This is a genomic window from Rikenella sp. (assembly GCF_056799795.1).
In genome coordinates, this window is record NZ_JBQIQO010000012.1 from 1 (window position 1) to 55,308 (window position 55,308).

A 55,308-nucleotide genomic window follows, 5' to 3' on the forward strand; every position below is an offset into this window, starting at 1 on the left:
CGTCGCCCGCTGGGATTTCATCTCGATTTTGCTCACCGCAAAACGAGTGAAATCCCCTTTTAGGCGGTCGGGCGACGGAGTTTTCGCACACGGTCGAGTTTTTCGCGCGCCTGCGCGATTCACCTATTATTCGGCTATCGCCGAAATCGCTGAATCGCTCCTTTAGGCGGGGCGCGCGACCGAGCTTTGCCCCGCCTGAAACTGCCCTGCGCGGGCGGCGTCCGGGTGACCCCGGCGGGACGGAGCGATACTGCGTATCGCTTAAGCAGCTTGGCCCAGTTCTTGGTGCGCGCTGGGGAAATCTTGTCAAAACACGCAAGCGAGCTTTGATGATTTCCCTCCTAAGGCGGGACGCGCGGGTCAAGCTTTGACCCGCCTCGAACTGTTCTCTTTGTGAACAAAGAGAACCAGAAAAACTTTAGAGCGCATCCCTACGGGATGCTCTGGCTGGATATACCCGCATACGCAAAGCCTCGGCCCAACCTATTGCCCGCGCGCTCGACTTCCGACAAAGTCCACTCCAATCGGCGGGCAAAGGTACGAAAATTCCCACAAACTGCTACGCCTATGATTTACAGCCTTTTATACATTTTTTTCAAAACGATCGCCCGAATGGTGGAAATCACGATATAACCGGCTATTATTACGGCCGGAGCGGCCAATCGCAAAATCACAATCAATAAAACGGAAATAATCAGAAAAACGTATCTGAGTTGATTCCCTCGCCAAGCCAATGACTTGAATTTCAACGAAAACATTGGCATATCGCAGACCAAAAGGGCTGAAAAAACCACGCTCAGCCCGACGAGCACGGCGGGACAGGAAATCCACCCGATCTGCCCGATCATCAGGGACAAGGAGACGAAAAACAGCGCGCAGGCCGGGGTCGGAAGGCCTCGAAACTCTTCGTGCTGCCGCTCGTCGATATTGAACTTGGCCAGCCGCAGTGCGGAACAGGCTGCGATCAGAAATCCGACATACGGCAACCATCCGCCCGCACTCGCCGTCAGCCTCAGCAACATATAGACGACAGAGGCCGGAACGAGTCCGAAACTGACCATATCGGCCAGCGAATCGAGCTCTTTACCGATCGGCGAGCTGACATGCAACAACCGGGCAACGGCACCGTCGCAAAAATCGAACACGGCTGCTGCGATCACGAGCCAAAATGCTGCTCGAAAATCGTGTTCGAGAAACAACACGGAAACTGCCGCGCAGCCTGAGAGCAGATTGCACAGTGTGAGCAGGTTGGGTATGAATGCGATTATTTTTTTCATCTGTTTTCAGGGGTCGGGAACGGTGGCCCGAATCGGAGGCAAATGTACACAATATTCTTTTCATCCTCCCCGCCCCGGGCTTCCGCACCATCGACGATGGCGCACTGTGGTACGTCAATAACAGCGGGTATAGCTGGGCTGCTACAGCCAGTGACATCCATGGTATGTACTTGAGCTTCCACGCGAAAGCACTCCACCCCAGCAACTCGACGCACCGTGCCAGCGGTCTTCAGTTGCGCTGCCTCTCGGAATAAACGGAAGCTACACCCGCCCCGGGCTACCGCGATCGTGACCAAGGTGTAACATACGGAGTCGGGAACGACGGGTACAGCCAATCGGCTGCGTCCCGAGACACATTTGGAGTATTCTTATGGTTCGGCACGCAAGATCTATTTCCTACCACGGCAACATTCCGTGTCCTCGGTCTTCAGTTGCGTTGCCTCTCGGAATAAACGGAACCCACTGGGTGTCTTAATGGCTGTATCTACACCTAATACCCCATTTACGCAAAAACCTACAAAACACGGCAAACCCACTAAAGTCATGCGCTTCACCCGTTCAACATCATCCCGCCATCGCTCAGCTGGCGCACCCGGCCGGAAGCCAACAACCGGCGCAACATCGTCAGAACCATCGTCGGACAACCCTCCACCGCAGACAACAAAGCACGCAAGGTCACCGACCGGCCGGCCGGAGCCGTCTCCAACACCCGCACGATATCCCCCTCGATCCGACCGAAAGCATCGCTCGCCCGGAACATCTCGTCGGCCCGCCGCGACAAACAAACGTCGCAAACTCCGCACGGTTCCGGATGCGGCTCGTCGAAATACTCCCTCAACAGCACGCTCCGACACTGCGAGCCGTTCTCCGCATATTCCGCCATCGCCGCGCCCCGCAACTCCTCCAGCTCCCGCCGCCGGTGATAGGTCGCCGGAGCGATCGCCACATCCCCGACCGGCAGCCGCTCCTCGTGCAAAATCAACAGAGGCGAACTCCGACGAGGGATATATCGGATCACCCGCATCACCGAGAGTTGGTAAAGCAGCTCCTTCACCCGCGCCTCCGTATACCCCGACATCCGGGCCAGATAGGCCTCGTCCACCGCCACGAACTCCGTAAACAACCCCGTATAAAGCCGCAACAGAATCCGAAGAAAGCTGTCCAGCTCCGTTCGATCGACCCGCAATTTGTAGAGCTCCTCGCGCGACATGCGGAACATGATCCGGGTCGGATTATCCAGCACGTCCGTCAGCGTCATGTAGCCGTTCAGCTCCAGCAATTTAATCGCATAAAACGCAGTAAGCGAATAGAATTTGAACCGTTTCGCGAACTCTTCCAAATCGAAATCGAAAACCGCCTCTTTCCCGCCCCCCACCGTCACCTGTAAGTGGTTGAAAATCGCTTCGTAGACCTGTCGCACCGTCTCCAACGGCGGATAGGTCGTCTCGATGCGCCGCCGCGCCGCCGTCGTGTCCATCCCGTTGTAGAGCAACACCGCATAAGCGGGCAAACCGTCCCGACCGGCTCGTCCCGCCTCCTGGTAGTAGGCCTCCAGCGAATCGGGCATCCGTTCGTGGATCACGAACCGCACATCCGGTTTGTCGATCCCCATCCCGAAGGCGTTGGTGGCCACGATCACCCGCACGTCGCCCCGCAGCCACGCCTCCTGTTTCGCCGCCCGCAGCCGGAACCCCAGACCGGCATGGTAAAAATCCGCCGCAATCCCCTCTCCGGTCAGCATCGAGGCGATCTCTTCGGTCGCCTTCCGCGTGCGCGCATAGACGATGCCCGAGCCCTCGACCCGACGGATCACTCGTAACATCTGGTCGGTCTTGTTCTCGCCGTTCCGCACCACGAACCGGATGTTCGGCCGTGCGAACGCCCCCCGGAAAACCGCCGGATCGTCCAACTCCAGATGCCGCCGGATATCCTCCAGCACCAGCGCCGTGGCCGTGGCGGTCACAGCCAGAAACGGCACGCCCGGCAGCCACTCCCGCAGGCGGGCGATCCGCAGATAGGAGGGGCGGAAATCATACCCCCACTCCGAGATACAGTGCGCTTCGTCCACCGCCACCAACGCGACCTCCATCTTCCGCACACGGGTGTGGAAAATCCGCGTCTCGATCCGTTCCGGGGCGATGTAAAGCAGCTTCACATCGCCATACACGCAATTGTCCAGCGCGATATCGATCTCGCGGGCCGACATGGCGGAATGAATCGCCACGGCCCGCACGCCGCGCCGCCGAAGGGCGTCGACCTGGTCTTTCATCAGGGCGATGAGCGGCGTGATCACGATGGTCACCCCGGGCAAGGCCAGCGCGGGCACCTGATAGGTGAGCGACTTGCCGCCGCCGGTGGGCAACAGGGCGACCGTATCGCGTCCGGCCACCACCGAGTCGATAATCTCGCGCTGCAAGGGACGAAAGGTCTGATAGCCCCAGTATTTTTCGAGTATCTGCCTGGGGTCCGGCATGCTCTGATTAGTCGTCATCTTTCGGAACCGTAAAATAAACCGCATCGTAAGTCCGGTCGCTGCTATACCACGTCACGCCCTCCTCCGTCACCACATAGGCCCGCACCCGATATTTCATTCCTTTGCGGACATCATACGTGCTGCTGACCCGAACCTCGTACGACGAGCCGAGCACCGATCGGGCATCTTTCTTATGGTCTGAAACGGTGGGCGTCCCATACGAAGCGTAGTCCCAACAAAAACCCCTCTCTCGAAACTTCTGTCCCCGATCGTTCGCAATCCGAACCCGAAACGTAACCGATCCGTCGCTCGCCACCCGGGCTTCGAGGTCGCGGAACTCCACCCGGAAGTCGCTCGACCGGATATAGAGCGTCTGCACCTCGCCGTAGACCCGCCCGGCGGCGTTTTCGGCATAGGCCCGATAACAATAGGTCTTGTCCAACGGAATCCCCTCGATCCGCGCCGTCATCCGGCCGACGGTGCCCCTGACCTCGACCTCCTTGCCGGAAAGATCGGGGCGGGAGGTGGGGCCGTGGCAAATCCCCCGCTCGGTGATTCCCACGCCGCCGTCCGAAAGCACCTCGCCTGCCACGACTGCCGTCGCCGCCGTATGGCTCACGACCCGCGAGTCGGTTCGCACCGTCGGCAGATACTGCTCGTAAGGCGGCACCTCTACCGACCGTACCGCACCATAGCCCCACCCGTACTCCGTCGTCACGAAAGCCCGATAGAGCCACCGTCCGGGTCGATCCACTGTCCGGGCCATGGAAAATCCGCCGTCCGCCGACGGGGTCACCGTCCGCCAATGTGTCATATTCCGACCGAAATCCTCCTCAGCGATCCGCCATTCGATCCCGGCGCGCACCTCCCGAGCGCCATGCGTCTCGACAACCCGTCCGGAGGCGGTCACCCGCCGGATCGATACCGTAGCCCCGCCGGCGGTCTCGACCTCGGGCAAGAGCTCCGGAGCCGGAATCCGCACGTGGGTCGAATCGCCATACCGCAGTTCCCAATCGTCCTCCAAATAAGCCCACACGGCATACTCGATCCCCCGCCGCAAGGTATCGATCCGGGCCCCGAACGTCTCTCCGACCGATATCCGCGAGGCCGCCTGCTCGGGCGCCGTTCCGGGCTTCGCCAGGCAGAAGCCGCGCCGCTTTACGCTCCCGTCCGTCTCGCCCACGACCGAGGAGGACAACTCCACTGTCCGCCCGTCTTCGGCAACCGCCCACTGCGGCTTCGCCGGCACGGCCCATATTCCGCCGTCGACCTTCGGAAAGACCTGCACGTAATCGCCGTATGCCATCCTCCCGGTCGCCGTCCGGACATAAGCCCGAATCACCACCTGTGTTTCGGCTCGGGAACAAAAAACGGTATACCGATTCTTCCGGCTCGGATCCTCCAGCCCGCTGCCATCGCCGTACTCCGGCAAACGGCGCGACGGATCGACGTCGCACAGATAGCAGACTCCCAACGAGTAGCGTTCCGCAGGCATGTTCCGTCCGGGCACCAGCAGCACTTCAACGGTCGCCTCGGACTTCCGGGTCGCCACGATCCGAATGTCTGCCGAGAGCCGCCCGTCGCTCCCGCCCGTACCGCCTCCCGAGGGGCCGCTCCACGGCTCGTCGACCGTCTCGCACCCGAAGAGAAGCGCGGCAAACGACAAAAACAACGCCCTCCAACGGGCTATACCTGACCTATTGTACTTCATATCGTCCGAGCCTCTGTCACCAAACAAATTTACGCAAATTAATCGTACCTTTGCTTCTCGCATTCATTCGACTGTATTTTTTAAGCAAATGCCACGCATTATATCTCCTTCTTTTTTGTCTGCCGACTTCCTTCGGCTGGGCGAGGCGGCCGAAACGGTCAACCGCAGCCGCGCCGAATGGTTCCATCTGGATGTGATGGACGGGATGTTCGTGCCGAACATCAGTTTCGGGCTGCCTGTCGTCAAGGCGTTGAGGAAAGCGACGGACAAGACGCTCGACGTCCACCTGATGATCGTACAGCCGGAACGCTATGTGGCCGATTTCCGAGAGGCGGGGGCGGACTATCTGACGGTGCATGTCGAGGCTTCGACGCATCTGCATCGGACGTTGCAGGCGATCCGCGACGCGGGAATGCGGGCGGGGGTGGCGCTGAATCCGCATACGCCGGTGTGTGCGGTGGAGGAGGTGGCGGAGATGGCGGACATGATCCTGATCATGAGCGTCAATCCGGGTTTCGGCGGGCAGCGGTTCATCGCTTCGGCGCTGGACAAGATCGGCCGAATGAAAGACTTGCTCCTGAGAAAAAACAGCACGGCGCTGATCCAGGTGGACGGGGGGGTGAATGCGGAAAATGCGGCTCAGCTGTTCGCGGCGGGGGCGGATGTCCTGGTGGCGGGAAATGCGGTCTTCGGGGCGGAGGATCCGGTGGCGGCTATCCAACAACTGATTGAAGCATAATTCAAAGTACAATTTATTTGTATTTCCGCTCTTAGCGACCGTATTCAACTGTTCTCTTTGTGAACAAAGAGAACCAGAAAAACTTTAGAGGATGCTCACGCATCCTAAAGCTGCCGGCAGCCCAAATCTCGGTTTGTTCGCTGGGCTGTGGTTTTCCGGCGTGGGCGCATTGGGGTAATACTCGCATTATAGCGCCCCGCCGAAAACCCAGCCCGACAGACTCACGAAGACTGAGGACTGCGGAGCCTGAGGCGTAGCGTAGCTAGCTAAAAGTCTTTTGGGTACCTTTTGCCCGAAGGCTTCCTCGCGCTAACTCGGCATAGCCCGCAAGCGGTCTCTGCTCGCGTAACGCCGCTCGGCTCTTCAGAAAAGGTACGGTTCCATCCGGCTCGAAGAATCAAGCATACTAAATATAAATTGCGTTAAATCATATGTTATCCGCAGATAATTTGACCGTTTCGTTCGGCGGCAGCGACCTGTTCCGCGACGTCTCGTTCCTCATCAACCCCAAAGAGCGGATCGGGCTGGTTGGCAAGAACGGAGCCGGCAAATCGACCATACTCAAGATTATAGCAGGCCTTCAGACCCCGACTTCGGGGACGATTTCAAAGACCGACGACTGCACCGTCGGCTACCTGCCCCAACAGATGCGCGTGGCCGACGACACCGACCTCATCACCGAGTGCGGAAAGGCCTTTGCCGAGATCATCGACCTCGAACGCGAGATCGCCCGCTGTACGGACGAGATATCGACACGCACCGACTACGAATCGGACGAGTATGCACAGCTGCTCCACCGGCTGCACGAAGCCACCGAACGGTACCACCTGCTGGACGGCGACAACCGCGATGCCGAGGTGGAAAAGACCCTGCTCGGGCTCGGGTTCAAGCGCGAAGAGTTCAACCGGCCCACCTCCACATTCTCTGGCGGGTGGCGCATGCGGATCGAGCTGGCCAAACTGCTGCTGAAGAAGCCCACGCTCTTCCTGCTCGACGAACCCACGAACCACCTCGACATCGAGAGCATTCAGTGGCTGGAGACCTATTTGCAGAATTACGGCGGGGCGGTGATCCTCATCTCGCACGACCGGGCCTTTCTGGACAACGTCACCAACCGGACGATCGAACTCTCGTGCGGGCGGGCGACAGATTATAAAGTGTCGTACAGCCGCTACGTCGAACTGCGCGCAGAACGGCGGCAACAGCAGATCGCCGCCTACGAGAACCAGCAGCGGATGATCGAAAAAACGGAAGAGTTCATCGAAAAATTCCGCTACAAACCGACCAAGTCGAACCAGGTGCAGTCGCGGATCAAGCAGCTCGAAAAGCTCGACCGGATCGAGATCGAGGAGGAAGACAATGCCACGCTGAACATCCGTTTTCCGTCGGCTCCGCGCTCGGGACAAGTGGTCGTGGAGGCCAAGGAGGCCGGCATGACCTTTCCCGCGAAGGGAGACAAGGCGGAGAAACATGTCTTCTCGGGGGCCAATATCATAGTGGAGCGAGGCGAAAAGGTGGCCCTCGTGGGGCGGAACGGCGAGGGAAAGACCACTTTCGTGCGGATGGTGCTGAACGAAATCGCCGCGACCGAGGGTTTCACCAAAACGGGGCATAATGTGCACATCGGCTACTTCGCCCAGAACCAGGACGACCTGATGGACGGGGAGTTCACGGTATTCGACACGCTGGATCGGGTGGCCGTGGGAGATATCCGGACACGGCTCAGAGATATCCTGGGGGCTTTCCTCTTCCGGGGCGAGGAGATCGACAAGAAAGTCAAGGTGCTGAGCGGCGGCGAGCGGTCGCGGCTGGCGATGGCCCGGCTGATGCTGGAGCCGTACAACCTGCTGATTCTCGACGAACCGACCAACCACATGGACATGCGGTCGAAAGATATCCTCAAGCGGGCGCTGATGGCTTACGACGGGACGGTGCTGGTGATCTCGCACGACCGCGAGTTTCTGGACGGGCTGGTGAGCAAAGTCTACGAATTCCGCGACGGGCGGGTCAAGGAGCATCTGGGGGGGATTTACGACTTCCTGAGGGCCCGGCAGATCGAAAACATGCGCGAGATCGAACGCTCCGCCTCCCCTACTCCGGCGATTTCCGCCAAGCCCACCGCGCCGAAACAGCCGGAGCCGAAGAAACAACCGGAGCTCTCGTACGCCGAAAAGAAAGAGCGGGATCGGCAGGTGACACGGCTGCGGAACGCGGTGGCCAAATTAGAGGGCGAAATTGCGGAACTGGAGCGACAGACCTCGGCTCTGGAAACGCGCCTGATGGATCCGGAACAATATACGATGGCCCTATTCGAAGAGTACAACCAACTGAAAACCAAACTGGACACCACGATGCAGGAGTGGGCCGAAACGACCGAAAAATTAGAAAATCATGGCATTCGATAACGACAACCCTTCGACGAAAAAGAGTTTTTACCGCCGGCCGGCAGATGCGGATCCTAAACGCGAAGGGGAGGATTTTCGACCGCGGCCTGTCACGGAGCGCAAGCGGAGCGACAAATCCAAACCCGCATTCGACAAAAAGGCGGAACGGAAGGCGCCGGAAAACGTGATTTTCGGCATCCATCCGGTGCGCGAGGCGATCGAAGCGGGGACGGAGATCGAAAAAATCTACTTCCGAAAGACGGCAGGCGAGACGCTCGCGGCGGGGGAGCGGGCGCATGTCGGCGCGGCGAACGCCCTGCGGGAACAGGCGCTGGAGGCGGGCATCCATATTCAGGAGGTACCGGTCGAAAAGCTCAACCGGCTGACCCGCAACGGGAACCACCAGGGGGTGGCGGCGGTCGTGGCGGCTATCTCCTATAAGGACATCAACGAGCTGGCCGAAGAGCTCGAAACGAAAATCGCGGCGGGCGAAACGCCGTTAGTCATGCTGATGGACTCGGTGACCGATGTCCGGAACTTCGGTGCGATCGCCCGGAGCGCGGAGTGTGCGGGGGCGGCGGCTTTGATCATGCCGGCCAAGAACTCCGCCCCAGTCAATGCCGAAGCGATCAAGAGTTCGGCGGGAGCGCTGACCCTGATTCCAGTCTGTCGGGCGGGATCGCTCAAGGGAGCCATCGCGCTGCTCAAGGGGATCGGCATGCAGTGCGTGGCGGCTACGGAAAAGAGCAATACGCTGGTCTACGAAGTCGACTTCACGAAACCGACCGTCATCGTCATGGGGGCGGAAGACAAAGGCATCTCGCGCGAGGTGCTGCGGTTGTGCGACGTCGAGGCGGGCATTCCGCTCGTGGGGCGGATCGAATCGCTGAACGTAAGCGCGGCGGCGGCCGTTATCCTCTTCGAAGCGCAGCGGCAACGGTTCGAACGGCAATAACGCCGTCCGGAGTCCGGAAGGCCGCTTCCGGGAAAAAGGGGCTCGCAGCATCGCGAAGCCGAAATAAAATTCTATATTTGCACATTGCATTGACCGACGCCGGTCGTCGTCGCCGAAAGTTTTTCCACCCGGTCTCCTCTTGGTGACCGCGATGCGGAAAATATGCTTTCACCCGCTTTATGACACAGAAAGAGAACCATATACCCATCTCCGCAACGCCGACGCCGAGACACGTCGCCATCATCATGGACGGCAACGGTCGTTGGGCGAAGGGACAGGGCGAAGAGCGGCTCTACGGGCATCGGCACGGGGTGGACACGGTGCGCGAAGTGGTGCGGACGGCGGCGGAAGCAGGGGTCGAATACCTCACGATCTATGCCTTCTCGACCGAAAACTGGGGACGGCCGGAGGAGGAGGTGGACGGCATCATGTCACTCATTGCCGGAGCGATTCTCTCCGAGCTCGACACGCTGACCGGAGCGGGGATTCGGATGAACTTCATCGGCGACCTCGCGTCGCTGCCGCAGACCTTGCAGGAAAGCATCCACAAGGCCCGGACGGCGGAGATTCCGGAGGGCAAATTACGGATGACACTCAACGTAGCACTCAACTACAGCGCCCGGTGGGAGCTGACCGAGGCGACCCGGCAAATCGGGGAATGCGTCCGGCGAGGAGACTTGAATCCGGAGGAGATTACGCCGGAACTGATCTCGGCGCACCTGACCACCCGGGGGATGCCGGATCCGGAACTTCTGATCCGCACCAGCGGCGAACAACGCCTCAGCAACTTCCTGCTGTGGCAACTTTCTTACACCGAACTCTATTTCACCGACACCCTTTGGCCGGAATTCGACGGAGCGCAATTCACCCGGGCTTTGGAGGCGTACCGGCAACGAGAACGACGATTCGGACGGCTCTGAAACCAACGGCGACAGACCGACCGCTATAGATATACCACGTCAAAAGAGACAAGACCGAACACTGAGACGCATGAGGATGGTAAGACGACTGATTTTCGCAACGATACTGATCGTGACAACGGGAGCCGTATCTATTGCCCACGGGCAGCAGATCGCCGCTCCCGACTCCATATTCCGGGTCATGAGTTCCATGATGCCGATCTACGACTCCCTGCTCGGCCAGTCGGTCGACCGGGAGCTCGACGCCTTGCCGCGGGTCGATTTCAAAGCCCAGCCGAAACCGTATGTCGTTGGTAAAATCCGCGTGCACGGGGCTCTGGCGGTCGATCCCCAGATGATCGTCGACAACCTCGGGATTGCGGTCGGCGATACCATCACGATTCCGGGAGAGGCCATTACGATCGCCACGCGGGGATTGCTCGACCGGCGGTTCTTCGCCAATATGAAGGTCGGAACCACGATTCGCGACCGGGATACGGTCGATCTCGACCTCTACGTGCGTGAAAAGTTGCAGGTGCGCGGCTGGGACTTCGTCGGCGTCAAGGGGAGCGAACGGAAAGACCTCGAAGAGAAGCTCCGGCTGAGGCAGAATGCCGAACTGTCGGACTACCTGCTGACCACCTGCATGAACCTCATCCGGAAATACTACGACGAAAAGGCCTTCCGGAACGCCAAAATCGACTACACGGTGACGCCGGATTCGCTGGTCAAGACGGCGGTGATCGTCCACTTCAACATCGACCGCGGCGACAAGGTGCGGATCGGCGAGATTCAGTTCGACGGAAACGACCACCTCTCGGCCAAAAAGCTGGCCCGCTCGATGAAGAAGACACACAAGGTGAGTATCAACATCTTCCGCAGCTCCAAATTCAACGAAAAAGATTTCGAAGAGGATTTGGAAAAGGTGCGGAACTACGCCAAGTCGCAGGGGTATCGCGATGCCGAGATCGTTGCCGACTCGCTCTACCCCATTCCCGGCAAACCGAAGCGGATGGGGATCTACATCAAACTTAAGGAGGGGAACAAATACCACTACCGGAACATCAGCTGGTTAGGCAACACCCTCTATCCGACGGAGACCTTGGCGCGGACGATCGGCCTGAAATCGGGAGACGTGTACGACAGCGAGACGATGAACACCCGGCTCAACGGACAGATGCCGACCGACATGTCGATCGCGAATACCTATAAGGATCAGGGATATCTGGCCTTTATGGCGGATCCGGTGGAGACGGTCGTGCCGGGAGACTCGGTGGACGTCGAGATCCGGATTATCGAGGGGAGCCAGTTCCGGATCAAGAACGTTACCTTCGACGGGAATACACGGACGAACGATCATGTGATCCGGCGCGAACTCTCGACCATGCCGGGCGAACTCTACAGCCAGGCTTTGCTGATGCAGACCTACCAGCGGCTGGCGACCATGGGACAGTTCGACGCCGCCACGCTGATGCCGAACGTCAATCCGAACGTACAGCAGGAGCTGGTGGACATCAACTACTCGCTGACCGAGGTGCCCAACGACAAACTCGAACTCTCCGGGGGTTGGGGCGCCGGGATGTTTATTGCCTCCGTAGCGGTCAATTTCACAAATATCTCGTTGCGCAGCTTCTTCAACAAAAAGGCCTGGCGACCGTATCCGGCGGGAGACAACCAGACCATCGGACTCCAGGTGCAGACCAACGGGAGCTACTATCGGGCACTGTCGGTGAACTTCATCGAACCGTGGCTCGGAGGGCGGAAACCGACCTCGCTCTCGGTATCGTTCTACACCTCGCGCGAGACCAACGCCTATCATCTGGGACAGAAAGCGACGGCCCACTTCGGAACCATCGGCGGAACGGTCGGAATCGGGAAACGACTCAACTGGCCGGACCAATACTTCGTCTTGTCGGCGGGGCTGACGATGCAGACCTACAACCTCTACAACTGGGACTACTTCATCGTCAAGGACGGGAGCTGCAACACGCTGGCGCTCAATTTGGGATTGTCGCGCAACTCGGTGGACGACATTCAGCAATACCCGACCCGGGGATCGAAATTCGATATTTCGGCGGCGCTGACTCCGCCGTGGTCGGCATTCGACGGAAAGGACTACAGCAAGCCCATGACCGACCGCGAACGCTACAAATGGATCGAATACCACAAGTGGCAGCTGAATGCCCAATGGTTCGTGCCGCTTTCGAGCAACAACAAACTGGTGCTGATGGCACGGGCGCAGTTCGGATACCTGGGACATTACGACAAGAACAAACCCTCGCCGTTCGAAGGATTCCAGATGGGGGGCGACGGGTTGTCGGGCTACAGTATGTACGGGGTGGAGACCATCGGGTTGCGCGGGTACAAGAACAATGCCCTGACTCCGATGGCGGATTACGGGATTTACGCCCGGATATTCAGCAAATACACCGTCGAAGTGCGTTATCCGCTGGTGCGGACGGCGGGAACTTTGGTCTATGCACTGGCTTTCGGCGAAGCGGGGAACGCTTTCACCGAACTCAAAGAGTTCAAACCGTTCAGCCTGAAACGGTCGGCGGGGATCGGGCTGCGAGTCTTCCTGCCTTACCTCGGGATGCTCGGGATCGACTGGGGGTACGGCTTCGACCAGACCTCCGACTCGAACGGAAAGGCTGCAGGGAGCAAATTCAGCTTCTCGCTCGGCCAGACTTTCTAATCTCGAAAAAAAGCACGATGTTTGCATAGAGAAACCAATCGGAAAACAAAATAACACATATCACACCATGAAAATTGCAAAGAAATCCCTCTTCGTCGCGGCTACGGCGGCACTCTTGTTTATCGGCACCGGGATGGCGAATGCACAGCAGAAGTTCGGCTACATCAACTCGCAGGAACTGATCGCAGCGATGCCGGAAAGCGACTCGGTGCGGGTGCAGCTGGCACAGCTCAGCAACGACCTCGAAAGCCAGTTCACCTCGATGCGGGAAGAGATGAACCGGAAAAGCACGGAGTTTACCAACGGACTCAGCACCATGTCCGAAACCATCCGGAAACAGAAAGAAAAAGAACTGATCGATTTGCAGACCCGTTTGGAAGAGTTCCAGCAGTCGGCTCAGCAGGAACTCAATGAGAAACAGATGGAACTGTTCCGTCCGGTGATGGAAAAAGCACAGGCTGCGGTGGTGAAAGTGGGTAAAGAACAGGGACTCACGGCGGTATTCGACTTGGTTGCGGGGGCGTTGGCCTACTACAACGAGTCGGAGATGATCAACGTGCTGCCGTTGGTGAAAAAATCGCTCGGGATTACGAAATAATCGGATTTCCGATTCGACACCTGACGGACGCCGCCGAAAATTTTCGGCGGCGTCCTCCTTTTTCTTATCTTTGTTACCCGTAAAACCCGACGCACGCATGCACTCCGACCCTCGCTCCCCCATCGGCATCATCGACTCCGGCATGGGCGGCATCAGCATCCGGACAGCGATTGTCCGGGCGATGCCTCATGAAGGGACACTCTATTGGGCCGACACCGCCCACTGTCCGTACGGCGGCAAAGCGCGGGAAGAGATCGTGGGGCTGGTACGGGCCGGCGTCGAGAGGCTGCTGGCGGAAGGAGTCAAACTGATCGTCGTGGCCTGCAACACCGCGACGACCGCCGCGATCGCCACCCTCAGACAAGCGTGGCCGGAGATGCCTTTCGTCGGCTTGGAACCCGCCGTGAAACCGGCAGCGGAGACAACGCAAAGCGGGGTGATCGGTGTGCTCGGGACGGAGTTCACCGTCCACAGCGAGATGTTCCGGACTACGGCCCGGCGATATGCCTCGGGCGTGCGGGTAATCCCGGTAGCGGGGAACGGACTGGTCGAAGCGGTCGAACGGGGACTCGAAGAGGCGCCGGAGACGGAGCGATTGCTGCGCGGCTACATCGAACCGCTGTTAGCGGCGGGAGCGGATCGGCTGGTGCTCGCTTGCACCCACTTCCCGCTGCTCGCACCCCAGATCGAACGCATCATCGACGGACGCGACATGCGCCTGATCGATCCGGCAGAGGCCATTGCGCGGCACACGAAAGAGATTTTAGCCACATCCGGCCTGCTTTATGAACCGGACGGAGCCACGACAGAGGCTCCGACACACCATTTTATCAGCACCGGCGGAGCCGAAGCGGCCGAACGACTGCGGCTCCGCGCCGAACAATACGCCGCCCGACTGCGGAAGCGATAACACCCTATGGCCACCGGCAAACGACAAACCGACGAACTCGTCCGACGTGCACAGCGCGATCGGGAACTCCGCCGCAAACCGGCGGAGCGCTCCGGTGCGTCCTCCCCGGATCGGCTCCGGACGGAGCGGGTGCAACGGGTGACCAGCCGGCGGACGGCTTCAACGGAGGCTTCCGATAACAGCCGGGCCCGGCGGGACTACTCACCTGCCGCCACCCGCAAGGCCTCTTCGTCACGATCGGGCGCGGCGACCCCGACAAATCGAGCCAAAACGAAGCCGACCACCCGACCCTCCTCCTCCAACAACAAAAGGGCGAAACCGACCAAACGTCCGGCGTCTCGGATCGATCCGGAGAGTCAGGATAACCACACCGACCGGTATATCTGGCTCAGTCTGATCCTGCTCTTTCTGTCGGGCTATCTGGCCGTTTCGACCTTCTCTTACCTCATCTACTGGGACGTAGACCAGAACATCGCGACGTGGAGCAACCTCTTCGTCGATGTGCGGCAGGACGCCCTGAACTGGGGAGGACGCATCGGAGCTATTCTCGCACAAAGCATCATCGGCCGCTGGTTCGGCATCTTCGGTGAACTCGTGCCGGTCATCCTCTTCTGCATTGCGCTCAAGTTACTGCGAGTAAGGGCTTTGCGAATCCGGCGCGTTATCCGATCGCTCATCCTGCTGATGATCGTCGGGTCGATCGGCGCAGGACACTTCTTCGGCCCCGATCCGCAAATTATCGGCTCCGGATGGGGCGGAGCTCACGGCATCTTTATCGCCCAGTGGCTCAACGCCATGATCGGATACGAAGGGACGTCGCTGCTGATCATCGCAGCGTTCGTGGGGATTCTCTACTACGCCAATCATTTAGCCATCCGGCACGCCGTTTCGAAATACCGGGCATACGCCCGGCGCAAGCGCGAAGAGCGACACGTGCGGCAAGAGCTGGAACGTTTGCAGGCCCGGAAAAAGATGATGCGCCTCAAGGCAGAGGCCGAAGTCCGGCGGCAGGCATTGGCCGAACAACAACCGGCCCCGGGAATGGATGCGGAACCGGCGACACCGCCGACCGATGGAGAGACGAAACCGGCTCCTGCTGTCGCTGAGATCGCAGCCGACGAGGCTGCGCCGCAGAACGAACCGGAAACGGTGCCTCTTCCTCCGCCCGTCTACGAACAGCCGCCTTTGGCGATGGAGATGATGGGAACGGAGATTGAGCCGGATGCGCCGATGTATCCGGAGTACCCGATACAGAACGGGGGGTATTCGCCTTTCGTCGATCCGAACTGGACGGCACAGGAGAGTGCCTTCACCTACGAGACCGCTTATCGGCCCGAGGCGGCTGAACGGGCACGTCTGGTACAGAACTACGACGGTTCGTGGGGCTACCTGATGGGCTACGACGAGTGGAGCCAGCCCATCATCTACTCGTTCGACTGGCAGAGCTACTATTACGATCCGTATCGTTACTCGGCCTCGATCGCACCGCCTGTTCCGACAGGGATCGTGCCGGAAAGAACGGAAGCGGTGGAAGAAGAGGTACCGTTCACCGTCGCGACGAGACCGATAGAGGAACCGGCTATGCCGCCTTCCATGTCGGTACCTGCACCGACACCGGCTGCGGAGACGGAAAAACCGGCGACTACGGCACGAAAAGTTCCGTTGCAGCCGACGGTCGAGGAGCCGATTGTGGCTCCGCAGCGACCGGTCTTCACACCCGAACCGACGACCGAAAGACGGCCGGAACTGCGTGCGACGGAGGGGGAAGAGGAGACGGGGAGTTTCATCGTCGAACAACCGGAAGAGGAGCAGGTGGAGGACGAAGTGATCAACAACAGCGACCTGTACGATCCGACTTTGGAACTGTCGCACTACCGGAAACCGCCGATCGAGCTGCTGGACGACCATACGAAACGGGTGGTCGTCACCGACCAGGAGTTGGTCGAGAACAAGAACCGGATCGTCACGACGCTCGAAAACTTCGGCATCCGGATCGACACGATCGAAGCGACGATCGGGCCGACGGTGACGCTGTACGAGATCGTCCCGGCGCCCGGGGTGCGGATCAGCAAGATCAAAAACCTCGAAGACGACATCGCGTTGAGCCTTTCGGCATTAGGGATACGAATCATCGCGCCGATTCCGGGCAAGGGGACGGTGGGGATCGAGGTACCGAACAAGAACAAAGAGGTCGTTTCGATGTACTCGGTCATCAAATCGCCGCGATTCCACGACTCGCGGGCCGACCTGCCGGTGGCGCTCGGAAAGACGATCCAGAACGAAACTTTCGTCTTCGACCTCGCCAAGATGCCCCACCTGTTGGTGGCCGGGGCGACGGGACAGGGGAAATCGGTCGGGCTGAACGCCATCATCACCTCGCTCCTGTATAAGAAACATCCGGCCGAACTGAAATTCGTGCTGGTGGACCCGAAAAAGGTCGAACTAACGCTGTACTCCAAGCTCGAAAAGCACTTCCTCGCCAAGATGCCGACCGAGGACGAGGCGATTATCACCGACACGCAGAAGGTGATCTACACCCTCAACTCGCTGTGTATCGAAATGGACGCCCGGTACGACCTGCTGAAGGCGGCCAAGGTGCGGAACATCAAGGAGTACAACGAAAAGTTCATCAACCGGCGGCTCAATCCGGAAAAGGGGCATCGGTTCCTGCCCTACTTTGTGGTGATCGTGGACGAGTTCGCCGACCTGATTATGACCGCCGGGCGAGAGATCGAGACTCCGATTGCCCGAATCGCCCAGCTGGCACGGGCGGTGGGGATTCACCTGATTATCGCGACCCAGCGACCGACGACGAATATCATTACGGGGGTGATTAAGGCCAACTTCCCGGCACGGATCGCGTTCCGGGTGACCAGTATGATCGACTCGCGGACGATTCTCGACCAGCCGGGAGCCAACCAGCTGGTGGGACGCGGGGATATGCTCATCTCCACGGGGAGCGAAGTTACACGCGTGCAGTGCGCCTTTATCGATACGCCTGAAGTCGAGCGGATTACGGATCACATCGAGCACCAACAGGGCTATCCGTCGGCTTACGAACTGCCGGAATACACGCCGGAGGGCGACGACTCGTCGTCTTCTGCGGCGAGTGGCGATGTGCAGGCCAAACGGGACTCGCTGTTCGAAGAGGTGGCACACTACGTGGTGGCCAATCAGCAGGGTTCGGCTTCGACCATTCAGCGCAAATTCTCGATCGGTTTCAACCGGGCAGGACGGCTGATCGACCAGTTGGAGGCTGCCGGCATCGTGGGGCACAGCGAGGGAGGCGGGAAACCGCGACAGGTATTGGTCACCGATCCGATGTCGCTGGAGATGATCCTCGACAACCTATAACCCATTGCGATTCAAGCTGTTTATGAAACGTTTCCTCCTCCTTTCGATCCTTTTCCTGAGTTTCGCCGCCGTCCGGGCCGACCAGCATTCGGAAACGCTGCTGAACGCCGTGCGCACGAAAATTCAGTCGTACAAGAACTATCGGGTGGGCTTCACCGCCACGATTGAAGGCGAGGGGACGACGGCAGGAACCTTGACGGTGAGCGGTAGGCGATTCGCCGCCTCGGTTTTCGGACAGGAGCTCTATTACGATGGGACGACGCTGTGGAACTACCTGCCGAAGGCACAGGAGGTGACTGTCGAGCAGCTCGATCCGGCCGATCCGAACATCCTTTCCAATCCGGCGAAGTTAATGAACGTCGATCCGAAAGATTTCGAACACAGCTCTTTACCGGCCGTCACGACGACGCAGGGAAAGAAATTGCAGGTGGTGAATTTGAAACCGAAACAGACGACGGCGGATTACACGGCCCTGACGCTTTACATCGATCCGGCGACCTCGCTGCCGGTACGCATCTCGATCGCGGCGACGGGAAACGATCGCCCAATCGAGCTGCAAATCAAAGAGTGGAAAGTCAACATTCCGGTGACGGACAAGACGTTCCGTTTCGATCGGGCTTCGCACCCGGACACCGAAATCATCGATTTTCGGTAAGTTTATCGGATCATGGGTATCCGATTCAATCGCCGGGCAACACCGCCCCGGGCTACCGCAACTCCGGATTGGGCATAACGGGCGGTAACGGCGAATACGGTTACGGTTGGTCTGCGTCTACCCAAGAGAACAATGGAATGTTTCTGAATTTCGGCCCGACAAATTTCGATTCTTCCCACACCAACCATCGTGCTTACGGTCTTCAGTTGCGTTGCCTCTCGGAATAAACGGCGCCGGCACAAAAAAAGGCCGCCTTTCGCCCCTGTCCGGTCGAAACCGACAGCCGGGACGAAAGACAGCCCGTACGTACAAAGGCCCGCCCTACAACGTATCCTCGTACCGTTTTTCGATCACCTTCCAATCCACCAGATTCCAGAAAGCCGCCAAATAGTCCGGCCGACGATTCTGATAGTCCAGATAATAGGCGTGTTCCCAGACATCCGCCGTGAGCAGCGGAATCGCCCCGTCGCGCAACGGATTCTTCGCATTCGGCCCCTGAGTGATCGCCAGCCGTCCGTCCGCATCGACCGACAACCAGGCCCAACCCGATCCGAACAACGTCGCTCCCGCCTTGGCGAACCCTTCGCGGAAAGCCTCGAAAGAGCCGAAATCGCGGTCGATCGCCGCCCGCAGCAGACCGCTCGGTTCATGCTGCCCGTTCGGCGCCAGCTGGAAGAAAAAGAAGATATGATTCCACGCCTGTGCCGCATTGTTGTAGATCGCCCCGTCCGCCTTGCGGACAATCTCCTCCAACGTGTCGTTTTCGAGCGGCGTCCCCTCGATCAACCCATTGAGGTTGTTGATATACGCCGCCTCGTGTTTCCCCCAGTGGAATTCGAGCGTGCGCGCGCTCATGGTCGGTTCGAGCGCATTGAGCGCATACGGTAAAGCAGGAAGTTCGAATTTCATAACGAATAAAATGTTTATAGTGTGAAACGATGATTGATGTTTATTTCCCTTTTAAAGCAAACTTCGTTCCAAACCCATTCACTATATTTGTCGTATGAAGTTCGACAACCCCATCCTCAGAGCCATTCGGGCCTCCATCCTCTCTTGTGCGGTGCTTTCGGGAGTCGTTTCGTGCGGCAGGCCTTCGGGCGAAAGAGGCGGAGCGGACGACACCACCGCCTGGGCGCCGATTTATCGAAGCCGGTATGCCGAGCGGTTCGAACTGCTGGGCGACACGCTGAACAACGGCCGTTCCACACTGCTGCGAGTACGCAATCCGTGGCAGGGGGCGGAAAATACGGTGTACGATTACAGGCTGGTTCCTGACACGGCAGCCACGGTGCAGGAAGGAGAGATCCGATATCCGATCCGGTCGGCCGTCTGCATGTCCTCGACCCACGTCGCGTTTCTGGACGCGCTCGGCGAGGTCTCGGTAGTCAGGGGCGCGTCGGGGATCGACTTCATCGCCAACCCGGCGGTACATACCGGAGCCGTGAAAGAGGTGGGCTACGACACGAACCTCGACTTCGAAACCATCGTCGCGCTACGGCCCGACGTCGTCTTCATCTACGGCGTGGGGGGCGAGCACACGGCGGTGACGAAGTTGCGGCAGCTGGGGCTGCCGGTGGTCTATATCGCCGACTATCTGGAGAACGATCCGCTGGGCCGGGCGGAGTGGATCGTGCCGTTCGGTTTGCTGACCGGGAAACTGAACGAAGCGATCTTGTATTTCAACCGAATCGAGGCGCGTTACCGGGAACTGGCCACCCGGATTCCGGCGTCGGACAGTTCGGCCGTGGGGCGCCCCAAAGTGATGCTGAATGCGCCGTATCGCGACGTCTGGTACCTGCCGGGAGATCGGAGCTATATGGCCCGATTGGTGCGCGAGGCGGGAGGCGACTACCTCGGCCGGGGGACGGACAACGACGCCAGCCGGCCGGTGAGCGCCGAACACGCCTGGGTGCTGATGCAGGAGGCGGACTACTGGCTGGCGCCGGGAATGGCGCAAAACCTGGCGCAGCTGAAAGCGGACAATCATCGTTTCGCCGGGCTGCCGGTGGTGCGCGAGGGGCGAGTCTTCAACAACAATGCGCGGATCACTCCGAAGGGAGGGAGCGACTTCTGGGAATCCGGCGTCGTGCGACCGGATCGCGTGCTGGCCGACATGATCCGCATTCTCCACCCGGAACTCCTGCCGGAACACGAACTCTACTACTTCCACCGCTTGAAATAACCCCGCTCGTTCACAGGGAAAAGAATCGACCATGACCGCTACCGACGACACCCGACTGCTCGACCGCCTCCGCTCCGCCGACCCGACGGAACGCGAAGCCGCGTTCGTCGAACTGGTCGATCGGTACAGCCAGCGGATCTACTGGACGGTGCGGAAACTGGTCGTGAGCCACCACGACACCGACGACGTCGTCCAGAACGTCTTCCTGAAGGTTTGGAACGCCGTGGGCGACTTTCGGGGCGAGTCGGGACTCTTCACGTGGCTCTATCGCATTGCGGTCAACGAGTCGCTGAGCCTGCTGCGCAGCCGGCGGTCAGGGCTTTTCGCCTCCTTAGACGACGGAGGCGCGGGGTTCGACCGCATCGCGGGGAGCGAAGGGATGATCGACGGTGAGGGCATCGAACGGGCCTTGGCGCGGGCAGTCAGTCGGCTGCCGGCCAAACAACGGGCCGTCTTCACGCTGCGGTACTGGGACGAAATGCCTTACGAAGAGATGTCTGCGGTACTGGAGACATCGGTGGGCGCTTTGAAGGCTTCGTACCACCACGCGGCGGCAAAGGTCGAACGGTGGGTGCGGGAAGAGTGGTCAGGGGCGGACTTCACCCCGACTCTCGATGAGACCTCCGACTCGGGGGAATAATCGGCTCCGGGCCATAAAATAATTTCCGCCCGGGATTAAACTCCGCTCCGGGCCGAGCGTCAAAGGGACAAAGCAACGCAGAAATCGCACACATGAACACGCCTCGGAACATATCGTCGCCCACGCCTCGGCAAGGGCATCCGTATCGGGTGCCGGAGGGCTATTTTGCGGAGTTGCGGAACACGCTGCGCGAACAGGTCGCGGAAGACTCGGCTGCGGAGAGGGTTTCGGCTGTGGGGGGAAGTCGGTGGGGGCGGCTGGGACGGATGGCGGGTTTGGCGGGGGCGTTCGGCTGTCTGGTGCTTTTCGCGACCGTCGGATTCTATTTCACGGGATATCGGGCACAGCAGCGTGAGTTGTTGACACAGGAGGGACAGACGAGCGAGACGCTGTTGGGATACCGGCTCTACTCCGAAGACATCGAAGAGTTGCAGGATTACTTGTCGGATGAGGACGATGGGACGCAGCAGACGTTGCTGGCGGAGGCGGTGACCGACTATCTGGACATCTACGGATACGGCGGGGTCGATCTCGCGGATCTGCTGGAAAACGACAACGAATAATTTCAAGCTATTTTTCTGAAAATGAACCGCATACTTACACCTAACGATTCCTTTTGGAGCGTACTCTTTCGTTACGCGGGGGGATTTCTGGGGGGGCTGATTATCTTATGTGTTTCGGGAACCGGGGCGCAGGCACGGGAAACGATGCCGCAGCAGGAGCGGGCGCCTCAGGCCGATGAAATCAGAGAGCTGAAAATCGGCTTTTTCAGCGATGCGCTGCAACTCACTCCGGAGCAATCGCAACGTTTCTGGCCGGTTTACAACGAATATTGGAGCGCCCGGCGGGAGTTGGGCCGGAAACGGCATGCGGCACATCGGGCGATCCGGGAGGGGCGCGATGCGGAGCGGCAGTTCGAAATCGTACTGGGGGTTATGGATGCCGAGCGGAAATTGATGGCGGATTACATGGCGAAATTCCGTCAGATTTTGCCGGCGGACAAGGCGGTACGGGTTTTCGTGACCGATGAGGATTTCAAAAACTTCCTGATCCGGAAGGTGACGCGGAAAGCGCCGCCGGAGACGCGGAAATAGGAGTCGATCCCGCCCCGGGCTACCGCTATCCTAACGAAGGAACGTTAGGAGCCATCGGCAAAAACGGGTACAGTTGGATCTCTATGGCCAGCGGCATCTACGGCATGTTCTTGAACTTCGGTGTACCGGGAGTCGATCCCAGCGACGTGACCAGCCGCAGCTACGGTTTTCAGTTACGTTGCCTCTCAGAATAAACAGGGCCGAACCGGCAGCCTCTACTCTATTTCAAGCGGCCGACCCGACAAACACTCCTCGCCGCCCGCATATCCGGACGACGTCGTCCGACCCTCTCCCAGTTCGACCGCCACGATCCGGTTCACCGCCTCCGATCGATACGGCATCGCGACCCGGATATAATTGTCCGTAAATCCGACCATCTGTCCCTCTCGCACCGTCGACTCGAAAAGCACCGGACGAACCGAACCGACGAAACGGTCGTAAAACGCTCCGTGCAACCGAGCCGACAACTCGCCCAACCGTTCCACCCGCCGCGCGGCCTCTTGCGGCGAAACGCGATCCGGCAGCTCCGCCGCCGGCGTCCCCGGCCGCACCGAATACGGGAAAATATGGAGAAACGCCGGTCGTATCCGCTCAGCGAGAAAACGATACGCCGCCTCGAAATCCGCCTCCGTCTCGCCCGGAAAACCCACAATCACATCCACCCCGACAAACGCATCCGGCATCGCCTCGCGCACCCGGTCGATCCGTTCCGCAAACCGCGCCGTATCGTACCGCCGACGCATCATCCGCAATACCCGATCCGTCCCCGCCTGCAACGGGATATGGAAATGGGGCATAAACTTCGCGGACTGAGCGCAAAATGCGATCACTTCATCCGTCAGGAGGTTCGGCTCGATGGAGGATATCCGGTAGCGTTCGATCCCTTCGACCTCCTCCAGCGCACGGATCAAATCCAGGAAACGTTCGCCGGTCGTCCGGCCGAAATCCCCGATATTTACTCCTGTCAGCACCACCTCTTTCACTCCGCGTGCTGCGATTTCGCGAGCTTCAGTCACCAGCTCCGATACCGGGATATTGCGACTGGCGCCCCGGGCGTCCGGAATCGTGCAATACGCACACCGGTAATCGCATCCGTCCTGCACTTTCAGAAACGCCCGGGTACGGTCCCCGACGGAAAAAGCCGCAAAAAACGATCGAATCTCCTCAGCGGCGCAGGCGTGTACTTCGACCGTCCGCTCGCCTCGCCCCAAGAGTCCGGCCACCTGGTCGTAAAGCATTCCTTTCTCGTGATTTCCCGTCACGATATCCACCCCTTGAATCCGGGCCAGCTCCTGAGGCCGCAGCTGGGCATAACATCCGGTCACGGCAACGATGGCTCCGGGGTGTTCCCGTACTGCTTTCCGAACGATATTCCGGCATTTCTTCTCGGCATGTTCCGTGACCGCACAGGTATTGATCACACAGATATCGGCTCGTTCCCCCTTTCCGGCCCGCACGAAACCGCCCTCTTTGAACTGTCGGGCAATGGTTGCCGTTTCGGAAAAGTTGAGTTTGCAACCGAGGGTATAGAAAACCACTTTTCGAAGTGTATTCATATCTTTTTCAAGGGATTGACCGAAAAAATCGGTTATAGAGAGGTTTCCCGCCCCGGGCTTCCGCAGCGCCGGTTCGGGCGAACCGGCAAACGTCGGTTACGAGGGTGCTGTCTGGTCGGTTTCGACCAATGGGACGAACGGCATTTATTTGCGTTTCGTCATGGAGGCTGTCCAGCCCAGTCACTGGTACTACCGCACTTACGGTCGTCAGTTGCGTTGCCTCTCGGAATAAACGGGGGAGCACAAACTCAGCCCCAAGCACACCCCAATTCTATGGGATTCGTCCTCGGCGCGCCCCCCCGCGCCGCTATTGCGTCGCTGCGCCCGAGGACGGCGATTCTGCGAATCGCGCTACTCGCTCTCGCCCCAGTTCTCCGCCTCGTGTCAGCCTCACTGCGGCTCCGCTTTCGCTCCGCCGCTTTTTCGCGCGCCTTGGGAAATCTTGTCAAAACACGCAAGCGAGTTTTGACTATTTCCCTCTTAAGGCGTGGCGCGCGGTCGAGCTTTGATCCACTTCTATCAAACTCGCGCCTACGCGATTCAACTATATTTGGTTATCACCGAAATAGCTGAATCGCTTCTTTTGGCGGGGCGCGCGGCTTTGGCTACAGGAGGGGACTGCGCTCAGGCCGCGCGGGCCCCACGTCCCGTGGACGGGAAATGCTTACGCATTTCAACTACCAGCCTCTACCCCCGTTCTTTGTCCGCACGCAGACACCCTCTCCAAACACACGAGCCTCCGTCCACCACGCTAATAAGTGTAATAGTTGTCGATAAAGCTATTGCTCTTCTTATACTTGATGAAGTCGGACAACAGTGCGGATTTCGCCCGCAGCGAGAAAGTCCAGCTCTGGCGGAAACCGATCGGAACCCACGACAACGTAGCCTGGAAACAGTGCATGTCACGCCGGATCAGCACCGTCCCCGGCGTCAATTTCTTCATCTCGAAGTCATACCCGGCCCCGAACTCCACCGCCCACTTCTCCGTCAGGTTCACCGACCCGTTGAAACTCACCGTCTGAGACCGCGTAATCCGATTGCCCGGCCGGCTGAAACTGAAACTGTAATTGAACGAAAAACTCCACGGAATATTGAAATCATAGTACTGTGTGGCCAGCAACTGCGCCCGCCGCATCGCCGCCGCATACTGATTCTCCGTCTGGTTGAAAAATCCGCCGTTCCGATTCGGATCGTTCATCGCCGCATTGACATCGCTCAACGTACTGTTGTCCGGATTGTTGCTCGCCGCCGGCCCCGAAGAGCCGCCCGTCGTGCGCCGCGCTTTCGAACTGAACCCATAGCTGAACCCCGTATTGAACGAGGTCAGCCGCGCCAGCCCCTTGCCGTGCGCCGCCACGTAGCGATTGATCCGCCGCCCCGTTTCGTCCACCATATACGGGTCGAACGAAGCATTGATATTCAGACTCACCCCCTTGAAGAGCGTCGTCCGGGCGGTGACCGAGAAGACGCTGAGTTTCAGAGAATCGGCCAGAAAATTGTACCCCGAACTGATATTGAATGCCTCCAGAATCTTGATTTTCCGGAAGCCGCTCGTATCCCGCGCGCTGGGCACTTTCATCTCCAACGTATTCCCGATACTGAACCCCAGCGACATGCTCTCGCCGTTCCCCGGCACCCCGTACATTTCGTTGGCGAACGGCGAATAGGTCGTCGTCCCACCATGCTTGTCGCTCTGGATCGTACGATAATAGCCGTACCGCTCCTTCCCGAAGTTCGGCGCATACGAGAAGCTGACGCTCGGCGTCATCACATGCCGCAATTTAATTTTCCCTTTCCGCCCGAGCTCATACATCCCGTAAAGCCGCGTATTGGCCGACAGCGACGCCGCATAGTTGTAGACCCGATAGAACCCGTGCGTGGTATCGGTATTTTCGACCCGTTCGGTCTCCGGATTCCAGTCCTGATAAATCTTGCGGAAATACCACCGTTCGGTGTAGTTGAACCCCGGCGTCACGTTCAGGTATTTCAGGACGTTGAACGAAGCGTTTACCGGCAACTGGTGCTGGAACCCGAACCTCATCCGTTCGAACATATCCCGTTTCATGAACTCGTCCTGCTTGAAGTTCGAGACGCTGTTCGAGAAGTTGGTCTGGAACGTGAAGGCGATCTTTTCGTACCACCGCTCCTTGCCCATCACATTTTTCCGTTTGAAGGGATTGATCCGCGTGACGTTGAAGACGAAGGTCGGCAAGGTGAGCGACATGCTGCTGTCGCGCATATTCTGGCTATGGCTGGCGTTCATCGAGAACGAGAACGGTTTTCCGACCCAGTTTTTGGAGTAGGCGATCGACGAACTGGTCTGCGACGAGAGGTAGTCGTTCATGTTCGTCGCGTTGTAGCGGTTGTACTTGCTCGTGGAGTAGTTGACGCTGGCCGAGAAGGTCGAATTGGGCCGGAACTTCGGATCCTGCTGGTGCGTCCACCGGATCTGCATGTTCTGCTGATTGACGTAGTCCGCACTCCCCTTCTCGCCGAAAATGTCTTTGGCGAAATCGAACTGGAAATTCCCGTTGAACTTATACCGCCGCCGATAGCTCGACGCCGCTCCGGCCTGCCACGAGCCGAGGGTGTAGATGCCTCCGGTCAGTTTCAGGTCGACGTAATCGTTGAAAACGAAGTAGAAGCCCCCGTCGCGCAGGAAGAAACCCTTGACCACCTCCTCGCCGACCGACGGGATGATGAAGCCCGAATGCCGGGCCCCCTGCTGCGGAAAGAAGCCGAACGGCACCCCGAGCAGATAGATCGGCACGTCTTCGACCACCATATAAGCCGGCCCGAAGACCACTTTTTTCTTCGGTTCGACCGTCCCTTTGGTCATCTGGAGGTAGAAGTGCGGACACTCCGCATCGCAGGTGGTGTACCGTCCCCCTTTCATGTGCAGCACATCGTCGGGCATCTTCTTGACCAGCCCGCCGGAGATGATCCCCTCGCCCTCGCGGGTATATCCTCCCCAGATCAGTGCCTTCTTGGTGTCGATGTTATAACGCACGGAGTCGAGTTCGTAATCCGTATCCGACTGGCTGAACTTCGGCCGCACGTACTTTTCGGAGAGGGTATCGACATACCCCCACGCCGCCACGTTTTTTTCGTCCAGATTGAGTTTGATGTGTTCCGCCTCGACCTTCAGGTCGGTATATTCGACCCGCCCGTTGCCGTACATATTGAGATTCCCCGACCGCACGTCGTAGACCAACGAGTCCCGTTGTTTGAACGTGACCCGCTCCGAGAGCGTACTCCCGCGCCTCTTCCGCTCGCCGAGCGCCGCCGGCAAGGTGTCCCGCCCCGCCGCCACACTGTCCGCCACTGCCACCGTATCCGCCCGATCCGCCGCCACCGGAGGCAAGGTATCGAACAGCGAGGCGATGTCCGGCAGCGTGTCCCGTTTCACCGAATCGGCCGCCGCAGCCGACCGAACCGCAGCCTCTGTCACCGGCGTCGGAAACGCCGTAACAACCGCCCCCACCCATAGCAGAAACGCAAAAAGAGTTCGTTTTCGTAGTGCCGCGCGCAAAATTCCGATGAAAATAGGTTATTTTTGTCCTTCGTTCCCCCGCACTTCGCCGAGCCGCGAAGCGACTTGCAAAAATAACGGAATTTCGGGGAATCGCAAAGCAGTACGGCATGAAGCTCCGCACCCACCTCAGGAACGTATTTTTCCTCCTGCTCAGTATGCTGCCCCCGCTCGGCGGAGTGGCCCGCGCCGCACAGGAGGAGACCACCGGCGCCGTGCGGTGTATCGTCATCGACCCCGGACACGGCGGCAAAGACCCCGGAGCGGTCGGAAACGGACAACAGGAGAAGGCGATCAACTTAGGGATCGCTCTGAAACTCGGCCGGCTCATCGAGAAGCAGCTGCCGGACGTGCGGGTGGTCTACACGCGGCGCGACGACCGTTTCATCGCGCTGGACGAACGGAGCAAAATCGCCAAACAGGCCGACGGCGACCTCTTCGTCTCGATCCACACCAACTCCAGCCCGAACCGGAACGCGGCGGGCACCGAAACGTTCGTCATGGGGGAGGACAAGGGCAACGAGAACCTCTCGGTCGTGATGCGCGAAAACGCCGTGATCGGCCTCGAGGCGGACTACACTTCGCGGTACGAGGGCTACGACCCGAACTCCTCGGAGTCGCTGATCCTCTTCTCGCTGATGCAGTACGCCTACCGGAGCCAGAGTTTTTCGCTGGCGCAACAGATTCAGGATCAATACGTCGCCCGGGCCAAACGGCAGAACAAAGGGGTCAAACAGGCGGGATTCCTCGTCCTGTGGCGCACGCCGATGCCGAGCGTGCTGACCGAGGTGGGATTCATTTCGAACCCGGCGGAGGCTAAATATTTAGGATCTCAGGCGGGACAAGAGGAGATCGCCGCCGCGCTGTTCCGGGCAGTGAAAGCGTACAAGACACAGACCGACAGCCGGGCGTTGTCCACTCCGCCGCCAACCAGAAAAGAACCGGCTGCGGCGCCAAAAAAGCCTCAGCAACCAGCTCCGAAACCGACCCACAAACCTGCTCGGGAGACGAATCCCGACACACCGGACTTCCCGGCGAAAACACCTGCCCGGAAACCGGCTGCCGAACCGGCCCCCCGACCGGCGGAACGCCCGGTCGCAACTCCGGCGCCGACCGCCCGACCGCGGCCGACCCAACGACGGGATGTCGTCTACCGCATCCAGCTCAAAAGCGCGCTCGCCCGGATGCGGATCAGCCGCACCGAGTTCGGGCCCTATGCCGACCACATCACCGAAATGCGGATCGACGGGCGCTACAAATATTTCTACGGAAAGTGTTTTTCTTACGAAGAAGCGTTACTTTTGCAAAAAGAGGTGCGTCGCACCTTTCCGGATGCGTTTATGGTCGCATTCCGGCACGACGAGCCGATTCCGCTGGCCGAAGCCATCGGACGGTGATTCGACGTGCCGGGACTTTCTGCGTCTCCGGCCGATAGACAGAATACGATGAAAAAGAAAAAATTCTCGCGCGAGGCGCGGATCGGGATGTTCGGCATCGCCATGTTGCTGTTGCTGTATCTCGGTATCAACTACATCAAAAGCCGCGACATTTTCAGCCGCGACAATACGTATTACGCCGTGTACGACAACTCGGACGGTATCGAAGCCTCGTCGCCGGTCACGATCAAGGGATTCCGGGTGGGGACGGTCGAACAGGTGTGGTACGATGTGGAGACGGGTAAAGTCGTCACCGAATTTTCCGTCAAACGCGACTATCCCATACCGACCGACTCTAAGGCCAAGATTACCAGCGCTTCGCTGATGGGGGCCAAGGTGATCGACCTGCAACTGGGCTCCGAAAAAAGCACGCTGGCGGACGGCGACACCATTCGGTCGCTGATGGAACAGGGCATCCTGCAAATGGTCAATACCGAGTACGACCAGCTCAAGGAGATGGCGACGACGCTCGTTACGCGCATCTCGAAGGCGCTGGACGGGATCAATGCGGTACTGAGCGAGGAAAATGTAGCCAATTTGTCGGGCGTGCTGGCCCATGCCAACTCGATCAGCGGCAATCTGGACGCGATGGTGGCGGGAGATTTACGGCAGACGCTGGCCGACCTGAACCGCTTGTCGAGCCAGCTGGCCGAAGCGGCGCCGCATATGACCGATATCGTCGAACGGGTCGAAGGGATGGCCGACACGCTGAGCGTCGGACTGCCTACCTTGCTGAACGACGCGACGACGGCGGTGAAACGGCTCGACGATGCGCTCGCGGCGATCAATAACGCGGAGGGGAGCGCAGGAAAACTGATCTACGACCGGCAACTGTACGACAATCTGACCCAGGCGTCGAACGATCTGACCTTTTTGTTGCAGGACATGAAGGCTCGACCAGGACGGTATATCCACTTCTCGGTATTCGGCAGAAAGAACGACTGACCATGATCTATCCGCACGATTTCGAACAGCGCATCGGATTCGCACAGATTCGGGACACTGTTTCGCTGTTGTGTAGCACCGACACCGGACGGCAGCATGTGCGCGATGCTGCGTTCACCACCGATTTCCCGACCCTCGCCCGCATCTTGGGCGAAACCGCCGAAATGCGCGACATCCTGACCGCAGAGGGCGACTATCCGGGCGGTCATTACACCGATATCAACACCTTTCTGCGCCGGCTCCGGATCGAAAACACCTATCTGGAACCGGCGCAACTGGTCGATCTGCAACGGGCTTTGGAGCAGATCGGCCTGCTGAGCGGCTTCTTTCGGCGGGGAAACGAAGGAGGCGATGCCACCTCCCGACTCTATCCGCTGCTCGGCGAACGCACGGCGACGGTCGAAGACTTCACCCTGCTGCACCGGGAGATCGGGCGACTGATCGACCCGGAGAGCGGTCTCGTTCGCGACCACGCGTCGCCCGAGCTCGCCCGACTGCGACAGGCACAATACGAAAAAGCCTCGCAGGCGGACAAACGGCTTCAGGCTATTCTGCGACAGGCCCAGGCCGCCGGATGGGTCGAGGCGGGGAGCGAAGTATCGGTGCGCGACGGTCGCACCGTGATTCCGGTCGCTGCTGTCAATAAACGGAAAATCAAAGGGCTGGTGCACGACGAATCGGCGACCGGACGCACCGCTTATATCGAGCCCATCGAAGTCGTCGAACTCAACAACGAGCTCCGCGAGCTCGCCAACGAAGAGCGGCGCGAAATCGTGCGCATCCTGACCGCCTTCGCCGACCGGCTCCGGCCGGAACTCCCCGCTTTGCTTCGGGCCGGCGATTTGCTGACCGACCTCGACTTCATCGAAGCCAAGGCCCGGTATGCGGTACAGACCGACTCCGGACTGCCCGAACTGCGGAACGAGGCGACCATACATCTGCATCAGGCCCGCCATCCGCTGCTTGAAGCGGCCTTGAAGAGGGAGCAGAAGGCGATCGTTCCGCTCGACCTGACGCTGACCGCGGAGAAGTATATCCTCCTAATCTCGGGGCCCAACGCGGGCGGGAAGTCCGTCTGCCTGAAGACGGCGGGACTGCTGCAATACATGCTGCAATGCGGCTGGCTGGTGCCGGCGGAGAGCGACTCCCGGATGGGGATTTTTGACAGCCTCTTTATCGACATCGGCGACCAGCAGTCGCTGGACAACGACCTTTCGACCTACTCCTCGCACCTGGTGAACATGAAGACCGTGCTGCGGAGTGCCGACGAACGGTCGCTCGTGCTGATCGACGAGTTCGGTTCGGGCACCGAGCCGGGAACCGGCGGAGCGATTGCCGAAGCGGTGCTCCAGCGGCTCGAAGAGCGACACGTGCGGGGGATTATCACCACCCACTACGCCAACCTGAAGTACTACGCAGCGGGAGCGGCGGGGATCGCCAACGGCGCGATGGCGTTCGACTTGCAGAACATCCGCCCGCTGTTTCGGTTGGAGATGGGACGGCCCGGGAGTTCGTTCGCATTCGAGATCGCGCGGAAGGTGGGTTTGCCCGAAGAGATCGTTCAGGCAGCGCGGGAAAAGATCGGCGCGGCACAGGCCAATGCCGAGAAACACATCCGAGAGGCGGCGCGGGATAAGCGGTACTGGGAATCGAAACGCGAACGGATTCGGCAGGCCGAGAAAAACATAGACCGGACGGCGGCTCAATACGAGCTTCAACTGTCTGAGATCCAGACAGAGAAAGCGAAGATATTGAACGAGGCTCGCGCGGAGGCGGAACGGCTTTTAGGAGAGGCCAATCGTCGGATCGAGCGCACGATCCGCGAGATTCGCGAGTCCCAGGCCGAACGGGAGCGCACGAGAGAAGTGCGGGGAGAATTCGACGCCTTCCGCACATTGATCGCGGGGAGCGAGACGGCGGCATTGCCGACATCGGAGGCCGACGATCCGATCGCCCGGAAGATGAAACAGTTGCGCGAGCGCGAACAGCGACGAAAAGAGCGAAAGGCGCAACGTGCGGCAGCGGAGGAGACGGATGAGAGCACTGCGCCGGAGAAACCGGCCAAACCCAAAGAGATTGAAGTGGGATTTCATGTCCGGATCAAGGGACAACAGGCGGCGGGCGAGGTGCTCGCCTTGCAAGGTTCGGGAAAGGCGACGGTGGCGTTCGGACACGTAACGACCGTGGTGGACAAGAGTCGGCTGGAGATCGTCTCCCACACGGAATACAAGAAATTGCAACGGAAAAGCGGCTCCTCCTTCCCGATGGCATCCACGGCGGCGGAGAGCTATGACACGTCGAAAAAGCGGCTCAACTTCAAGCAGCAGTTGGATATCCGCGGGATGCGGGCGGCGGAGGCGTTGCAGAGCGTCGAAGCTTTTGTGGACGAGGCGATTATGCTGGGCTTCCCGCAGGTGACGATCCTGCACGGCAAGGGGACGGGGGCGCTCAAGGAGGAGGTGCGCCGCTACTTGCGGACGGTGCCGCTGGTGGTTTCGGCCACCGACGAACACGAGGAGTTCGGCGGGGCGGGGATTACCGTCGTGCGGCTCGATGTGGGATAATTTGAAACACCTGACTTACACATCCGCCCTCCGGATTTCATCGACATGGGAAAATTGTATCTGATACCGACGCCGATCGGCGAAAATGCCTCGTGGGACATCACCTTGCCGGCCGGGAACCGACGTTTGTTGGACGAGATCGGCTATTTCGTGGTGGAAAACACGCGCACGGCGCGGCGTTTTCTGGCCCGGAGCGGACTGCGGCGACCGATCGACGAGTTGGTCTTCACGGAGTTGAACGAACACACGCCGCCGGAAGCAGTGGCGCCGATGCTGGAACCGCTGCTCGAACGGGGCGAAAACATCGGCGTGATGTCGGAAGCGGGACTTCCCTGTATCGCAGACCCGGGCGCGCTGCTGGTCGCCGCGGCTCACCGGCACGGGATCGAGGTCGTACCGCTCGTCGGCCCGAACTCGATCACCCTCGCGCTGATGGCTTCGGGAGCCAACGGACAGTCGTTCGCTTTCAACGGCTACCTGCCGGTGAAGGCACCGGAACGGCAGCGTGCTATCCGCCGTTTCGAACGGCGGGCGCACGAAGAGCGTCAGACGCAAATTTTCATCGAAGCGCCGTATCGGAACCGCAAACTGTTCGACGATTTATTGGCGGTTTGCAGCGCCGAAACCCATCTTTGCGTGGCCTGCGACCTGGCGGAACCGGATCAGTACGTCCGTTCGCAACGAATCGCGGAGTGGAAAAAAAGCGGGGCGCCTCTCTTCGAAAAGCGTCCCGCCATCTTCATCCTTTTCTAATATTCGGGGCCAGAATCACTTATCCGCCTCCTCATCTTCATCCTCTTCCGGCCACTTCTCCAGTACCCGAATCCGGTACCGCATCGGCTGATAAGGCAATACCTCGGGCGTCACGTTCGTACTCCCCGCATCCCCCTGCGCCCAGGTCGAAACCGTCACCACTTCGGCCACCTCGCCTTTCCGCATCCGCTGCACCGCGATATACAACACTTTATTCGTCGAAGCATTCGCCCCCGCGCTCCCCTGCAACAACAACGGATCATACGCCGTCTCATTCAACTCGCCGTTCGACGAAGTGGCCGTAAAGTGCCATTTCGCCGCCACCGTATCCACGTTGGTCGCGGCCAGGAAACCGTCCATAAAGTACTCTTCGTAAAAGACATACACCGAGGAGTCTTTCGTAATGGTATCTCCCGTCGGGTTGTGTTTTTCGATGTGCATGAACATCCCCACGGTATCGTTCCGATAGTCCGTCCCCCAATGCTGACGCGCATACCGTTCGGCCGAATCCCGCTCCCAGACGAACGGCGACATGGTCAGGTCCCGCAGCCGCATCTCGAACATAATGGGCATCATGGCATAAGTAACACCGCTCTCTCCCGCATAGGCACTGTTCATCCCCATGCCGGCAGCATATCCTTTGTTCATCGGGATATAGACCTTCACCGAATCCCCCACGCGCATCGTCTGCAAAGCCTGTCTCAATCCGTCGCACAGTTTGGTCGACGAGGTCGAAAACTCCAGGAAGTCGTCGGCATAATGGGTCATATAGGAGAATTTCCCGACCCGTTTCGAGATCGAATCCGACCGGGTGACGAACACCGTTCCGTCGAGGGTCTTTCCGGTATAATCGAGCGTCAGCCAGCTGTACCCCAACACCGGTACCGCCCCGCCCTCAGGCCCCCGTTCGACGAATTCGACATAGACGTCCTGACAGGGATTGGCATAAGCCGCCGGGGCATACTTGGCCACCCACGCTTCAAAGGTCTCGCGCGCCAGCCCGGCCGTCACATCGGGCGCTTTCTTCGCACAAGACCATCCGCCCGCCAGCCCGACGACCAGAATCGCCGCCATGAGCACCCGCCTGTCGAATCGCAACTTTCTCATTCCGTTCATGTTCATTGCAAAAGCCTCCCGCAAGGGGGAGATATCGGACAAAGATAACGTTTTCCCGTTTCATCCGCAACAGCTTTCCGAGGGGCGATCCTCCGCGAGGCTGCGGATAGTCCCGACCGGCTTTCAATCGCCGCCCCGGGCTACCGCTCCGCACAGTCAGGCGCGCCGACAGAGAGCTGTCGAAACGGATACAGCTATTCTTCATCGTCCCATCGCGACCAGGGGAGATTTCTGTTTTTCGGCACCAGGGAGCTCGACCCGAGCAATCCGAACTATCGTGCCTACGGTTTTCAGTTGCGTTGCCTCTCGGAATAAACGGACACTAAGCGTCTTTTGATGGCAGCCTCGGCCCTAATCCCAAAACAGGCAGCCTCTACCCTAAATTGAAACCCAGACTACCCCGGTTCGCGTGCCGAGCGGCACCCTATTTATTCCGAGAGGCAACGCAACTGAAGACTGAAGGCGCGGCCGTCCGAGTGGCTGGTGTTGAGAGTCTGCGAATTGAAATACAAGTCCAACTTGTAGACTTCGCCTGTTGTAGAAGACCAGCTGAACCCGCGGTGGCCGACGCCGTCAGACTGGCCTCCTCGTCCATAGTAGCCGCAGTCGCGGTAGCCCGGGACGGTTTTCTCTGTTTATTCCGAGAGGCAACGCAACTGAAAACCGTAGCCGCGATAGTACATAAATTCAGGATAAAGCGCTTGGGTACCGAAATCCAAGAATGCACCGTTTGTACCGTTGGTTAAAGAAGACCAACTATATCCATATTTACCCTGATCACCGGGAGTACCCGTATCCCGATGGCGATAGCCCGGGGCGGCCTATTCCAAGCCGCCCGCATTGTGTTTATTCGTACCGCAACGCCTCGACCGGATTCAACCCCGCCGCCCGGCGCGCCGGCAGGTAGCCCGACCCGATCCCCACCACCAGACACAACCCCAGCCCGATCAGCAGCCACCCCCAAGGCACCACGAAAGCCCCGTCCGTCACGAGAGCGATCAGATTGCCGCATCCGATCCCCAGCACCATGCCGCAGACGCCTCCCAACTGGCTGATCAGAATCGACTCGAAGAGAAACTGCTGCCGGATCATCCGCGGTTTGGCCCCCAACGCCATCCGCGTACCGATCTCGCGCGTCCGCTCATTGACCGCCACCAGCATGATGTTCATCAACCCCACCGCCGCGCCCAGCAGCGTGATAATCCCCACGATCGACGCCACCAGCGTGACCGTCGCCAAATCGTTGGCCAACAACTCGATCATCGCATCGCTCCGTTCCACCTCGAAATCCGCCGCTTCGTTCGCTCCCAGCCGCCGGATCGAACGGAACAACCCCTCTGCCTCGCTTATCGCCAAATCCAACAGCCGCGGATCGGCCGGAGTCACCGTAATCGCCGTGCTGGCCCGAATCCAGGAGAAAGTCCGCTGCGCCGTCGTAATCGGAACGATCGTCCGCAACCCCTCATTGTTGTTCATCCCGAAGTTACTGCCCCGGGAGGCCAGCACCCCGATCACCTCGTAGCGGCTGTCCGAAACCGTAATCATTTTTCCGACCGGCCGCTCGCCGTTCGGAAAAAGCTGTTCGGCGATCTTGCTCCCGATGATGATGACCCCATCGCCCCGCTCGACCTCCTGTTTGGAGAAACTGCGCCCCTCGGCCAGCTCCAGACCGGCATTCTGCAACCCGTTTTCATCGAACGCCGCGACCGTCAGGTTCGGGTTGGTCTCGTTCGATCCGTATCGCGCCGTCGCCCCGCCGCCCAGATACATCGACAACGAGACGGTGGCAGGAAGTTCGAAACGGTCGCGGAACTCGCAGGCCTGTTTGTACGGAATGAAATTGTCGTTCCGGGTACGCACGTTGCGGCCCATACTGAACATCTGCCGGTCGCGGATCGAAAAGTTGTTGGTGCCCATCGAAGCGAACGACTCGACCAGGCTCTCCTTGATCGACTCGATGGCCGTGACGATCCCCACCAACGACAGAATCCCGATCGCAATGATGGTGATCGTCAGGATCGAACGGAGCCGGTTGCCGACGATCGAAGCGAACGAAAGACGCAGATTTTCCCGAAAGAATGTACCGAATTGCATAAACTGAGCGACGATAAGTCCGGCTAAATTACTAACTTGCCGCTTAATTTAAAACAAAAACGGTTTATAATCATGACTCTGATCAAATCCATCTCGGGGATTCGCGGCACGATCGGCGGTACGCCGGGCGATGCGCTGACGCCGCTCGATTTAGTGAAATTCACGGCTTCGTACAGCCGGTGGCTGGCCGAACAGACGCCGGAAGCGGCGCAGGCGGGACGCAGACTGCGGGTCGTGGTGGGACGCGACGCACGGCTTTCGGGCGCGATGGTATCCGACATCGTCGAAGGAACGCTGATGGCCTGCGGCGTGGATGTGATTGCGATCGGACTGGCGACGACCCCCACCACCGAGATGGCGGTGACGGGGCACGGGGCGGACGGCGGGATCATCCTCACGGCCAGCCACAACCCGAAGCAGTGGAACGCCCTGAAGCTCCTCAACCGGCAGGGTGAATTCCTCAATGCGGCCGAAGGGGCGCGGGTGTTGGAGATTGCGAAGACGGACGGATATGCGTTCGCCGAAATCGACGGCATCGGGAGCGTCGTCTCCCGGGAGTCGTACGACCGGCAGCATATCGATGCCGTGCTGGCGCTTCCGTTGGTGGACGTGGCGGCGGTGCGGAACGCGAAGTTCAAGGTGGTGGTGGATGCGGTCAATTCGGTGGGAGGCGTCGTGATGCCGGAACTGCTGAAGGCGATGGGGGTCGAAGTGGTGGAGCTGAACTGTACGCCGGACGGTCGGTTCGCGCACAACCCGGAACCGATTCCGGAACACCTGACCGAGATTTCGGCCTGCGTGCCGGCCGTGGGGGCGGATTTGGGGATCGTGGTCGATCCGGACGTAGACCGACTGGCGCTGATCAACGAAGACGGAACGATGTTCGGCGAGGAGTACACCTTGGTGGCGGTGGCGGACTACGTGCTGTCACAGACGCCGGGTAATACAGTGTCAAACCTGAGCTCGTCGCGGGCACTGGCGGACGTAACGGCACGTTACGGCGGTTCGTATGCCGCGGCAGCGGTGGGCGAGGTAAATGTGGTGACGAAGATGCGCGAGACGAATGCCGTCATCGGCGGCGAGGGGAACGGCGGGGTGATCTATCCGGCGTTGCACAGCGGACGGGACGCGCTGGTCGGGGTGGCTTTGCTGCTGACCTATCTGGCGAAGACGGGTAAAAAGCTGTCGGAACTGAAGGCGACCTACCCGGCTTACTACATTTCGAAAAACCGGATCGATCTGGTGCCGGGGACGGACGTGGACGGCATTCTGGCGAAGATGAAGGCGAAGTATGCGTCGGAAAAGGTGAACGACATCGACGGGGTGAAGATCGATTTTCCGACCGAGTGGGTGCACCTGCGCAAATCGAATACGGAGCCCATCATCCGGATCTATGCCGAGAGCCGGGACAAGGCAGCGGCCGAGGCGTTGGCCGAACGGATCATCCGGGACATCAAGGCTTTGCTGTAGCGGGCTGCCATGCAGCACGGCCCTCTGCGCCTGTGTATAAAGAACGAGCGCTTTTCCGACCGGGTCGGAAAAGCGCTCGTCGCATTTTTGCGAGTCGCAAAAATCGCCTTACTTCTTCGATTCTTCGAGCGATACCTGACGGAACTCTTTCATCAGTTTGGTCAGTTCCAGCGTAGCTTTACGCGCACGCGTCCCGGCAGCTTTGTTCCCTTTTTCGCTCTGCAAAGCAGCGTTTTCCTGAAAGTTCGCAATCTCAGCGGCGATCTTTTCGAGCAGTTGTTTCATAATGATGTTTGGTTAAGTTTTCGGGGCCAAAAATAGTAAAATCCCGCGAAATGCAAGCCCTCCCGGCTCTTTTCTGATCGACGGAGAGGCACATTTTTTCGGAAGTGGCTCTAAAATCCGTTCTTAGCCGAAAACAAAACGGGCGGTCGATCCGTCGATCGACCGCCCGTCGGGTACTCCGGGCGGGACTTGAACCCGCACAGCCGCAATGGCCAAAGGATTTTAAGTCCTTCGTGTCTACCATTCCACCACCGGAGCCTCTCGGCGACGCGCAGAAGTGTGCGCCCGCTTACGGCGGCGAAGATAGGGATTCCGGGCCGAATCCGCAAATAAATCTCCCGGCCGGGCGGCACGCCGACGAAATTTGCAACGATAAAATCGTTATCTTTACCCGAAAACCAACCGTTCGAAGATGAAAACGAAACATTATTTGCTTTTGGCCCTCGGGCTCTGGTGCTTGGGCTCGCCGAACGCCCGGGCCGACCGGCGCGAATTCCTGCTGGAAAAAGGGTGGCGATTCACCCGCACCGACGACTCGACCGCCGTCCGCACGGACTACGACGACAGCCGGTGGCAACGCGTCACGGTACCGCACGACTGGGCGATCTACGGGCCGTTCAACCCAAACAACGACCGACAGAACGTCGCCATCGTGCAGGACGGACAGGTCGAGCCCAGCGAACATGCCGGACGAACGGGCGGTCTGCCGTTCGTGGGCGCCGGATGGTACCGGACGAGGTTCGACGTGCCGGAGTTCGACGCGAAACAGGATAAACGTGTCACTTTGCAGTTCGCCGGGGCGATGAGCGGCGCGCAGGTGTGGGTCAATGGCAAAAAGGCGGGGGAGTGGCCGTACGGCTACAACTCGTTCTATTTCGATGTGACGCCGTACCTGAATGCCGACGGGATGAATAATACGGTGGCTGTGCGGCTGGAGAACCTGCCGGAGTCGTCGCGGTGGTATCCGGGAGCGGGCTTGTATCGGAACGTGCATGTGGTAGTGACCGACGAGGCGCATATTCCGGTTTGGGGGACGTATGTCACCACGCCGGAGGTGAACGACCGTTTTGCGAAGGTCAACTTGAAGACGGAGGTGGTGTTGCCGGAGGGGTTCGAGCCGAACCGTTATCGGTTGGCGACCGAGATTCTGGACAGTGCGGGACGTGTGGTGACGGGGGCGACTTCAAAACTCAGCGAGTACGACGGGGGCGTTTTTGTACAGAATTTCGTGATTGATAATCCGGCGTTGTGGGATTTGGAGAATCCGGTACTTTATACGGCGGTGTCGAAGTTGTACGAAGGGAACGACCTGAAGGACGAATACAGCACGCCGTTCGGGATTCGGACGATCGAGGTGCGGCCGGACGACGGGTTCTACCTCAACGGCAGGAAAACGGTTTTCAAGGGGGTCTGCAACCACCACGACCTGGGGCCGCTGGGGGCGGCGGTGAACGAGGCGGCGATCCGGCGACAGGTGCGGATGCTGAAAGACATGGGAGCCAATGCGATCCGCACGTCGCACAACATGCCGGCGCCGGAGCTGGTGCGGGCTTGCGACGAAATGGGGATGATGCTGATGGTCGAGACGTTCGACGAGTGGCGGTCGCCGAAGTGCCAGAACGGCTACAACCGGCTGTTCGACGAGTGGGCGGAAAAAGACTTGGTCAATGTGATCCGGCATTACCGCAACTCACCGAGCGTGGTGATGTGGTGCATCGGCAACGAAGTGCCGGAGCAGGGGATGGAACACGGCGCGAAGATCGCGCACTGGTTGCAGTCGATCGCGCACCGCGAAGACCCGACGCGGCCGGTGACGCAGGGGATGGACAATCCGGGAGCGGTGATCAACAACAACTTCGCGGCGGTGATGGAGGTGCCGGGATTCAACTACCGGCCGTTCATGTATCCGGAGAATTACCGTAAGCTGCCGCAACGGATCATTCTGGGAACGGAGACGGCATCGACGGTCAGTTCGCGCGGGGTCTACAAATTCCCGGTGGTGCGGGCGGCGATGAAGACCTATCCGGATCATCAGGCCTCGTCGTACGATGTGGAACACTGCGGGTGGTCGAACCTGCCGGAGGACGATTTCATCCAGCACGAGGATTTGCCGTATGCTTTCGGGGAGTTCGTCTGGACGGGATTCGACTACCTGGGCGAGCCGACGCCGTACTATACGAATTGGCCGAGCCACAGTTCGCTGTTCGGCATCATCGACCTGGCGGGGATTCCGAAAGACCGCTATTACCTCTATCGCAGCCATTGGAACCCTTCTGCCGAGACGCTGCATATCCTGCCGCATTGGACGTGGCCGGAGGAACGGATCGGAGATACGATTCCGGTCTTCGTCTACACGAATTACCCGTCGGCCGAGCTCTTTATCAATGGGGTGAGCCAGGGGATTCGCACAAAAGATACGACGATCAAGGTGGAGGGTTCTTATACGAAGGAGGCGCAGGCATCGTTCGAACGGCAGAAACGCTATCGGCTGATGTGGATGGATACGAAATATGAGCCGGGGACGGTGCGTGTGGTGGCTTACGACTCGACGGGCCGGGCGGTGGCGACCGAGGAGATACATACGGCGGGGAAACCCCACCATATTGAATTGGCGGCGGATCGCACGGTGCTGGATGCGACGGGCCGGGATCTTTCGTTTATCAACGTGCGGGTGGTGGATCGGGATGGCAACTTGTGTCCGGACGATACGCGCGAGATCAAATTCAAGGTGAAGGGCGCGGGGAGCTACCGGGCGGCGGCGAACGGGAATCCGGCTTCGCTGGAGCTGTTCCACCTGCCGCAGATGAAACTTTTCAGCGGTCAGTTGACGGCGATCGTGCAGAGTGCGGAGGCTCCGGGTAAGATCGTTTTCGAAGCGACGGCACCAGGTGTCAGGGGGGCGACATTGACTTTACAGGTGAGGTAACCGCTTCGCGCTTCGGATATCATCGAAAGAGCGTCAGGATTTTATCTCCTGACGCTCTTTTTTTTCCGCAACAGAACAGCTTCGCCGCCCCGGGCTTCCGCCACGCCAACTCAGGCTCGATGGACAGCGCCGGAGAACACGGAGCAAGCAGGTCTTCATCGATCAGCCAAATTTCAGCCTTCTATTTAGCTTTCCGGCCATATTACTTCAATCCCAGCAACGCGAGCCATCGCGCCTACGGTTTTCAGCTGCGTTGCCTCTCGGAATAAACGGACGCACAGCGTCTTTTGATGGCCGGGTCTACCCTAAAAATAAGGGCAGCCTCTACCCAAAGGACAAGCCGCCCTACCCTGTTTATTCTTTGATCTGCCTCCTGCGGTTCGAAGAACCGCCCGGGCCGGAGCCACCCCAGGCGTAGGCCTGCAACTTCGCAGAGCTCGTTTCCGGCCACGCTGGCTCCGACCCTCAATCCCTAATTCACTACCTCCTTAGCAAAGCGAGCCGGACGCCCGGGAGGAACGGCAACTCTTCTCAGCGCGCAAGCGGCGTGTTGCGGGCCTCCCGGTGGGAGGCGTCCGGCCCGCGCGACTCTGCGAGTCGCAAGAGCAAAGCATCCATTCACCGTCCATGACTGTCAGGTTCGGGCTGCGCGCTCCCCGGGTGGGCCGAAGGCCCAGCGCACAAGCCCGGCGACCCTGCGGGTCGCAAGAGCACGGCAAACAGTTCGCCCTGAGTCTCTCGGGTTCGGCCTGTCGCCCATCCCCCTGAGCGGCAAAGCCGCTGGGCGACGAGGCCGACGGTTCGGAGAACCGCGCTACTCGCTCTCAGTTCAAGTGGTCGAAGCCTGCGGGGCCCACAGCAACATCAGTTGCGGAACTCCGCGGTCGGAGGCTTCGGCCCGCGCAGCTCTGCGAGCAGCAACTGCACCGCCCCATTCTGCGAAGTTCGTCCTCGGCGCGCCCCCCCGGCGCCCGCCTTCGGCGTTCGCTGCGCTCCGAGGACGGCGATTCCTCTGGAATCGCGCTACTCGCTCTCGGCCCAAATTCCAGCCCAAAGTTCGCCCCAGTTCTCCGCCCCGTGTCAGCCTCACTGCGGCTCCGCTACCGCTCCGCCGCGTTTTCGCGCGCCTTGCGCGATTCATCTATATTCGGCTCACGCCGAAATCGCTGAATCGCTTCTTCAGGCGTGGCGCGCGTCTTTGGCTACGGGAGGGTACTGCGCTCGGGCCGCGCGGGCCCCACGTCCCGTGGACGGGAAATGCTTGCGCATTTCAACTGGCAGCCTCTACCCCCATTCTTTGTCCGCGCGCTGGCGGAAATCTTATTCAAAGCGCAAGACACTTTGAATGATTTCCTACTCCAGCAGTCGCGCGCGGTTAGGCTAAGAAGGAATAGTAACGGCCGCCCGCCATGACGCGAACGCGTCAGCCGGGCGGGCCCCGCGTACCCGCGGTGGGCAAATAGCAGCCTCTACCTCAACAACTCGCGGCAGCCTCAACCAATCGTTGTTCGCGATGAGCCAGGGGTGGGAAAATCCTACAGAAAGTCTGCTCACAAAAAATCCGCCTCTTCTGCTACCGGCCCAAAACCGGCAGAGAAAAGGCGGATGCCATGTTGCCCCAATCGAGAAACTACAACTGCGTCTCCGGATCGAGATTCCGACTCTCGATGTCTTTGAAGTATTTATAGGTACCGACCTTCAACTCCGAAGTAGCATCTTCGTCGCACACGATAATCCCGTGCGGATGCTGCTGCAAAGCACTGATCGTCCACATGTGATTGATCCCCTCTTCCACCCCGTGCCGCAGGGCCCGCGCCTTCCCATGCCCGTTCACGAGGATCAACACCTCCCGAGCCGCCATAATCGTCCCCACACCCACCGTGAGCGCCGTTTTCGGCACTTTATTGACGTCGTTATCGAAAAACCGGGAGTTGGCGATAATGGTATCCAGCGTCAAAGTCTTCATCCGCGTCCGCGACGTCAGCGACGAGGCCGGTTCGTTGAAAGCGATATGACCGTCCGGCCCGATCCCGCCCATAAAGAGCTGAATCCCCCCCAGAGACTCGATTTTAGCCTCGTAAGCCGCACATTCCGCCGCCGGATCCGCCGCATTGCCGTTCAGGATATTGACGTTTTCGGGTTTGATATCGACGTGGTTGAAAAAGTTGCTCCACATGAACGTATAGTAGCTCTGCGGATGTTCTTTCGGAATCCCGCAATATTCGTCCATATTGAAAGTCACCACGTTGGCAAACGAGACCTTCCCGGCCTTATGAAGCGCGATCAACTCTTTGTACGTCCCCAGCGGCGTGGAACCGGTAGGCAGCCCCAGGACGAACGGCTTATCAGCCGTAGGAGCGAAAGCGTTGATTTTGTGCGCAATGTAATTGGCCGCCCAACGCGAAAGGTGGGCATAATCGGGTTCGATGATCAGTCGCATATTGTGTAAAGTTTATTCGTTTCTTTCATCGGCAAAGAGCAATGGGTCGCCCGCTGCGAACGAGGTTCGATCTATGAACAAATATAAACGATCTGCCGTTATTTTCCAAGCACTCGGACGCGGAGCGGCAAATCCTGCCTACCGGCCAGCGAAGAGTCGATGTACAGACGCTCCTCGCCCGAACCGCAATCGGGGAAACAGACTCGATATTCACCCGCCGGCGGAAGCAGTTTCGTCGGATCGGAAAGCGTATCCCGCCGAATCAGGTAAGGCGCACCGAGCATCCGGTCGGCCCTCTCGATCTCTCCGGCCTCGATCGCTTCCCGGATCGCGGTCGAACTGATCGCTTCGTACCGCCCCAGGTTGGCTGTATGAATGCCGTCCCGTTCCAACGCTTCGATCGACCCGGAGCGGTCGTGTCCGAAATGGTGTCCTTCGCCGGAGAGGACGATTTCGGCCCGCAACAACCCTCTCAGATAGTCGCGCGTAAAGGTTTCGCTGTCGATCCGACTGAACTCCGGGGTAAAACGGACGACCACGACATGTCCGATTCCGGTCTCGGCCAGCAGGTCGAGTTTTTCGGGCAGCGTGCTCAACAACCGATTCTCTCCCCGCAGCACGAACCGCGGGTGCGGATCGAAGGTCACGACGACCGACGCTCCCTCCTGTCCCAACGTATCGCGGGCCGCCACGTTCAGCCGGTCGATCAGCAACCGATGTCCGCGGTGGACGCCGTCGAACGATCCCACGGCGACGGCCGTGCGCGTGAACGCGGGCAGGTTTTCGAATCCGTAATGCACTTCCATGAGAGGCTCCCTCCTCCGAAATTAATCCTGCACCGCAACGGAGTCCGAAAAGTCTCCTTTGGAAAAATAGGCTACCTTTTCCAACAGGGTAATGATGTCGTAATCTTCGACATAGATATCGTCCGGAAAATTAAGAGGGGTCGAGGTGAAATTGAGCACCCCGCGTATCCCGGCTTCGGTAATGGGCTCGACCATCCCTGCCGCCACGGAGGAGGGCGAAGTGAGGATCACGATCCGAATATCGAGCCTCCGGGCGGTCTCGGCAAAGGTCTCCATATGATAGCACGGCACCCCTGCCACGGTATGTCCCACTTTGCCCGGATCGACGTCGAAAGCGGCGGTGATGCGCAGTTTGGATCGTTTCCCGTTGAAATAGTGGGTCACGGCCTGAGCGAGATTCCCCATCCCGATAACGCCGACGTTCAACCCGGCCGAACTGTCGAGAATGGTACCGATAAAGTCGATGAGCACCTCCACGTCGTAGCCTTTTTTGGTATCGCTGCTGAATCCGATGAGCATCAAGTCGCGCCGCACCTGCACGGCGGTAATGCCGTGCATCGAAGCGAGTTCGTGGGAATAGATATGGGTTTTCCCCTGTTTCAAGCACTCCAGCAACATACGGCGATATTCGCTCAAGCGTTCGACGGTTCTCTCGGGAAGTCTTTTCGCGGCGGTGAGGAGAGCTGTATCGGTATTCATGGGGCTTCTCTGCCTTGGTCGGGTGATGAAGAAATCGAGTGGGGTTAATGATAGGCAAATATACTATTTTTTCCTTAGATTCGGTATCGCCCCGGGCTACCGTGGTGCCAGCTCGGGCTCTGCGGTGAGTGTCGGCAGCAGCGGCTACATCTGGTCGCCTGCCACAAACGATGACAATGGCGTGAATTTGAGTATCCATACCACGGGTCTGAGTCCGAGTTACGCAAACTACCGGGCTTACGGCTTTCAGTTGCGCTGCCTCTCGGAATAAACGGGAAGACGCCCTTGGGGGAAATTTGGGGTAGAGGCGGCCCGGTTCAAGTGCTGAGCGTCCCCGCCCCGGGCCTCCGTGACGCAGGCGACTACGGAAGATTCGGAGAACCGATGTACGTTGGTCGAGGCGGTTACCATTGGTCGTCCACCTCTCATTCGACTGACGGTACGTTTTTGGGCTTTTATACGACCTGGTTCATTCCACAGCACAGAGACAGCCGCGCCTACGGTTTTCAGTTGCGCTGCCTCTCGGAATAAACGGGACTGAACAGTTTTTGCTGGCAGCCTCTACCCTACTTTTGTTTGACCTTGGCGGGGCGGACGCCCGGGAGGTATCGCAATTTTCGACGCGGAGCGGCGTGTTGCGGGCCTACCGGGGGCAGGCGTCCGGCTCTTGCGACCCTTTGGGTCGCAAGAGCACAGCCACACCACCGTCCCGTTCTCGGAAGTTCGTCCTCGGCGCGCCCCCCACGCGCCGCTAAAGCGTCGCCCTCGCCGAGGACGGCGATTCTGCGAATCGCGCTACTCGCTCTCCCTCAAAGCACTGTCCCGTGTGCGCCCCACTGCGCCCCACTGCGGCCCCACTGCGGCTCCACTGTCGCTCCGCCGCTTTTTCGCGCGCCTTGCGCGATTCATCTATATTCGGCTCGCGCCGAAATAGTTGAATCGCTTCTTTAGGCGTGGCGCGCGTCTTACAGACAGGAGGGTACTGCCCTTACGCCGGGCGGGCGGTGCCTCCCGGCACTCGGAATGGGCAGCCTCTACCCCCGTTCTCTGTTCCGCGCGCTGGCGGAAATCTTATTCAAACACGAAACACGCGTTTGAATGATTTCCTTCTCCAGCGGTCGCGCGCGATCAAGCTTTGACCCAGATGAAACTGCCCTGCGCGGGCGGCGTCCGGGTGACCCCGGAGGGACGGGCGAAACTACGTTTCGCTATGACAGCCTCTACCCCAAAAAACGCGCGGAAGCCTCGACTCCACGCAGCCTGCCCGGCCGCACATAAATCCAACAAAATTCAACAAACCCGTTAAGAATCCAACATCCGAAGACCGCTCCGTAGGCAGATACCGCCCAATTCCTTACCTTTGTCCCCGTCATTCGAAAAACAACGACTCTTAGACCGATATGTTTCGCATCCTGAAAAAACGGCTGCTCGCACCCGCCATCTACCTGATGGAAGTCGAAGCGCCGCGCGTGGCCCGGGCCGCACTGCCCGGACAATTCCTGATCGTCATCGTAGACGAAAAAGGCGAACGGATTCCCCTGACCATCTGCGACTACGACGCCGAACGAGGCACCGTAACCATCGTCATTCAGGCCATCGGAGCCTCCACCATGCGGATCGTCACCCTCGAAGAGGGAGACAGCTTCGCCGACTTCGTCGGGCCGCTCGGACACCCGTCCGAATTCATCCACTATAGCCCCGAGAAACTCGCCGCCACGAAATTCCTCTTCGTCGCAGGCGGATTGGGCGCCGCACCGGTCTATCCGCAAGTCAAATGGCTCGCCGAACGGGGCATTCAGGCCGACGTCATTATCGGCGCCAAAAACGAAAGCCTCATCCTGCTCGAAGAGGAGTTCCGCACCCTGACCCCGAACGTGCACATCGCCACCGACGACGGATCGAAAGGATACAAAGGGCTCGTGACCAACCTTCTGAAAGAGCTCGTCGTGAACGACGGGAAACATTTCGATTGCGTGGTAGCCATCGGGCCGATGATTATGATGAAATTCGTCGCCCTGACCACCAAAGAGCTCCACATACCGACCATCGTGAGCCTCAACACCCTGATGGTGGACGGCACCGGGATGTGCGGCGCCTGCCGGGTGACCGTCGGCGGGAAGACCCGCTTCGCCTGCGTCGAAGGGCCGGAATTCGACGCCCATCAGGTCGATTTCGACGAAGCGATGCGGCGACAGGGCATGTACCGCACGATCGAAGAGCGGAAAAAGGCGATCGAAGCCGAACGCGCAGCGGGACACAAGTGTAATATCGGGTTGTAACGATTTGAAAATTAACGAACATGGCGAACAAGATACCCAGAGTTCCCGTACGGGAGCAAGACCCGAAAGTGCGGGCGACCAATTTCGAAGAGGTCTGCTACGGCTACGACCTCGACGAGGCGACGTTGGAGGCGAGCCGGTGCCTCGGCTGTAAAAAACCGCGATGCGTCGAGGCGTGCCCGGTATCGGTCGGAATACCGGACTTCATCCGCTGCATCGTCAACGGAGATATCTCCGCAGCGGCGCGGGTTATTGCGCAGGATTCCTTGCTGCCGTCAGTCTGCGGACGGGTCTGCCCGCAGGAGAGTCAGTGCGAAGGGTCGTGTATTCTGGGCGTAAAGGGAGAGCCGGTGGCGATCGGCAAGCTGGAACGCTTCGTGGGAGACTGGGGGCGGGAGCACCGCCTGACACTGGCCGAAGCGGCACCGGCCAACGGACACCGGGTGGCCGTCGTGGGCTCGGGGCCGGCGGGTCTGGCCTGCGCGGCGGACTTGGCCAAATTAGGATATGAGGTGACGATTTTCGAAGTGCTGCACCGGCCGGGCGGGGTGCTGGAATACGGGATTCCAGAGTTCCGGCTGCCGAAAAAAGGCGTTGTGGAGCCGGAGATCGAAAATGTCCGCCGGCTGGGAGTGAAGATCGAGACGGACGTGGTGGTGGGACGAACGGTGACAGTGGATCAGCTGATGGACGAAGAGGGGTTCGAAGCGGTCTTTATCGGCTCGGGAGCAGGGCTGCCGCGGTTCATGGGCATTCCGGGCGAAAACCTCAACGGAGTGGTCTCGGCCAATGAATTTCTGACCCGCACGAACCTGATGCACGCCTATGACGAGCAGTACGACACGCCGATCTATACAGGCGACCGGGTGGTTGTCGTCGGGGGTGGGAATGTGGCGATGGACGCCGTGCGGACGGCGAAACGGCTGGGAGCAGAGGCCTTTATCGTCTACCGGCGGTCGGAAGCCGAGCTGCCTGCCCGGCGCGAAGAGGTGCACCACGCCAAGGAGGAGGGGATCGAGTTCCGGATGCTGACCAACCCGGTGGAGATCGTCGGCGACGAACAGGGCTGGGTGACGGGCATCCGGTGCGTGCGGATGGAGCTGGGCGAGCCGGACGAATCGGGACGGCGGTCGCCGGTGGCGGTCGAAGGGTCGGAGTTCGACATCCCTTGCAACGTGGTGATTATGGCCCTCGGGACTTCGCCCAATCCGCTGATTGCGGCGACTACGCCGGGGCTGGAGGTGACGCGCCGCGGGTGCATCGAGGCGAGCGATCTGGGGGCGACGAGCCGGGAGGGAGTTTTTGCCGGAGGCGATGCGGTGACGGGTGCGGCGACGGTGATTCTGGCCATGGGGGCCGGGCGGCAGGCGGCACGGGCAATCGACGAGTATATTCGGAACAAGGCGTAACGCACACTGTGATTAAAACCGGAGCGGGCGATTCTTTGTAAAAGAATCGCCCGCTTTCATTGCTTTACAACTCGATCTCGTACCCCTTCCCGTCGCGCTCGACATAGGCCCGCCCGTCGTGTTTCGACCGCGCGTAGTCGAACTGCGGTTCCACCCTCCACCGTCCCCGACGATCGATAAAGCCGTACAATCCGTTCATCATCACACAAGCCGCCCCTTCGGAAAACCGCTGCGCAAAATCGTAACGCGCCGGAATCGCCATCCGTCCGTCCGACCCGACATAACCGTATTTCGAACCTTTCCGCACCACTCCCCGTCCCTCCGAAAACGACCACGCATCGTCGAACCGCGGCCGCGAAAGCAGCCGAAACTCCCCGTCCGCATAACTCCAACGCCCGCCGATGCTGACCGGCACGATGCCTTCGGAAAAGTCGCCGCAATCGTCGTACTCCGGCTCCCGCAACCAGCTGCCGTCGGGCCCGATAAAGCCCCACCGCTCCTCCAGACACACCGCGGCCGCTCCCTCCGAGAACTCCCGCGCCCGGTCATAACGACACTCCGCCACCAACGTCCCGTCGCCGGTCGCAAAACCGTACTTCCCTCCCCTGCGCACCAGCCGAATCCCCTCGCGTCCCGCTTCGCCGCAGTAATCATACGCAGCCACCGGCGCAGCCTCTCCGGCCAATAGCTCGGCCAACCTCTCGATGCGTGCTTCACCCCGCTTCAGGGCCACCAACAAGGGGTCGGCAGCCCACTCGGTATGCCGAAGAAAATCGTCGACCGGACAACGGCCCGCCACCAACGCTGCCGGTTCGAACAACATGCCGGTCGAAGGACGGAACCGGTCGTACAGCTCGGGCCAACGGGCCAAAACCCGCAATGTCAGGCTAATCAGAGCGATCGCAAAGTCGTCTATCCGCTCGTCGAACACGCTGCCGCCGCGATCCGGCAGCCTAAACCCTTCGGTTCCGTTCTCCCGTGCCCGCTCGCCGGCCATCTCGGGCAGATAGAGACCGTCGTAATCGATCAGGGTCAATTCGCCGTCGGGACGGACGATCAGGTTGTCGGGTTTCAGGTCGCCGTGGGCGAAGGGTTGTGACAAGAGCCACAAGGCCAGCCGGTCGAAAGCCTCGGACAACCGTTTCAACTCTTCCGTATCGGCTGCGGCAACGGCTGCGGCCATCCGTTTCGTCAGGGTCTCTCCGTCGGCCCACTCCATCAGCAGGGCGGGAAAACGGGCTGCCCGATCGTCGTCGTCGAAAACGATCATCTCGTCGTCCAACCACTCGACCGAAACGAGATGCCGCTCGCCTGCTCCGCCTCCAAGCCGGGCCTGGTTCAGGGCCCGCACAATACGCCGATAGGCGTCTGCCCGACCGGGCTGGTGGCGCGTAAAGCATTTCAAGGCGTGGGGCCGCCGGTCTACTTCGACACGGAAAACTGCGCCGTAGGCTCCGGCCGAGAATTCGACGGGATGGGATACAGAAAGTCCCGACAGGCTGCGAAACAGCCCATCGGGATTCGAAAGGGTCTCGACGTATCGTCCGATCGTCGGATATTGCATCATCGATTTTTGTATTCTATCTCTTTGTGCCGGACGGAACCGTACCTTTCTTGAAAGAAAGGTACCCAAAGAACTTTTGCAGAGGTCGTCCCCATGGGACGACCACGGGTTATCTCCGCCTTGTTCGTTGGGCTGTGATTTTCCTGGTGGGCGCGCTTAAAGGTAGTTCGCCACATAATAGCGCGCCCGCCGAAAATCCAGCCCAACCCAATCGGGCAGACACGGCCAGAGCATCCCGCAGGGATGCGCTCTGAAGTTTGGCTTCGCCTTCCTCCTCGCCGCTCGGCAATTTGCAAACTATGTTTGCATTGCCCTCACTGGCAGCGTCGGTTTTCTGGTTCTCGCTAACTTCGCTGCGCTTGTTTTCCTCCTCGCCCCTTACCATAGTCCGTAAACGGCCTCTGGATTCGCTGGCAGCGTCGGTTGTTCACAAAGAGAACAGTTCTATACAGGACAATGAATAAAGAATGCAAGATCATCGACATGCGATCAGCAACGGCCCGGATAGACCTTCAAAGCCCGTTCCAGCACCTCCATAGCCCCCCTCAACTCGTCGATATTCAGGACATACGCCAACCGCACCTGCCTACGCCCCGCCGCCGGGTCGGAATAGAAGCCCGATGCCGGAGCCACCATCACCGTCCGCCCCTCCAGCTCGAAATCCTCCAACAGCCACTGCGCGAACCGATCCGCATCGTCCACCGGCAGCTCCGCAATCGCGTAGAACGCCCCCCGAGGCATCGGACAACGCACCCCCTCCATCCGATTCAGCGCCCCGACCATGAAATTCCGCCGCGCCTCGTACTCGTCATGCACCGTGGTAAAGTAGCTCTTCGGCGCCCTCAACGCCGCCTCGGCCGCCACCTGGCCCACATACGGCGCGCACAGCCGCGCCTGGCCCATCCGCAACGCCGCGTCGATCACCGCCGGATTTCGACTCGCCAACGCCCCGATCCGCGCACCGCACATGCTGAACCGCTTCGAGATCGAGTCCATCATAATCACATGCTCGTCCAGCCCCTCCAAAGCCAGCACCGAATGATGCCGCGCTCCGTTGTAACAGAAATCGCTGTAGACTTCGTCCGCCAACAGGAACAGGTCGTGCCGCAAGACGATCTCCCGCAACTGCAAAATCTCCTCCTCGCTATAGAGGTACCCCGTCGGATTGTTCGGATTGCAGATCAATATCCCGCGCGTTTTCGGCGTGATCCGTTTTTCGAACTCCTCGATCGGCGGCAGAGCGAAATCATCCTCGATAAAGGAGCGCACCGGCACGATCTCCACCCCCGCCTCCATGGCGAAACCGTTGTAATTGGCATAGTACGGTTCCGGCACGATGATCTGATCCCCGCGGTTGCACGTCGCCATCATCGCCATCAGAATCGCCTCCGACCCTCCCGTGGTGACGATGATCTGCTCCCCCGTGAGCGGCAAACCGCGCTCCGTATAGAACCGCGCCAAGGCCTCCCGATAGCTGCCGATTCCGGCCGAATGGGTATAGGCGATCGTCCGGACATCGATCTCCCGAATCGCCGCCAACGCCTCGTCCGGTGTCGGGATGTCCGGCTGACCGATGTTCAGGTGATAGACATGCACCCCGCGCCGTTTGGCCTGCTCGGCATACGGGACGAGTTTTCGGATGGGAGAGGCCGGCACGTGGAGGCCGGTCTGCGAAATTTTCGGCATAACGCGATGCTTTGACGAGTGATTCTTTCTGGTAAACAAAGGTAATATTTTTCGGGGCTCACCCGAAAAAAATCGGAGTCGGTTTCGCCGATCGTCCGAAACGAAATTCCCGCCGAAAAACGTTATCTTTGGGGTTGTTCCGAACCGGAACGATTCGAAACGCTATGGAAAACAACAGATCGAAACATAAGCCACGTGTGGTGGTGGGGCTGTCGGGAGGGGTCGATTCGAGCGTCGCGGCGTGGGTGCTCAAGGAGCAGGGCTACGAGGTCGTGGGGATGTTCATGCGCAACTGGCACGACACCACCGGCACGCTGGCCGGCGACTGTCCGTGGTACGACGACCGCGTTTTCGCCGAACTGGTGGCCAAGAAACTCGACATCGAATTCCACTTCATCGACCTCAGCGAGCAGTATCGCCAACGAGTGGTGGACTATATGTTCGCCGAGTACGGACGGGGGCGGACGCCGAACCCGGACGTGCTGTGCAACCGCGAGATCAAATTCGACGCCTTTCTGAAGGCGGCTCTGGAGCTGGGGGCCGATTATGTAGCCACGGGGCACTACTGCAAGACGGACACGATGGTCAGTCCGACGGACGGGAAGACGTATCACCGCCTGATTGCGGGCGACGACCACAACAAAGACCAGAGTTATTTCCTCTGCCAGCTCAATCAGGAGCAGCTCGCGAAGGCACTGTTTCCCATCGGAGACTTAGAAAAGCCCGAAGTGCGGCGCATTGCGGCGGAGCAGGGGCTGGCCACGGCGGAACGCAAAGATTCTCAGGGGATTTGTTTTGTCGGGAAGGTCGACCTGCCGGTCTTTCTGCAACAGAAATTAGCGGCACGGCCGGGCGGGGCTATCGTCGAAATTCCGGCGGATTGGGCGGGATACGTGGAGGCGGGACACGACCCGTATGCCCCGTATGCCTATCACGAAAACGACGGAACCCAAGTGGGCGAGCACAACGGGGCCCATTTCTACACGATCGGGCAACGCAAGGGGTTGAAGGTGGGGGGGAAACCGGAACCGCTTTTTGTCATCGCGACGGATGTGGACGCCAATATCGTCTACGTCGGCATGGGCGAGAGGCATCCGGGACTCTACCGGAGGGGGCTGCGGATTCGTCCGGAGGAGATGCACTGGGTGCGGCCGGACTTGGCGCCGACGGCCGGAGATACCGCGCCGCGCGAGTACCTGATGCGGATTCGTTACCGGCAGCCGCTGCAACGGGCGACTCTTCGGGTCGATGACGACGGGTGGGGGATCGTCGACTTCGCCGAACCGCAACGGGGGGTAACGGCGGGGCAGTTCGCGGCGTGGTATGCACCGGACGGAGAGCTGGTGGGTTCGGGGGTGATCGACGCTTGACAGGGCCCGGGCGGACTCGTAAAACGCCCCGGGCTACCGCAATGCACACTCGGGCCTTACGGGCGGCGTCGGCAACCAGGGCTACAGTTGGACTACTGCCACAAGCGGGATCAACAGCATGCTTTTGGAGTTTCGGGTGCAGTTCCTCATGCCGGACTACGCAGTCAGTCACGGCTATGGTTTTCAGTTGCGTTGCCTCTCGGAATAAACGGGCTGCGGGCGCAAAAACATATGAGATAAACACATGAAAAACAAAATGATCCTGAAACGTATACTTACCTGTTTCGGCCTGCTTCTCCTCGGCACGGGGATCGGCAGAACCGAAGAGACAAAAACGGCACGAATCGTTTTCGACCATTACACCTACGATTTCGGAGAGATTCGAGAGACGGACGGTGATGTCAGCCATACGTTCCGGTTCACGAACGAAGGAGATTTACCGCTGGTTATCAACAGTGTCGGCGTGTCGTGCGGTTGTACCACCCCGCAATTCGACAAGGCTCCGCTGCTGCCGGGACGGACGGCGGAGATGAAAATCACGTTCGACCCGACGAATCGGCCGGGACGCTTCGAAAAGGTGATCCATATCCTCTGCAACGACCCGCGCCGCACCGTGCGGCTGACGATCACCGGGAATGTCATCCCCAAACCGAGGACGTTGCAGGACGACTACCCGTACTATCTGGGCGAAGGATTGCGGATCGCCGACCGGAACCTGACTTTGGGCATGCTGCCTCACGGGAAGACGGTCGTCCGAAGCGTCGGAATCGCCAACGCGGGTAAAAAAACGATCCGAATCGAAACGACCGGTCGTTCGTTGCCGGCATACGTGACGGTGCGGCCCAAGAAATCGCAACTCGCACCGGGAGAACGAAGCGAAATCGAGTTGACGTTCCGCGCTCCGGAAGAGGTCTGGGGGAGGCAACAGGGAAGTTTCGAGCTGTCGGCAGATCACCGACCGCTGCTCGACCCGGTCGAATGGACGGTCATTTTCACGGAGGACTTCGGGGCGCTCTCGCGGACTACGCTCCAGATCGCTCCGCAGGCGGAGTACTCTTCTTCGTTCTACCACTTCAGCGACCAGCCGCAGGGAAAGACGCTGACACGCGAGTTCCAGATCACCAACACGGGTCGTAAAGACCTTATTATTCGACACATCGGAACAACCGACAATCGACTTCGCGTGACGGCGGACAAGACGGTCATTGCGCGAGACGATACGGCCACGCTGACCGTCAAATGGGACACGACTGACAAACAGGGAAGGATTTCGGCTGGAATCACGATCGTCACGAACGATCCGGGGCGTCCGGCACAGGAGATTCGCCTACAGGCCCGTATGGTGGAATAGCCTGCCGATCGACTGATTTTGCGACTGTTTTTACAGGAAATTCGAGGAGTCATGGACGCCCCGCCCCGGGCTTCCGCAAAGGAAGCGGAGACGGAACAATGGATCAAATCGGCCTCTACGGATTCAGCTGGTCTTCCGGTTCTTTCCTATGGGAGGGAATCTACGAACGCAGTTTGGCTATGCGCTTTCAGTTTCAGGCTGCCGAAACGACTCATGAAGATTACCGCGCTCACGGTTTTCAGTTGCGTTGCCTCTCGGAATAAACGGGAAGGAGAACCCCACCCCGGGCTACCGCAGCAACGGTTCCTCGGGCGTGCTGTACTTCGTCGGCTACTACGGGTTCAGCTGGTCTTACGCCATGAGCGGCATCAACGGCCTGGACTTGAATTTAAGTTCGCAGAGCCTCAACCCCAGCTACTCGGACTACCGCGCCCTCGGTTTCCAGTTGCGTTGCCTCTCGG

The 55,308-nt window shown here is 59.5% G+C and carries 41 protein-coding genes and 1 tRNA gene; 27 read left to right on the forward strand and 15 right to left on the reverse strand.

Going from position 1 to position 55,308, the window contains the following annotated elements; genetic code table 11:
* Positions 1-572 precede the first annotated feature (572 nt).
* From pssA to ACTO3O_RS04520, 3 genes are all read right to left on the reverse strand, one after another.
* Positions 573-1,277 carry a CDP-diacylglycerol--serine O-phosphatidyltransferase gene (gene pssA, locus ACTO3O_RS04510; RefSeq protein ID WP_297830318.1) on the reverse strand — a complete coding sequence of 235 codons (705 nt, stop codon included), beginning with the start codon at positions 1,275-1,277 and terminating at the stop codon, positions 573-575.
* 550 nt (positions 1,278-1,827) lie between these two features.
* Positions 1,828-3,750 (reverse strand): RecQ family ATP-dependent DNA helicase, encoded by a 1,923-nt coding sequence (locus ACTO3O_RS04515; RefSeq protein WP_297830316.1) that lies wholly within the window; start codon positions 3,748-3,750, stop codon positions 1,828-1,830.
* Between the two features lie 7 nt (positions 3,751-3,757).
* Positions 3,758-5,461 (reverse strand): hypothetical protein, encoded by a 1,704-nt coding sequence (locus ACTO3O_RS04520; protein ID WP_297830313.1) that lies wholly within the window; start codon positions 5,459-5,461, stop codon positions 3,758-3,760.
* Between the two features lie 88 nt (positions 5,462-5,549).
* Here ACTO3O_RS04520 and rpe point away from each other — a divergent pair, with 88 nt between their 5' ends.
* The 9 genes from rpe (at position 5,550) to lolA1 (ending at position 18,650) form a co-directional block, all read left to right on the forward strand.
* Entirely contained in the window at positions 5,550-6,200 is a 651-nt protein-coding gene (gene rpe, locus ACTO3O_RS04525; protein ID WP_297627330.1) for a ribulose-phosphate 3-epimerase, read from the forward strand.
* A 431-nt stretch (positions 6,201-6,631) separates the two neighbouring features.
* Positions 6,632-8,605: an ABC-F family ATP-binding cassette domain-containing protein gene (locus ACTO3O_RS04530; RefSeq protein ID WP_297627328.1), complete on the forward strand. Its 1,974-nt coding sequence runs from the start codon at positions 6,632-6,634 to the stop codon at positions 8,603-8,605.
* Positions 8,592-9,539, forward strand: coding sequence for a 23S rRNA (guanosine(2251)-2'-O)-methyltransferase RlmB (gene rlmB / locus ACTO3O_RS04535; RefSeq protein WP_298081071.1), 948 nt, complete (start codon positions 8,592-8,594; stop codon positions 9,537-9,539). Before ACTO3O_RS04530 ends, rlmB begins: the two co-directional genes overlap by 14 nt.
* Positions 9,540-9,718: 179 nt before the next feature.
* On the forward strand, positions 9,719-10,459 hold the full coding sequence (gene uppS / locus ACTO3O_RS04540) for a polyprenyl diphosphate synthase (protein ID WP_297830309.1): 741 nt from the start codon (positions 9,719-9,721) through the stop codon (positions 10,457-10,459).
* Between the two features lie 76 nt (positions 10,460-10,535).
* Positions 10,536-13,133 carry a BamA/OMP85 family outer membrane protein gene (locus ACTO3O_RS04545; protein ID WP_297830307.1) on the forward strand — a complete coding sequence of 866 codons (2,598 nt, stop codon included), beginning with the start codon at positions 10,536-10,538 and terminating at the stop codon, positions 13,131-13,133.
* A 67-nt stretch (positions 13,134-13,200) separates the two neighbouring features.
* Positions 13,201-13,731: an OmpH/Skp family outer membrane protein gene (locus ACTO3O_RS04550; protein WP_297830304.1), complete on the forward strand. Its 531-nt coding sequence runs from the start codon at positions 13,201-13,203 to the stop codon at positions 13,729-13,731.
* 97 nt (positions 13,732-13,828) lie between these two features.
* Positions 13,829-14,641, forward strand: coding sequence for a glutamate racemase (murI, locus tag ACTO3O_RS04555; RefSeq protein ID WP_297830302.1), 813 nt, complete (start codon positions 13,829-13,831; stop codon positions 14,639-14,641).
* A gap of 6 nt (positions 14,642-14,647) precedes the next feature.
* Complete coding sequence (locus tag ACTO3O_RS04560; protein ID WP_297830300.1) at positions 14,648-17,995, forward strand: FtsK/SpoIIIE family DNA translocase; 3,348 nt, start codon at positions 14,648-14,650, stop codon at positions 17,993-17,995.
* A 22-nt stretch (positions 17,996-18,017) separates the two neighbouring features.
* Complete coding sequence (gene lolA1, locus ACTO3O_RS04565) at positions 18,018-18,650, forward strand: outer membrane lipoprotein periplasmic chaperone LolA1 (protein ID WP_297830298.1); 633 nt, start codon at positions 18,018-18,020, stop codon at positions 18,648-18,650.
* A 321-nt stretch (positions 18,651-18,971) separates the two neighbouring features.
* On the opposite strand, the gene ACTO3O_RS04570 is transcribed toward lolA1, so the two are convergent.
* The gene (locus ACTO3O_RS04570; RefSeq protein ID WP_294592103.1) at positions 18,972-19,559 is read right to left on the reverse strand and encodes a superoxide dismutase; all 588 of its coding nucleotides are present in this window, start codon (positions 19,557-19,559) and stop codon (positions 18,972-18,974) included.
* Positions 19,560-19,653: 94 nt separating this feature from the next.
* Here ACTO3O_RS04570 and ACTO3O_RS04575 point away from each other — a divergent pair, with 94 nt between their 5' ends.
* The 4 genes from ACTO3O_RS04575 (at position 19,654) to ACTO3O_RS04590 (ending at position 22,566) form a co-directional block, all read left to right on the forward strand.
* Positions 19,654-20,832, forward strand: coding sequence for an ABC transporter substrate-binding protein (locus tag ACTO3O_RS04575; protein WP_297830296.1), 1,179 nt, complete (start codon positions 19,654-19,656; stop codon positions 20,830-20,832).
* A 31-nt stretch (positions 20,833-20,863) separates the two neighbouring features.
* Complete coding sequence (locus ACTO3O_RS04580; protein WP_297830294.1) at positions 20,864-21,472, forward strand: RNA polymerase sigma factor; 609 nt, start codon at positions 20,864-20,866, stop codon at positions 21,470-21,472.
* Between the two features lie 92 nt (positions 21,473-21,564).
* Complete coding sequence (locus ACTO3O_RS04585) at positions 21,565-22,035, forward strand: hypothetical protein (RefSeq protein WP_297830292.1); 471 nt, start codon at positions 21,565-21,567, stop codon at positions 22,033-22,035.
* A 144-nt stretch (positions 22,036-22,179) separates the two neighbouring features.
* Positions 22,180-22,566, forward strand: coding sequence for a Spy/CpxP family protein refolding chaperone (locus ACTO3O_RS04590; RefSeq protein ID WP_298081067.1), 387 nt, complete (start codon positions 22,180-22,182; stop codon positions 22,564-22,566).
* A 215-nt stretch (positions 22,567-22,781) separates the two neighbouring features.
* On the opposite strand, the gene mtaB is transcribed toward ACTO3O_RS04590, so the two are convergent.
* Both mtaB and ACTO3O_RS04600 read right to left on the reverse strand, forming a co-directional pair.
* The gene (gene mtaB, locus ACTO3O_RS04595) at positions 22,782-24,122 is read right to left on the reverse strand and encodes a tRNA (N(6)-L-threonylcarbamoyladenosine(37)-C(2))-methylthiotransferase MtaB (protein ID WP_297830289.1); all 1,341 of its coding nucleotides are present in this window, start codon (positions 24,120-24,122) and stop codon (positions 22,782-22,784) included.
* Between the two features lie 751 nt (positions 24,123-24,873).
* Positions 24,874-27,531, reverse strand: a complete 2,658-nt coding sequence (locus tag ACTO3O_RS04600; protein ID WP_482596511.1) for a putative LPS assembly protein LptD — start codon at positions 27,529-27,531, stop codon at positions 24,874-24,876.
* A gap of 233 nt (positions 27,532-27,764) precedes the next feature.
* Between ACTO3O_RS04600 and ACTO3O_RS04605 the strand changes: the two genes are divergently transcribed.
* The 4 genes from ACTO3O_RS04605 to ACTO3O_RS04620 are packed head-to-tail and all read left to right on the forward strand — an operon-like array spanning position 27,765 to position 33,352.
* Positions 27,765-29,051 (forward strand): N-acetylmuramoyl-L-alanine amidase, encoded by a 1,287-nt coding sequence (locus ACTO3O_RS04605; RefSeq protein WP_297830815.1) that lies wholly within the window; start codon positions 27,765-27,767, stop codon positions 29,049-29,051.
* A gap of 48 nt (positions 29,052-29,099) precedes the next feature.
* Positions 29,100-30,035, forward strand: coding sequence for an MlaD family protein (locus tag ACTO3O_RS04610; protein ID WP_294592122.1), 936 nt, complete (start codon positions 29,100-29,102; stop codon positions 30,033-30,035).
* 2 nt (positions 30,036-30,037) lie between these two features.
* Positions 30,038-32,599, forward strand: coding sequence for an endonuclease MutS2 (locus ACTO3O_RS04615; RefSeq protein ID WP_297830817.1), 2,562 nt, complete (start codon positions 30,038-30,040; stop codon positions 32,597-32,599).
* Positions 32,600-32,644: 45 nt separating this feature from the next.
* Complete coding sequence (locus tag ACTO3O_RS04620; RefSeq protein WP_294592126.1) at positions 32,645-33,352, forward strand: SAM-dependent methyltransferase; 708 nt, start codon at positions 32,645-32,647, stop codon at positions 33,350-33,352.
* Between the two features lie 15 nt (positions 33,353-33,367).
* Here ACTO3O_RS04620 and ACTO3O_RS04625 read toward each other — a convergent pair whose 3' ends face one another.
* Positions 33,368-34,459, reverse strand: a complete 1,092-nt coding sequence (locus ACTO3O_RS04625; protein ID WP_297830819.1) for an FKBP-type peptidyl-prolyl cis-trans isomerase — start codon at positions 34,457-34,459, stop codon at positions 33,368-33,370.
* An 855-nt stretch (positions 34,460-35,314) separates the two neighbouring features.
* The gene (locus ACTO3O_RS04630; protein WP_297830820.1) at positions 35,315-36,562 is read right to left on the reverse strand and encodes an ABC transporter permease; all 1,248 of its coding nucleotides are present in this window, start codon (positions 36,560-36,562) and stop codon (positions 35,315-35,317) included.
* Between the two features lie 72 nt (positions 36,563-36,634).
* On the opposite strand from ACTO3O_RS04630, the gene glmM reads away from it, so the two are divergent.
* Positions 36,635-38,032, forward strand: a complete 1,398-nt coding sequence (gene glmM, locus ACTO3O_RS04635) for a phosphoglucosamine mutase (protein WP_297830822.1) — start codon at positions 36,635-36,637, stop codon at positions 38,030-38,032.
* Between the two features lie 108 nt (positions 38,033-38,140).
* Here the strand turns inward: glmM and ACTO3O_RS04640 are convergent, their stop codons facing one another.
* Together ACTO3O_RS04640 and ACTO3O_RS04645 are read right to left on the reverse strand one after the other, a co-directional pair.
* Entirely contained in the window at positions 38,141-38,317 is a 177-nt protein-coding gene (locus ACTO3O_RS04640; RefSeq protein WP_294592137.1) for a histone H1, read from the reverse strand.
* Between the two features lie 174 nt (positions 38,318-38,491).
* Positions 38,492-38,575 (reverse strand) — tRNA-Leu (locus ACTO3O_RS04645).
* 154 nt (positions 38,576-38,729) lie between these two features.
* On the opposite strand from ACTO3O_RS04645, the gene ACTO3O_RS04650 reads away from it, so the two are divergent.
* Together ACTO3O_RS04650 and ACTO3O_RS04655 are read left to right on the forward strand one after the other, a co-directional pair.
* On the forward strand, positions 38,730-41,243 hold the full coding sequence (locus tag ACTO3O_RS04650; RefSeq protein WP_297830824.1) for a glycoside hydrolase family 2 TIM barrel-domain containing protein: 2,514 nt from the start codon (positions 38,730-38,732) through the stop codon (positions 41,241-41,243).
* Positions 41,244-41,362: 119 nt separating this feature from the next.
* Entirely contained in the window at positions 41,363-41,512 is a 150-nt protein-coding gene (locus tag ACTO3O_RS04655; RefSeq protein WP_297830825.1) for a hypothetical protein, read from the forward strand.
* A 1,361-nt stretch (positions 41,513-42,873) separates the two neighbouring features.
* On the opposite strand, the gene nagB is transcribed toward ACTO3O_RS04655, so the two are convergent.
* The 3 genes from nagB to ACTO3O_RS04670 form a co-directional block, all read right to left on the reverse strand.
* Positions 42,874-43,683, reverse strand: coding sequence for a glucosamine-6-phosphate deaminase (nagB, locus tag ACTO3O_RS04660; RefSeq protein ID WP_297832147.1), 810 nt, complete (start codon positions 43,681-43,683; stop codon positions 42,874-42,876).
* 98 nt (positions 43,684-43,781) lie between these two features.
* Positions 43,782-44,489, reverse strand: coding sequence for an FAD synthetase family protein (locus ACTO3O_RS04665; RefSeq protein WP_297832149.1), 708 nt, complete (start codon positions 44,487-44,489; stop codon positions 43,782-43,784).
* 21 nt (positions 44,490-44,510) lie between these two features.
* On the reverse strand, positions 44,511-45,188 hold the full coding sequence (locus tag ACTO3O_RS04670; RefSeq protein WP_297832152.1) for a redox-sensing transcriptional repressor Rex: 678 nt from the start codon (positions 45,186-45,188) through the stop codon (positions 44,511-44,513).
* Between the two features lie 384 nt (positions 45,189-45,572).
* Between ACTO3O_RS04670 and ACTO3O_RS04675 the strand changes: the two genes are divergently transcribed.
* The 3 genes from ACTO3O_RS04675 (at position 45,573) to gltA (ending at position 48,876) form a co-directional block, all read left to right on the forward strand.
* Positions 45,573-45,719 carry a hypothetical protein gene (locus ACTO3O_RS04675; RefSeq protein WP_297627254.1) on the forward strand — a complete coding sequence of 49 codons (147 nt, stop codon included), beginning with the start codon at positions 45,573-45,575 and terminating at the stop codon, positions 45,717-45,719.
* Between the two features lie 869 nt (positions 45,720-46,588).
* Entirely contained in the window at positions 46,589-47,467 is an 879-nt protein-coding gene (locus tag ACTO3O_RS04680) for a sulfide/dihydroorotate dehydrogenase-like FAD/NAD-binding protein (RefSeq protein ID WP_294593447.1), read from the forward strand.
* A gap of 20 nt (positions 47,468-47,487) precedes the next feature.
* On the forward strand, positions 47,488-48,876 hold the full coding sequence (gene gltA, locus ACTO3O_RS04685; RefSeq protein ID WP_297832156.1) for an NADPH-dependent glutamate synthase: 1,389 nt from the start codon (positions 47,488-47,490) through the stop codon (positions 48,874-48,876).
* 64 nt (positions 48,877-48,940) lie between these two features.
* Here the strand turns inward: gltA and ACTO3O_RS04690 are convergent, their stop codons facing one another.
* A complete protein-coding gene (locus ACTO3O_RS04690) occupies positions 48,941-50,443 on the reverse strand; it encodes a WG repeat-containing protein (protein WP_297832159.1) in 1,503 nt (500 codons plus the stop codon).
* Between the two features lie 486 nt (positions 50,444-50,929).
* Entirely contained in the window at positions 50,930-52,126 is a 1,197-nt protein-coding gene (locus ACTO3O_RS04695; RefSeq protein WP_297627241.1) for a pyridoxal phosphate-dependent aminotransferase, read from the reverse strand.
* A gap of 164 nt (positions 52,127-52,290) precedes the next feature.
* Between ACTO3O_RS04695 and mnmA the strand changes: the two genes are divergently transcribed.
* From mnmA to ACTO3O_RS04715, 4 genes are all read left to right on the forward strand, one after another.
* Entirely contained in the window at positions 52,291-53,496 is a 1,206-nt protein-coding gene (gene mnmA / locus ACTO3O_RS04700; protein WP_297832622.1) for a tRNA 2-thiouridine(34) synthase MnmA, read from the forward strand.
* A 244-nt stretch (positions 53,497-53,740) separates the two neighbouring features.
* Positions 53,741-54,847, forward strand: coding sequence for a DUF1573 domain-containing protein (locus ACTO3O_RS04705; protein ID WP_297627235.1), 1,107 nt, complete (start codon positions 53,741-53,743; stop codon positions 54,845-54,847).
* Between the two features lie 98 nt (positions 54,848-54,945).
* The gene (locus ACTO3O_RS04710) at positions 54,946-55,110 is read left to right on the forward strand and encodes a hypothetical protein (protein WP_297832619.1); all 165 of its coding nucleotides are present in this window, start codon (positions 54,946-54,948) and stop codon (positions 55,108-55,110) included.
* Positions 55,095-55,308, forward strand: a 214-nt coding sequence (locus ACTO3O_RS04715; RefSeq protein WP_482596515.1) for a hypothetical protein, incomplete at its 3' end; no start/stop codon positions are given. The genes ACTO3O_RS04710 and ACTO3O_RS04715, both read left to right, overlap by 16 nt.

What these genes read in the sequence shown, in the direction of transcription:
- pssA (WP_297830318.1), bottom strand. Translation starts at nt 1,277, where the DNA reads ATGAAAAAAATAATCGCATTCATACCCAACCTGCTCACACTGTGCAAT.
- ACTO3O_RS04515 (WP_297830316.1), bottom strand. Translation starts at nt 3,750, where the DNA reads ATGCCGGACCCCAGGCAGATACTCGAAAAATACTGGGGCTATCAGACC.
- ACTO3O_RS04520 (WP_297830313.1), bottom strand. Translation starts at nt 5,461, where the DNA reads ATGAAGTACAATAGGTCAGGTATAGCCCGTTGGAGGGCGTTGTTTTTG.
- rpe (WP_297627330.1), top strand. Translation starts at nt 5,550, where the DNA reads ATGCCACGCATTATATCTCCTTCTTTTTTGTCTGCCGACTTCCTTCGG.
- ACTO3O_RS04530 (WP_297627328.1), top strand. Translation starts at nt 6,632, where the DNA reads ATGTTATCCGCAGATAATTTGACCGTTTCGTTCGGCGGCAGCGACCTG.
- rlmB (WP_298081071.1), top strand. Translation starts at nt 8,592, where the DNA reads ATGGCATTCGATAACGACAACCCTTCGACGAAAAAGAGTTTTTACCGC.
- uppS (WP_297830309.1), top strand. Translation starts at nt 9,719, where the DNA reads ATGACACAGAAAGAGAACCATATACCCATCTCCGCAACGCCGACGCCG.
- ACTO3O_RS04545 (WP_297830307.1), top strand. Translation starts at nt 10,536, where the DNA reads ATGGTAAGACGACTGATTTTCGCAACGATACTGATCGTGACAACGGGA.
- ACTO3O_RS04550 (WP_297830304.1), top strand. Translation starts at nt 13,201, where the DNA reads ATGAAAATTGCAAAGAAATCCCTCTTCGTCGCGGCTACGGCGGCACTC.
- murI (WP_297830302.1), top strand. Translation starts at nt 13,829, where the DNA reads ATGCACTCCGACCCTCGCTCCCCCATCGGCATCATCGACTCCGGCATG.
- ACTO3O_RS04560 (WP_297830300.1), top strand. Translation starts at nt 14,648, where the DNA reads ATGGCCACCGGCAAACGACAAACCGACGAACTCGTCCGACGTGCACAG.
- lolA1 (WP_297830298.1), top strand. Translation starts at nt 18,018, where the DNA reads ATGAAACGTTTCCTCCTCCTTTCGATCCTTTTCCTGAGTTTCGCCGCC.
- ACTO3O_RS04570 (WP_294592103.1), bottom strand. Translation starts at nt 19,559, where the DNA reads ATGAAATTCGAACTTCCTGCTTTACCGTATGCGCTCAATGCGCTCGAA.
- ACTO3O_RS04575 (WP_297830296.1), top strand. Translation starts at nt 19,654, where the DNA reads ATGAAGTTCGACAACCCCATCCTCAGAGCCATTCGGGCCTCCATCCTC.
- ACTO3O_RS04580 (WP_297830294.1), top strand. Translation starts at nt 20,864, where the DNA reads ATGACCGCTACCGACGACACCCGACTGCTCGACCGCCTCCGCTCCGCC.
- ACTO3O_RS04585 (WP_297830292.1), top strand. Translation starts at nt 21,565, where the DNA reads ATGAACACGCCTCGGAACATATCGTCGCCCACGCCTCGGCAAGGGCAT.
- ACTO3O_RS04590 (WP_298081067.1), top strand. Translation starts at nt 22,180, where the DNA reads ATGCCGCAGCAGGAGCGGGCGCCTCAGGCCGATGAAATCAGAGAGCTG.
- mtaB (WP_297830289.1), bottom strand. Translation starts at nt 24,122, where the DNA reads ATGAATACACTTCGAAAAGTGGTTTTCTATACCCTCGGTTGCAAACTC.
- ACTO3O_RS04605 (WP_297830815.1), top strand. Translation starts at nt 27,765, where the DNA reads ATGAAGCTCCGCACCCACCTCAGGAACGTATTTTTCCTCCTGCTCAGT.
- ACTO3O_RS04610 (WP_294592122.1), top strand. Translation starts at nt 29,100, where the DNA reads ATGAAAAAGAAAAAATTCTCGCGCGAGGCGCGGATCGGGATGTTCGGC.
- ACTO3O_RS04615 (WP_297830817.1), top strand. Translation starts at nt 30,038, where the DNA reads ATGATCTATCCGCACGATTTCGAACAGCGCATCGGATTCGCACAGATT.
- ACTO3O_RS04620 (WP_294592126.1), top strand. Translation starts at nt 32,645, where the DNA reads ATGGGAAAATTGTATCTGATACCGACGCCGATCGGCGAAAATGCCTCG.
- ACTO3O_RS04625 (WP_297830819.1), bottom strand. Translation starts at nt 34,459, where the DNA reads ATGAGAAAGTTGCGATTCGACAGGCGGGTGCTCATGGCGGCGATTCTG.
- ACTO3O_RS04630 (WP_297830820.1), bottom strand. Translation starts at nt 36,562, where the DNA reads ATGCAATTCGGTACATTCTTTCGGGAAAATCTGCGTCTTTCGTTCGCT.
- glmM (WP_297830822.1), top strand. Translation starts at nt 36,635, where the DNA reads ATGACTCTGATCAAATCCATCTCGGGGATTCGCGGCACGATCGGCGGT.
- ACTO3O_RS04640 (WP_294592137.1), bottom strand. Translation starts at nt 38,317, where the DNA reads ATGAAACAACTGCTCGAAAAGATCGCCGCTGAGATTGCGAACTTTCAG.
- ACTO3O_RS04650 (WP_297830824.1), top strand. Translation starts at nt 38,730, where the DNA reads ATGAAAACGAAACATTATTTGCTTTTGGCCCTCGGGCTCTGGTGCTTG.
- ACTO3O_RS04655 (WP_297830825.1), top strand. Translation starts at nt 41,363, where the DNA reads ATGGACAGCGCCGGAGAACACGGAGCAAGCAGGTCTTCATCGATCAGC.
- nagB (WP_297832147.1), bottom strand. Translation starts at nt 43,683, where the DNA reads ATGCGACTGATCATCGAACCCGATTATGCCCACCTTTCGCGTTGGGCG.
- ACTO3O_RS04665 (WP_297832149.1), bottom strand. Translation starts at nt 44,489, where the DNA reads ATGGAAGTGCATTACGGATTCGAAAACCTGCCCGCGTTCACGCGCACG.
- ACTO3O_RS04670 (WP_297832152.1), bottom strand. Translation starts at nt 45,188, where the DNA reads ATGAATACCGATACAGCTCTCCTCACCGCCGCGAAAAGACTTCCCGAG.
- ACTO3O_RS04675 (WP_297627254.1), top strand. Translation starts at nt 45,573, where the DNA reads ATGTACGTTGGTCGAGGCGGTTACCATTGGTCGTCCACCTCTCATTCG.
- ACTO3O_RS04680 (WP_294593447.1), top strand. Translation starts at nt 46,589, where the DNA reads ATGTTTCGCATCCTGAAAAAACGGCTGCTCGCACCCGCCATCTACCTG.
- gltA (WP_297832156.1), top strand. Translation starts at nt 47,488, where the DNA reads ATGGCGAACAAGATACCCAGAGTTCCCGTACGGGAGCAAGACCCGAAA.
- ACTO3O_RS04690 (WP_297832159.1), bottom strand. Translation starts at nt 50,443, where the DNA reads ATGATGCAATATCCGACGATCGGACGATACGTCGAGACCCTTTCGAAT.
- ACTO3O_RS04695 (WP_297627241.1), bottom strand. Translation starts at nt 52,126, where the DNA reads ATGCCGAAAATTTCGCAGACCGGCCTCCACGTGCCGGCCTCTCCCATC.
- mnmA (WP_297832622.1), top strand. Translation starts at nt 52,291, where the DNA reads ATGGAAAACAACAGATCGAAACATAAGCCACGTGTGGTGGTGGGGCTG.
- ACTO3O_RS04705 (WP_297627235.1), top strand. Translation starts at nt 53,741, where the DNA reads ATGAAAAACAAAATGATCCTGAAACGTATACTTACCTGTTTCGGCCTG.
- ACTO3O_RS04710 (WP_297832619.1), top strand. Translation starts at nt 54,946, where the DNA reads ATGGATCAAATCGGCCTCTACGGATTCAGCTGGTCTTCCGGTTCTTTC.